The sequence below is a fragment of the Spirochaetota bacterium genome (assembly GCA_034190085.1).
Taxonomy (GTDB): Bacteria; Spirochaetota; UBA4802; order UBA4802; family JAFGDQ01; genus JAXHTS01.
The window spans coordinates 1-46879 of sequence record JAXHTS010000001.1 but is presented as its reverse complement, the minus strand read 5'-3'; the positions used below and the strand labels follow the sequence as shown (position 1 = coordinate 46879).

General features: G+C 35.8%; 37 protein-coding genes. 8 read left to right on the top strand and 29 right to left on the bottom strand.

What is annotated here, in order from left to right; all coding sequences use genetic code 11:
* From SVZ03_00185 to SVZ03_00170, 4 genes are all read right to left on the bottom strand, one after another.
* The coding region (locus SVZ03_00185; protein MDY6932621.1) for a hypothetical protein at positions 1 to 200 on the bottom strand (200 nt) is incomplete at its 3' end.
* A 478-nt stretch (positions 201 to 678) separates the two neighbouring features.
* Positions 679 to 1488, bottom strand: a complete 810-nt coding sequence (locus SVZ03_00180) for a 4Fe-4S binding protein (GenBank protein ID MDY6932620.1) — start codon at positions 1486 to 1488, stop codon at positions 679 to 681.
* Positions 1489 to 2019: 531 nt separating this feature from the next.
* Positions 2020 to 2226, bottom strand: a complete 207-nt coding sequence (locus SVZ03_00175) for a hypothetical protein (protein MDY6932619.1) — start codon at positions 2224 to 2226, stop codon at positions 2020 to 2022.
* A 70-nt stretch (positions 2227 to 2296) separates the two neighbouring features.
* Positions 2297 to 3340, bottom strand: coding sequence for a 2-hydroxyacid dehydrogenase (locus SVZ03_00170; GenBank protein ID MDY6932618.1), 1044 nt, complete (start codon positions 3338 to 3340; stop codon positions 2297 to 2299).
* Between the two features lie 566 nt (positions 3341 to 3906).
* Between SVZ03_00170 and SVZ03_00165 the strand changes: the two genes are divergently transcribed.
* Complete coding sequence (locus SVZ03_00165) at positions 3907 to 4440, top strand: hypothetical protein (GenBank protein ID MDY6932617.1); 534 nt, start codon at positions 3907 to 3909, stop codon at positions 4438 to 4440.
* Between the two features lie 127 nt (positions 4441 to 4567).
* On the opposite strand, the gene SVZ03_00160 is transcribed toward SVZ03_00165, so the two are convergent.
* The 7 genes from SVZ03_00160 to SVZ03_00130 all read right to left on the bottom strand — a co-directional run bounded on the left by SVZ03_00160 (position 4568) and on the right by SVZ03_00130 (position 11075).
* Positions 4568 to 5266: a zf-HC2 domain-containing protein gene (locus SVZ03_00160; GenBank protein MDY6932616.1), complete on the bottom strand. Its 699-nt coding sequence runs from the start codon at positions 5264 to 5266 to the stop codon at positions 4568 to 4570.
* Entirely contained in the window at positions 5263 to 5835 is a 573-nt protein-coding gene (locus SVZ03_00155; GenBank protein MDY6932615.1) for a sigma-70 family RNA polymerase sigma factor, read from the bottom strand. Before SVZ03_00155 ends, SVZ03_00160 begins: the two co-directional genes overlap by 4 nt.
* A gap of 59 nt (positions 5836 to 5894) precedes the next feature.
* On the bottom strand, positions 5895 to 7109 hold the full coding sequence (tyrS, locus tag SVZ03_00150; protein MDY6932614.1) for a tyrosine--tRNA ligase: 1215 nt from the start codon (positions 7107 to 7109) through the stop codon (positions 5895 to 5897).
* Positions 7110 to 7488: 379 nt separating this feature from the next.
* Positions 7489 to 8136 (bottom strand): N-glycosylase/DNA lyase, encoded by a 648-nt coding sequence (locus SVZ03_00145; protein MDY6932613.1) that lies wholly within the window; start codon positions 8134 to 8136, stop codon positions 7489 to 7491.
* A gap of 70 nt (positions 8137 to 8206) precedes the next feature.
* On the bottom strand, positions 8207 to 9619 hold the full coding sequence (locus tag SVZ03_00140; protein MDY6932612.1) for a Mur ligase family protein: 1413 nt from the start codon (positions 9617 to 9619) through the stop codon (positions 8207 to 8209).
* Positions 9620 to 9794: 175 nt separating this feature from the next.
* Positions 9795 to 10739 (bottom strand): glycosyltransferase family 2 protein, encoded by a 945-nt coding sequence (locus tag SVZ03_00135; GenBank protein MDY6932611.1) that lies wholly within the window; start codon positions 10737 to 10739, stop codon positions 9795 to 9797.
* A 12-nt stretch (positions 10740 to 10751) separates the two neighbouring features.
* On the bottom strand, positions 10752 to 11075 hold the full coding sequence (locus SVZ03_00130; protein MDY6932610.1) for a hypothetical protein: 324 nt from the start codon (positions 11073 to 11075) through the stop codon (positions 10752 to 10754).
* Positions 11076 to 11999: 924 nt separating this feature from the next.
* Here SVZ03_00130 and SVZ03_00125 point away from each other — a divergent pair.
* On the top strand, positions 12000 to 12938 hold the full coding sequence (locus SVZ03_00125) for a PHP domain-containing protein (protein ID MDY6932609.1): 939 nt from the start codon (positions 12000 to 12002) through the stop codon (positions 12936 to 12938).
* 54 nt (positions 12939 to 12992) lie between these two features.
* On the opposite strand, the gene SVZ03_00120 is transcribed toward SVZ03_00125, so the two are convergent.
* Positions 12993 to 13895: a hypothetical protein gene (locus SVZ03_00120; protein ID MDY6932608.1), complete on the bottom strand. Its 903-nt coding sequence runs from the start codon at positions 13893 to 13895 to the stop codon at positions 12993 to 12995.
* A gap of 238 nt (positions 13896 to 14133) precedes the next feature.
* Between SVZ03_00120 and SVZ03_00115 the strand changes: the two genes are divergently transcribed.
* The gene (locus tag SVZ03_00115) at positions 14134 to 14331 is read left to right on the top strand and encodes a helix-turn-helix domain-containing protein (protein ID MDY6932607.1); all 198 of its coding nucleotides are present in this window, start codon (positions 14134 to 14136) and stop codon (positions 14329 to 14331) included.
* A gap of 62 nt (positions 14332 to 14393) precedes the next feature.
* Here the strand turns inward: SVZ03_00115 and SVZ03_00110 are convergent, their stop codons facing one another.
* A complete protein-coding gene (locus SVZ03_00110) occupies positions 14394 to 14804 on the bottom strand; it encodes a hypothetical protein (GenBank protein MDY6932606.1) in 411 nt (136 codons plus the stop codon).
* A 14-nt stretch (positions 14805 to 14818) separates the two neighbouring features.
* Complete coding sequence (locus SVZ03_00105; protein ID MDY6932605.1) at positions 14819 to 15202, bottom strand: hypothetical protein; 384 nt, start codon at positions 15200 to 15202, stop codon at positions 14819 to 14821.
* A 372-nt stretch (positions 15203 to 15574) separates the two neighbouring features.
* Here SVZ03_00105 and SVZ03_00100 point away from each other — a divergent pair, with 372 nt between their 5' ends.
* Positions 15575 to 16660, top strand: a complete 1086-nt coding sequence (locus SVZ03_00100; GenBank protein MDY6932604.1) for a FecR family protein — start codon at positions 15575 to 15577, stop codon at positions 16658 to 16660.
* A 359-nt stretch (positions 16661 to 17019) separates the two neighbouring features.
* Positions 17020 to 17763, top strand: coding sequence for a hypothetical protein (locus SVZ03_00095; GenBank protein MDY6932603.1), 744 nt, complete (start codon positions 17020 to 17022; stop codon positions 17761 to 17763).
* Between the two features lie 23 nt (positions 17764 to 17786).
* On the opposite strand, the gene SVZ03_00090 is transcribed toward SVZ03_00095, so the two are convergent.
* The 6 genes from SVZ03_00090 to SVZ03_00065 all read right to left on the bottom strand — a co-directional run bounded on the left by SVZ03_00090 (position 17787) and on the right by SVZ03_00065 (position 25258).
* Entirely contained in the window at positions 17787 to 18911 is a 1125-nt protein-coding gene (locus SVZ03_00090; protein MDY6932602.1) for a M20/M25/M40 family metallo-hydrolase, read from the bottom strand.
* Positions 18912 to 19035: 124 nt separating this feature from the next.
* A complete protein-coding gene (locus SVZ03_00085) occupies positions 19036 to 21519 on the bottom strand; it encodes a sugar phosphate nucleotidyltransferase (protein MDY6932601.1) in 2484 nt (827 codons plus the stop codon).
* A 115-nt stretch (positions 21520 to 21634) separates the two neighbouring features.
* Positions 21635 to 22567 (bottom strand): hypothetical protein, encoded by a 933-nt coding sequence (locus tag SVZ03_00080; GenBank protein MDY6932600.1) that lies wholly within the window; start codon positions 22565 to 22567, stop codon positions 21635 to 21637.
* 376 nt (positions 22568 to 22943) lie between these two features.
* Entirely contained in the window at positions 22944 to 23669 is a 726-nt protein-coding gene (pgeF, locus tag SVZ03_00075; GenBank protein ID MDY6932599.1) for a peptidoglycan editing factor PgeF, read from the bottom strand.
* A 120-nt stretch (positions 23670 to 23789) separates the two neighbouring features.
* Positions 23790 to 24584, bottom strand: coding sequence for a histidinol-phosphatase HisJ family protein (locus tag SVZ03_00070; protein MDY6932598.1), 795 nt, complete (start codon positions 24582 to 24584; stop codon positions 23790 to 23792).
* Complete coding sequence (locus SVZ03_00065) at positions 24584 to 25258, bottom strand: hypothetical protein (protein MDY6932597.1); 675 nt, start codon at positions 25256 to 25258, stop codon at positions 24584 to 24586. Before SVZ03_00065 ends, SVZ03_00070 begins: the two co-directional genes overlap by 1 nt.
* Positions 25259 to 25457: 199 nt before the next feature.
* On the opposite strand from SVZ03_00065, the gene SVZ03_00060 reads away from it, so the two are divergent.
* Both SVZ03_00060 and SVZ03_00055 read left to right on the top strand, forming a co-directional pair.
* Positions 25458 to 25859 carry a hypothetical protein gene (locus SVZ03_00060; GenBank protein MDY6932596.1) on the top strand — a complete coding sequence of 134 codons (402 nt, stop codon included), beginning with the start codon at positions 25458 to 25460 and terminating at the stop codon, positions 25857 to 25859.
* A 395-nt stretch (positions 25860 to 26254) separates the two neighbouring features.
* Positions 26255 to 28915: an MMPL family transporter gene (locus SVZ03_00055; protein ID MDY6932595.1), complete on the top strand. Its 2661-nt coding sequence runs from the start codon at positions 26255 to 26257 to the stop codon at positions 28913 to 28915.
* A gap of 75 nt (positions 28916 to 28990) precedes the next feature.
* Here SVZ03_00055 and SVZ03_00050 read toward each other — a convergent pair whose 3' ends face one another.
* The 7 genes from SVZ03_00050 to SVZ03_00020 all read right to left on the bottom strand — a co-directional run bounded on the left by SVZ03_00050 (position 28991) and on the right by SVZ03_00020 (position 40631).
* Entirely contained in the window at positions 28991 to 29749 is a 759-nt protein-coding gene (locus SVZ03_00050) for a UPF0280 family protein (protein ID MDY6932594.1), read from the bottom strand.
* Between the two features lie 64 nt (positions 29750 to 29813).
* Positions 29814 to 30161, bottom strand: a complete 348-nt coding sequence (locus SVZ03_00045) for a hypothetical protein (protein ID MDY6932593.1) — start codon at positions 30159 to 30161, stop codon at positions 29814 to 29816.
* 783 nt (positions 30162 to 30944) lie between these two features.
* Complete coding sequence (locus tag SVZ03_00040) at positions 30945 to 31175, bottom strand: hypothetical protein (GenBank protein MDY6932592.1); 231 nt, start codon at positions 31173 to 31175, stop codon at positions 30945 to 30947.
* Between the two features lie 801 nt (positions 31176 to 31976).
* Complete coding sequence (locus SVZ03_00035) at positions 31977 to 33197, bottom strand: CoA transferase (GenBank protein ID MDY6932591.1); 1221 nt, start codon at positions 33195 to 33197, stop codon at positions 31977 to 31979.
* Positions 33198 to 33248: 51 nt separating this feature from the next.
* Complete coding sequence (locus SVZ03_00030) at positions 33249 to 36197, bottom strand: DUF2341 domain-containing protein (protein ID MDY6932590.1); 2949 nt, start codon at positions 36195 to 36197, stop codon at positions 33249 to 33251.
* Between the two features lie 36 nt (positions 36198 to 36233).
* The gene (locus SVZ03_00025) at positions 36234 to 38729 is read right to left on the bottom strand and encodes a hypothetical protein (GenBank protein ID MDY6932589.1); all 2496 of its coding nucleotides are present in this window, start codon (positions 38727 to 38729) and stop codon (positions 36234 to 36236) included.
* A gap of 345 nt (positions 38730 to 39074) precedes the next feature.
* Entirely contained in the window at positions 39075 to 40631 is a 1557-nt protein-coding gene (locus SVZ03_00020) for a hypothetical protein (GenBank protein MDY6932588.1), read from the bottom strand.
* Between the two features lie 664 nt (positions 40632 to 41295).
* Here SVZ03_00020 and galE point away from each other — a divergent pair.
* Positions 41296 to 42270, top strand: coding sequence for a UDP-glucose 4-epimerase GalE (gene galE, locus SVZ03_00015; protein ID MDY6932587.1), 975 nt, complete (start codon positions 41296 to 41298; stop codon positions 42268 to 42270).
* Between the two features lie 106 nt (positions 42271 to 42376).
* Here the strand turns inward: galE and asnS are convergent, their stop codons facing one another.
* On the bottom strand, positions 42377 to 43762 hold the full coding sequence (gene asnS / locus SVZ03_00010; protein ID MDY6932586.1) for an asparagine--tRNA ligase: 1386 nt from the start codon (positions 43760 to 43762) through the stop codon (positions 42377 to 42379).
* 21 nt (positions 43763 to 43783) lie between these two features.
* Entirely contained in the window at positions 43784 to 46405 is a 2622-nt protein-coding gene (alaS, locus tag SVZ03_00005; GenBank protein ID MDY6932585.1) for an alanine--tRNA ligase, read from the bottom strand.
* Between the last annotated feature and the right edge of the window lie 474 nt (positions 46406 to 46879).

Here is a 46879-nt window from a genome sequence, read left to right as displayed (position 1 = left end):
AATTTGTTAAGCTCCCGTGGCTCATATCCATGCTTATCTACTGAGTCAGATGATGGAGGAAGCCAGACCAAGGTAAATCCTGATTTTTGTATCCTATCTGCATTTTCTTTAATAATCTCATACCAGCGAGGAGTACCATCTCTCTTCCTGACATCTGGAGAATCCCAATGAAAATCTTGCAGTAAAATATCGCTATTCATATAGAACCTCACATAAAATTGACAATGTCTTTAAATTATCTAAGGACATCTGATTAATTTTTGTATAGTAATATCAGCTCAACCGTAAGGTTGATTTGAGGTTTGGAAACTCCAGAATGCTGTAAACCGACAAACTGCAATTTCCTATCTTTCAAGTCCAGCCTTTGGTTGGACATGCTATTTCCCCTTTGCGATAATTTGGATAATTTCCGCTGAATTTCCATTCATTGTAGTGGCCCCAAAAATCTCTTCCCTCAAGATTTCAAAATCTTACAGAGGCGAGTAGATCCATGTCATTTGATGATGTCTGACTACTCCCTAATCAGAAAGTCTAAATATCCCAAAAGTATCGAATTAAGCTCGTTAACACATCCATAAGCTTCAATTCAGAAATCACTTAATTACAAGACACTCATCACTGAAATGCTCATTTCCCCTAGTCTCCACCTCGAGTGTAAATTTTTAACATAATTGGACTCTATACATCTATCCCAAATGTTTGAGGTTCTTTCCGGATACTACAATTTTCATTTAACCAGTTGGCAATATTTTTTATCATGCTATCTTCCATAACCCTTGCACCTGTGGGACAGTTTTTGATACAAGCACAACAGCGAATGCATAGCTCGATTTTAGTTGCCACGCTCCTATTAATTGAAATGGCTGCAGTTGGGCATACACTAGCACAGGAACCACAAACTGTGCATGTGTCTTCTTTGGTCACTGGTGAAACAGCCATGGATAGCGGTCTGCCCTCATAAGGATATCTGCCGGGAATTTCTAAATCCATTTGGGCAGCAGGTGATTGTAAAGCTTTCACTCTATCTTTAATTTTTACTCCAAAATCCATTGCCTTTTGAACATCCAAGCTATCCGGACGTCCATTTGCGATGGGGACATCCTTTGTTGCAAAAGAGTGCTCTCCAATGAATGCGCCACCAGCAACCGGATTAAAGCCTAACTCAATAGCTATATTTTTTAATTCTAATAATGCATCTTCAAACTCCCGATTCCCATATACAACAATGAGAATCGCTAAGGTTTTGCTCGCTTTTAGCTGTTTGAATCGATTGATTGCATCAACTGGCAGACGACCACCATAAACAGGTGCACCTATAATTACGAGTTCATCTGAAAAGGGTGGAATTGTTTGTTGAGCACCTTCCGGAAGTGTCAGATTAATATACTCTACAGCTTCAACAGTGATACCTTTAGCAATACTTTCCAATACTTTTTGAGTGGTTCCAGTGGGCGAAAAGTAGATAAGCTTTAGCTTTGTAACTTCCATTATTATCTCCTCATGCACATATTAGGTAATAATTTAACGCTCCAAATCACCGGTGTGGGTGAAACGGCAGTGAAACACACATCTAAGTGAATTCGTTAGTTATGGTTATTCAATCAGAGGTAATTGTCAAAGACTTCTCAATAATTCCCAAAGGCTTATTAATTTCGGTCCAATTAATAGCTTTCCAATAGGTTTGTGTGATTTATACTTTTATCCTTGGCACTATTTGGTTAGATTATACTGTCAATTAAAGGATGTGCAATAACAAAAAGAGTAGTATGATTGTTTTTAACGACAATCATTGATATAACATAAACGTCGATTAGTTTTACAGCCTAGCCATAAAACCATTGGCGAATTTATCTTCCACCCACGACTGAACTATTACCTCACACCAATTTTCAAGAAACTTATCGATAGTTTCAGAGGGAATATCACACATCGTAAGTAATGATCTACTCTGCATAATAGAAATATAGCCAAGTTTGTATGTTTTTATTTACTTCCTGCTATCATCATTCCCATATACATTTATGGGAATGATCCTGGAGTGCCTATGACGATGCCATTTGCATTTATTATATGCAAACCATAATTAAAATGATGATAAGCGTTCTCAAGATCTATCTGTAGCTCTACTTCAGAGTACTCTGGAACATCTCTGAGATACTTGGCCATTTCTTGAGGTTGTTTTATCGCCTCTTCAAGATTAGCGATAATTAGATCTTTGTTTCTCATGACATTTAACAATAAGTTTACCAGTCAGCCTACACTAATCCAGTGGAATAACTGGTCGAAGTTATTCGTTTCAAAAACACCGTTTATTTTGTTTTTTTTTGCATTGATTATCGCATTTATAGCATACTTCATTTTTTAAGTATTCACCTTCAAAAAATTCTTTAAAATTGTGTAAGGTCGTCTGCGCTATGTTGTGAAGGGCCTCTTTTGTAAAAAATGCCTGATGGGATGTCATTAGTACGTTAGGAAATGTAAGTAGGCGAGCAAGCATATCATCTGTTATAAGTTCGAGAGATCTGTCTTCAAAGAAATATTCGCTCTCTTCTTCGTATACATCAAGTCCGGTTGAGCCGATCTTACCTGACTTTAGACCGGCTATTAAGGCTTGTGTGTCGATAAGTTTTCCTCGGCTCGTGTTTATGATCATTACACCATTTTTCATCTTTCCAATTGAATCAGCGTTTATCATATGCTCTGTTTCTTTATTAAGAGGGCAGTGCAGAGAGATGATATCTGAACATTTGTATATTTCCTCAAGAGAGACAAATTTTACGCTTGTTTCTTTGGCATATGTTTCATCTGGATAGAGGTCATAGGCCAATACAGTCATACCGAAGCCTTTCAATATTGATATAAGGCATTTCCCTATTTTGCCTGTACCTATGACGCCGGCGGTCTTCCCCTTCATGTCAAATCCGAGCAGTCCGTTTATTGAAAAATTACCGTCACGGGTGCGGTGGTAGGCTTTATAGGTCTTGCGGTTAAGAGAAAGCATAAGCGCTGCTGCGTGTTCTGCTATTGCATAAGGTGAGTATGCCGGCACACGCACTACATGTATTTTGCCGTATGCTGCTTTGATGTCAACGTTGTTGTATCCTGCGCAGCGTAGTCCGATTATTTGTAATCCATGTTTTACCACACTTTCTATAACAGCGCTGTCGATTGTATCATTCACAAAAGCGCAGAGAGCATCAAACTTTCCGCTTAAGGGCGCAGTCTGCGCGTTAAGATGTGTATCAAAATATGTGATGTCAAATCCGAAATCCTTGTTTACATCGGTGAAAGATCTTCTGTCATAGAGTTTGGCGTCAAAAAAGGCTATTTTCTTACCCATAACTCCCCCCTTTTTATCTAACACCTCATTACTATACATAGTATTTTCTAAAATAATCTAACCCTTCGAAAGATAATTAATTTATCATAATCCGATCTCAATATCTTAGCATATTTCTCAACACTTCTCAAGAAATATATTACAACATTACCTCTTCATCATATAACATCCAGCCAAGCCATCAATTTTGAATACCTTACTTTTTTATTTCTTCATCGCCAACGAAAATAGAGGCTTTCCCCGGTTTATTGAGTATTTGCGCAGATATAAAAAAAAATTTTTTTGATTGTATCTTCGCTAAATTAGAATATATTATAATAATTAAATAACTCAGCTAACGCAGCATTATGTATTGAGGATCTTTAATATCAATTGTCATAGCTGAAAATAATAAAATCAGAAGTGTCTTAATATATCGAAAATATCATTTCTGATGTCATCCCTGTGAATGCGGGAGTCTATAACCTTCTGAAAAAGTAGAAGATTCCGGCGTTTCGGCCGGAATGACAAATGATAGGATTTGCTAATCGATATATTCATACACTACCAAAAAATCGAGGTGAGAAATGGGGACTAAAAGAAAGAAGTATATTGTTGATAAAACTTTTCAATTTCGAATTACCTTTAAAGCCGTATTATGGCCTCTTATTATCACACTGATTATTGGCAGCGTTTTATTATATTATGCAAAGATAAATAATAATTACACAAAATCGATAGTCAAAACTCAAGATCAGATGATAAATCTCTTCCTCACTACACCGGCGCTACAAAACGCCGATAATCCAATGATAATGAATGCGGAGAACACATTTAGAAACAATATCAGCATGCTATTTAATATGAAAAAAAATAGCATTCGAATGCTATACTTTATCATTGTAATGATTGTAATTCAATCCGCTATCATCTTTTTGCTCTTTATTTTCATTACGCATAAGATATCAGGACCGGTGTATGTGATGACTCAGTACCTGAGAGAGCTTAGGATGGGGAATATCCCTAAGGTGAGGAGGCTGAGGGAGAAGGACGAACTCCAGGATTTTCATAATGAATTGTGTGAGACCATAAAAAATATATCATCCAGATTTGAAAAGTAACCTCAGGGTTCTTTGATCTTCATTTGATTGATCGCGAGCAATAGGGTTATAAGCAGAGGGGTATACAAGGAATCATAGTAAAGGCGGGCATTCAAGGCTATTTATGTGTAAAGGCAAAAGTATGCGATTATTTGACATTAATCCGAATCCTGAGGACCCTGCTATCGATCATTCCGGAGAAAAGATTTAGATCGGAATACAGCAAGGACTCCTCTTCAAATATGCCTGATCCATTAACCTTTCTAATACTAAATCCGCTATTATAATCAAAGGAATCCGTATAACCGCATTCCCTTTTCAATCTATCATAATCTTCAATATGAATATTCCCTTCAATATAGGATTCAGAGATACTTACTTTTTGTAGGTTATTATTCCTGATAATAGATAATGTCTCATCCATGCCATATTCACTATTTATCTCTCTGTATTGAGAAGGCTCATAATCTTCATCAGTCTCCCTTATAGCTTGATGATTTTCATGATTATATTTTCCACCATCCTCAAATCCCCTATAATAGCCAATACCCAGCAGGATAATCACAAAAGCAATGACTGCCGAGGCAGGCAACAATCTAAATAATAATACCCTCTTTCTCACACCCTTGATCTTTTTCAGGGTTTTAACTACAAATTCGTCTTCTGATTTTATTCTAAACAAATCCATATACGACATCATTCTCAAAAGCTTATTGAGATTGTTATATCTCTTGCTGCATTCAGAACAGACCGCCAGATGCCGCATTATAGCATCCCTTTCTAATTCAGAGAGAATATTGTCATGCAGATCAGATAACCTATTAAAAGAAATATGCTCCTTGTTCATATGAGATCCCTCTCTACTAATCTCTTCTTCAGCAACCCTCTGCCCCTATGTATTCTAACCTTAACATTTGAAAGGTTTACCCCCAGTATACCCGCAATATCATTATATGGCAAACCATCAATATCCCTTAATATAAGAATCTCCTTATAATCATTGGGCAATTTGTAGAGTTCATCCTTGAGTATTCTCAAGGATTCGCTGTCAATGGTCTCCTTTTCAGGATTCTGCTTATCATCGCTCAACTGCAGCTCAAACTCATCATTGCCATTTATTCTATTGATTGAAACATAGCTATATTTTTCTTTTCTTTTTTTATAATTCATGCAATAGTTTACCATTATGCTGTAAATCCAGGTTGATAATTTTGACTCCCTTCTGAAAGATTTTAAAGCCTCAAATATAACAACGAGAATATCCTGAGTGATATCAAGAGCCTCCTCATAATTCCCAACCTTGGAATAGGCATACCGGAAAATTCGATTATTATACTTTTTAATTATCTCAGAGAATGAATCAATATCTCCAGATAACACCCTGTCAATAATCTCTATATCATTTGCATCTGACATGTCCAATCCTGATTTGTTACGATTTTTCATATACTAATAGGTGTTTAGAATGAAAATATTCAGCCCCTTATCCTTAGAAACCTTCTCTTGCCTATCTTTAATATGGACTCAACAGGAAGAATGATCTCATAATCCTCATCGGAAACCCTTTGGCCATCAAAGTAAATACCGCCCCCCTTGATCAATCTTCGAGCCTCGCCATTTGTCTTAACCATGCCTGTAAGCATAAGCAACCGAACAATCCAAATCTTGCCCTCCAACCTCACATCTTCAGGGATAGAATATTCTGGGATCTCATCAGGCAGGTCCTTCCTGACAAATATCTTGTTAAACTCCGCCTCCGCCCTATCGGCTGTATCATTATCGTAGAACTGTCTGCATATATCCTTTGCCAATCCAACTTTGACATCCCTTGGATTCATCTCTCCGCTCTCAACCCCCTTCCTATATGAACGGATCTCTTCTAGAGGCACATCCGTTACAACCTCATAATAATGAAACATCAATTCATCTGAGATTGACATCACCTTGCCAAAGATCTCTTTTGGCGGCTCATCTATTCCAATATAATTATTCAATGATTTGCTCATCTTCTGCGTGCCGTCCAGCCCAACTAATAACGGCATGGTCATAATAACCTGTGGTATTTGACCATATTCCCTCTGTATGTCCCTTCCAAGTAAGAGATTGAACTTCTGATCCGTTCCACCCAATTCAATATCCGCTTTTAGCGCCACAGAATCATAACCCTGTATCAATGGATACAAAAATTCCAATACTGATATGGGTTTGCCATTCCTATACCTCTCAGAAAAATCATCACGCTCCAGCATCCTTGCTACATTATACTTGGATGTAAGATCGAGCACATCGGCAAAATTCATATTCTCACACCATCTGGAATTAAACTCGATCACTGTCCTATCCGGATCCAATATCTTGAAGACCTGCTTCTTATAGGTCTCGGCATTCTGCGCCACCTCTTCCCTTGTCAATCTATTCCTCGTCTCTGACTTCCCGCTGGGATCCCCTATCATCCCGGTAAAATCGCCAATTAAGAATATTACCCTATGCCCCATCTTCTGGAAATGACTCATCTTTCTCAACAAAACGGTATGACCCAGATGAATATCCGGCGCCGTGGGATCAAAACCGGCTTTAACTACTAATGGCTTATTATCCCTCTCAGATATCTCTATCTTCCTCTGAAATTCATCCAGGGGGATAATCTCCTCCACGCCCCTCTTAAGCAATTCAACATAATTCTTTACCACTCCGATCTCCAATCAATCTAAAGCTTTCTAAAATTTCTGTTATTCAAACAAATTATAGTAAATATTTTACAATTCAAAACGCCACGGCTCTCATCACTCAAAAAATAAAAAATTATCCTCACATCAAAATCATGCATGCCCTCTAAAAACGGAATCAAAAATTATGATATATAAAAATAGTAAATATCTCAAATGTCAATCGCTAATTGAGTCTCTCCCTTAATTATACCAATAACATCTCTATATCATATTAATGAAATGAAATATACACGATTCAATTGACGCTATATTTCATCTTTTAAAGGGAGGTTTTCAATAAATTACTGGGGAAGAGCGTAAATTCCCTCCATGAGCGGCGATTTGGGCGTTCTTCAAAAAGTTACTTAAAAACATCCCCGGTCTCCATATACCAAAACACAAAATCAAGATGATTCAATGGGATTCTTATGTCAGTTGCATAGTCCTTCATCCTATTCTCCATATCAATATATCTCTTTTTGGAGAGTGAATCAGGAATCTCGTCAATAACCCTTGACAACCTTAAATTCTTGAGAATATGCCTATCAAGAATAGCAATATTCTCGCTAAATCCGATATTCCTAAGAAAATGACTCGCCTCCTTATAGCCAAATCCCTTAATCCTCTCTACTAACCAATCTCTCTTTGAGTACACATTATCCAATTGATTGATCGAATTTTTTAATGATATCTTGCCATCTGTTATAAAAAGGTTTCTGGACAAAAGAATATATTCGGTCTTTCTATTCTTAAACCTGACTAAATTCAATTCCATATTTATATCATTATAGCATCCGTTGAAGAGCAAATTCTTTTTCCTAAGATTATTAACCGCTATCCAACATGATTTTGCCCGCGATTGAGGTGTCAATAGGCAGAAAACAAGCTCAGCAAAGATATCCTTATCATCGAATTCTATCCAAATGCGTCTAAAACTCTCCAACTGCGTCTCTATTCTGCTCCTAATTGAGTTGTATATTTCGACTATCTCCTTCTGCCTTTGATTCATCACCAACAACCTTAGATAAAAGTCTATGGACTCTTCCCTCCATCAATTCACAGAGCTTATAATATAACTCCTAGGTTATCTCCCTTGCTCTCCATGTCATCTTCTCATAGATATTGTCAAATCCTCCATTTGACATTATGGCTATAACGTTATCCCTTTGGGGATCTATCTCCCTGAATGTGAAATCAACAATCTCATCAACACTATTAAATAGAAAGGCATCCCTTTTCATATTAATTATATCCTGTTGAACCCTCTCAATATCGATCCTATCTGATTCAGGAATGGATTGCAGTTTAAAGGGTCTTTTAAAGAGGATTCTATTGGATGGAGCGAATGAACAAGAAAGCTCATCCTGAAAAATATTTCTTCTGCTTGTTGCAGATCTTGGTTCATAGATAGCCCAGAGGATTGAGTCTGGGTATCTTTTCCTCAAACCATTGAGGAATGAGCTGATCTCAGTGGGGTGGTGTGCAAAATCTTCATAAATTTTGATGGTATTGCTGCTAAAGATCAATTCCTGTCTCCTCTTTACACCCTTGAATGTCTTCACAGCATGCTGAATATGGGCCTCATTAACACCTAGCAGTAAGGCCATTGAAACAGCTGCGGCAATATTAGCATAATTATAGTCCCCAAAAAGCTTTGTGACCAACCTAATATCATTAAACTGTTTAAATCTAATCTTGAGTTCAGAAAAATCGCCGGAATGTCTTAGAAATTCATAGCAGATATCGGAATCCAAATTTCCAAAGGAATAGCATTTTGCATAGGATCTTGATACAACTTCACTCAGGTGAGGATATTCATGGGATAAAATGATGTTTCCCTCAGATGGGATAATGTTAACAAGCCGTTTAAACCATAACTTTATCTCATCAAGGCTGTTATATATATCAGCATGATCAAACTCAAGGGAGGTAAGCACTAGGTGATGGGGCCTGTAGAGAATAAATTTGGGAAACTTTTCAAAAAAGGCGGAATCGTATTCATCACCCTCAATAATAAAGTATTTACCTAATCCAAGTTTAAAATTTGTATTATAATTTCTTGATACACCACCTATGAAAAAGGATGGCTCCCCCCCAGCATGCTCCAATATATGTGATAGAAGCGCTGTTGTTGTGGTTTTGCCATGTGTTCCTGAAACAGAGACAACCTCTTTATCCCTTAAAAAAAAATTGTACAGCGCCTGAGCCATAGAGAGATAAGGTATCCTTCTATTCAGTGTATATTCCGCCTCTACGTTACCCCTGCTGATAGCATTCCCAATAATAATAAGATCAGGATCATCGATATTATCCGCGTTAAATCCGATATGCACATCAATATTCCATTCATGGAGTATATCACTCATGGGAGGATATACATTATCATCAGAACCAGATATATTAAAACCCATCTGCTTCAGCATACATGCTAGAGTGCCCATTGCAATTCCGCATATTCCAATCATGTAAATACTATGAATATCCCTGGTCAATTCTGTATTTCCTCTTGTTTGGCAGTTTTCCTATATATCAATTATTAAAAATAGAATGATATCAATAGCCTTCACTTCTGATATGGATTTCTCAAAATAAATCCTGTATAATTCCCAGTAGCATATAAAATTTTAGATTTTATGATTATATTATAACGGAAAGAAATACCAAATCCTAATGGTCACTCTTTATTATTTGGACTCTATCAGATTGCTTGAGTTTCAGTTTCTTATAATTTTTATATTCTCCTGGATACCACCCTGTGCACTTGCCAAGCTTATTCACTACCCTTCTTCGCAAATCCTTCATATTTGGCTTATATTGAATCGATGAAGGATCGAAATCAATATTATAACCCTTAATAATGTCAGTCATTACCTTAGGGTGTTTCCCGTTAAAGGGTTTCATGCATTTAGTATCCATTTCATTGAGATAATTATAGTCCATTTGATGAATATTTTTATTATATCCCCTTCCATGATGCAGCTCATCATGTTGTTTTATCTTTTCTGCCATAACCTTTGGCGGACGCACCCACCCATAGTGAAATATTCGACATCCGGTATCAACAACCCCTATTTTCCTTCCATCAACCCTGAAGCTCTGAGCAGATCGCCAGGAGATTATTCCCCTATGATTTCGAATGACCCGAATCTCCTTTCTATACCAGTGGTAGGAATCCCCATACCAGCTATAATTCCCAAAAAAATGGGTGTAATCGAAAAGAAATCCCTCCACTTCCTCATCCTTACTATAATTTTCACAAAACTTTACAATTCTATTATGGTCATCTTCGTGAAAGACTTCATCAGCCTGAATGTAGAAAGCCCATGTGCCGGTGCATTGGAACAAAGCCAAATTGGATTGTACGGCGAGGATTCTACCTTTTACAGTAAATCTAGAATCCCAAGTTGTCTCAAGTACCTTTATCTTCGGATCTCCAATCCTTTTGACTGTCTTAAGTGTGTTATCATCGGATTTGCCTATTGTGATAACAAACTCATCAACCACTGGGAGAATAGACCGTATTGATTCCACAAGTGGATAACCAAGCTTTATCCCATTTCTAACTGTCGAAAAACCTGATATGAACATATTTTCCTTTATGCCATCCTGCATGGCATTATTCCATTAAAAGCAGTCACTATTCTTTAAAATAACAATCTTAACAAGCATATTCTTCTTTTTCTCTTTAATATAATACGCCTTTACTTCCTGGCATATCTCAATAATCCCTTTACTTCCTTCAGTTTTATCCATTTTTATATAGCGAGTATTCTCAGTAAAATACAATATTAACTCAATTTTTCCCCTTTTGATCTCAATATTGTCACTATTTACACATATTACTCTCCCATGAAATATCTTTTTTTTTGCTTCCCGGCTAATTAACTCATTTGTTGAAGGGAAAAAATATATAGTTAAAAAAGCTATTGTACAAAGGATCTTTTTCATATCAATACCTCTTTTTTATAAAATGTAATAATGCGTCTCTTCTGAAAAGTTAGCCAAAATTAAGACACCTTCCCTGATAGTTATTGAGAGCATATGTATATGTAATTCTATTATACTAAAAACTGCTGCGAGTTTAATGGTAATGATTATAATACCGTTAATAATTGAAATTTATGTAAGTAATATAAGTTACGTAATTATTCTTTTATCTCAATTTCTGTTTATTTATTGAAACCTTCATTACAAAATATTTCACATAGCTTTAGGAAGTGAAGCATCAATGTATTAAATAACCTTTTTTATAAAATTTGTCAATATCAAAGCCATCTTTTTTCTAATAACTAAGTGAAGCCCTTTATAGGTTTCATCTCTATAGTCATTCATGTTGGATTATTACATTACTCAATAATCATCTCCACTTCAGTCATCGGAACATATTACTATCCTAACATAATAATATTTTCAGAATTATTGAAAAACAAGATAACATCCACATTCAAACCACAATTAACCGACCAGAAGGTCTCTAATAATTTTTTGATGATAAAAAAATTTTTGATTGTCAGTTTACTTTTGATATTGATATGTTGTTCTTGTTTGTTAAACAATATCTACAATTTTTTAATCCTCTATTTTCGGTTCCCACATACCTCCCCCGAAATGAGAGACCCTTGGATATTCATCCCTGCTTTTTAGCAGGGATGTTTTTTTTATATCCTTAATAATAACTATGCTGTATTCGACATTAACATAAATAATAAATAGTGTATTGTATTGACAATTTAATAGAATTATACTTACAATGTCCTCATTGCATTATGAGATAACTTCTCCTTGAACATAGGAACAGCTTCACTATAAGGTTTTCACACATCTCTGTAAACCTTGTTAAAAGAGGGGATCTTGCAAGAAAGGGAATAATTGTTGGATTACCAGGCAGCCATGGGAAAGACCATTGATCTTCATATTCACTCCAATTTTAGCGAAGATGCTGATCTTTCAGTTGAAGAGATATTTAAGTCTGCATGTAATTTACCCCTCTCCGCAATTTCAATTACTGACCATGACTCAATTGAATCTCTTGAGGTTGCCAGAAGTATTTCACCAAAATACGATATCGAATACGTTCCTGGTGTGGAGATAACATCAGTACTTCCGGTTGATGGTTCTCAACAACATATTTTAGGATACTTTATTGACGAAAAAAATAATGATCTAATTAATGCATTAGATAGAATCAAAAAAAGCAGAATACTCATTACAAATAAAAGAATTGAGATGCTGCAAAATCTGGGATTTGCAATGAATGAGGAAAGGATATGGGACATGACTGGCGGGAGATCACCAACAGCCACATCAATAATGGTGGAAATATTTGATAATGAAAAAAACTTTAATGATGCAAGATTATATGAGTATTTTTATGGAGACAAAAAAGATGATAAATTGGGTTCATTTTATAGAGAATATCTCATTGAAGGGAAACCAGCATATGTCCCATTTCAGACAATCGATATTAAAGAAGCGGTAGAAATTATAAAGAAAGCTGATGGAATACCAGTGCTTGCTCATCCCAAATTCGTAAAAAAGCGTGAATGGCTGGACCAGATAAGAGGTTATGGTATCGAAGGCATTGAGGCGATATCAACATACCATACCCCTGAAGACAGAAAATTCTATTTGGAATATGCAATGAAAAATTCTCTATTGATTACTTCTGGCTCAGACTTTCATGGTCCAACTGCAAAACCAAAGGTAAAGCTTGGTGGGATTAGTGGAAATGATTACTCTCTTCTCCAAAAGATCAAGGATTTCTATGTATCAATTATGAATACTAGCTACCAACCTATGCCAGATCGATAAGATTAATATAATAAAAAGTTAGTATTTAAGATAACAATTGCAACTTGCTTCATTCTATTGTTCAGAAATCCCACTGACTTGCGCTACTTTATCGAGTTTGAATTCACTAATAATATCCTCATCTTTAGGAAAGTTTGCTAATATATTCTTTTCCTCATCAGATGTTCCATAATAGGCTTCATGAACCAACTTTCCAATAATCTGCTTTATGTCTTCTTCTTTATTATTATAGATGAATAAAATATTTGGTCCAGACTTAAATCCCCAATGAAACCCATCGACAAGATCTACAGTAAATGTTTCTGTAAAGCCATCGCCATCGGCATCCTCTGCAAAGTAAACCGTATCATTAAGTGTTTTGCCAGATACTGCTAAAGCATATTTAGTTTCAGCGTCAGAAGCCCCGACAAAAAGAGACTTTTGAATGGGATTCCTTTCAATATGCAATCCAGCTTCACTTCTGTTGTTCAACAATCGTCGAAATACATTAACATGCTTCTGTATAAAGGAATTTCTCACGTTTGCATAAAAATTCCCAAAATTTTTCGATACAAAATCTTTATTTGTATTTATCATTAACTCCACTCTTCTATCAGTTATACGGATATAATCTGGTTTTTTGTCTATCAGGTTTACCCACAAAGAATCATAAACCTTCCTTTCTAATTCAAGCAAATACCTTGTTGTCCGAATTACATTCGCATCATCATAACCATCCCTTAAAAGATACATCCTATCATCCTTTATTATCAATAGGCATGAAATAGAATCATCAAAATCATCAGAAATTTGTCTTTGAATATGCTGAAAGGCAATTCTGTTTTCGTGATAACGAGATACTTTTTCAATCTCGATAAGCTTAAATGGAATATCTTTTGAATATGAGTTATTAGTTTGAAATATTAGTAATGAAATTAAAACGATTAAGATTGCTCCTCTCCCAACTTTTCCCAACATTATAATACCTCCATGTTAATGATAAAGAATATCGCAGATTTGCATCCATAACAATCGCTGCGAATATATTATCGAAGAAAATGCAGACATATTCAATATTTTATGTAAAAAAAATATAACTAATTCTACAATTTTATATAACTTAGTATATTATACTATAGATATAATAAATTATTTTGTCAAATACTTTCTCAATTAAGATATGAATCCTTAAACAGGTGTTTAAAGTCTAAATTGCATAAAATTTCACAGAACTATAGGGAAGCCCTTCATGCAGCACAAGGGGATGAAGATGAGTGAATATATTAACTCACTTCATATAAAGAAAGCCAAGGAACTGCTCATAGGCAGCGACCAGGATGTAACACAGATCGCTTCTATGATTGGTTTCAACAGCTTGTCAACGTTTTATCACACCCTCCAGAAGATGATATAGATAAATCGCCTACTAATCATAGAGATAGGAATCGGGAAAACGAATAAAATATATGCTCGATTCTAAAGACGAAGATTAACAACATTTATGCAAATCATGAAATCTCTATTAGTGAAATTCCTTTTATTATTGTCAATTTTTAAATATGGTAAAGGTAGGTTCACTTTATAAAACTCAGGTTCGGCATTAATAATACTTCTATTGTTTTCTACATCTTGTTTATAATACCGTGTTGAATTGAAAGTTGTTACACCACTTACAACCGACATCATTATAGGCAATACAATATGAGATGCAGAATCTAAATTAGGAGATGAATCTTGTATCTTATTAGAGACATATTCAGAAATCAATAATCCTGTAAGCCAACCAATATAACTGGAACCAATTGTCATACCTAATGATCCAGATTCTGTTTCTGTATCTCCTACAATATATATACCTAATCCTGAAAACGCAGGAGCAGAAAGCATTGCGGGTAATCCAGCTAAAACACATTGTGCATCGGGATTTTTTTACATTCATAGTACGCTAAACCTATAAATAGAGTCATACCTAAAGTATGGCCACCAAGGCCTGCTATAAACTCATAACCAATTCTATTCCATTTCAAAGGAGGTCTTATATTATCTAGTTCATAATCACGAGATAAATCAACATTAGTTTCTTGGACAAATATTGAGGATTCACTCTTTAATAGTGATTGTATAAAACAAGGACATTCGTTAAAGGAAGGATCTTCTATGATATTTTGACTTTTTTCTAAATTATCTAAATCCTGATTTATTGTTGTTACATTTCCAAAGATGTCTGATAAAATAATTTTAAATGATAAAAATGTTACGATTATAATTGAAATCAGACTCCTCATAATTCTCGCCCCCTTTCAGGAATACTTTTAACGGCAACAAAATTTTAAAATAATCCTGATTTATTTTTAAGTCAATTAAATTTTGTCTCCCAGATAATATCACCATCATATTCTTCATCAGCCTAGCGACTCCAATAACGCCTTTAATCTTATTAATTGCTACTAATTTCAACTATAATAAAAGCTTACGCTGTTTCATGAATTTAAACTAAATTTAAATTCGGGAACCATAAATAATTCAGTATTCTAATATTAATATTTTTATTGATTTCCCAACATCTATATACTATAATATTAAAACGAAAATGAACAATAATTATCCTACGATAAATATAGAAATGATAAATAATTCTTCAAAGGAAGTTAAATTCCATGTATAAAATATTGCTACTATGCATAATACTAATCTATACCATAGGGTGTTCCAGCACAGAGGATGAATACGCGAGTGTTATCTTCTTTATTGGAGATGTAAAGAAGAACAATACTGAGATTGATATTGGTGAGATAATAGCCGAGAATGACATCCTTACAACAGGAGATATATCTTCTTGCGATGTAAAGATTGGCGGCTCCTTTATTAGGATAAAGGAAAAATCAAGTTTATCAATCTCATCGTTAGTTAATAAGAATAATATCGAAAATACAATTCTTGGATTAAATGTGGGACGACTTTTATGCAAAACCAAGAAACTCCTAAAATCTGAGAGTTTTTTAGTTAAAACGCCTACTGTTGTTGCTGGAATTCGTGGGACAAGATTTTCTGTTGAGGCCGATATTAAAAAGACTACTAGAATCAAGGTGTTTAATGGAAGGGTTAAGGCCATAAAACGCATTAAAAAACTTGAAGATAAAGTTGAAGAGTTATTGAATAAAGCGCCATCGCTCACGGAAAATGAAAAAACAGTTATAACTGAGAAGGATGTAAAGAAGACTGAGAAGGTTGTTGAAAAACTCATTAAAGAAGGAGCACAAAGGGGTGTACAGATAGAAGTTGCCAAGATTGTGGAAAAGATAAAGGATTATGTCGTGGTATCGAAGAAAAAGATACAGAAATTTAATATTGAGGATTTTCAAAATGAGAGAAAGGAGATTATTGCTGTCCAGGAACAGCCCAAAGAGGTTATAAAAAAAATTGCCAAAATTATACAATCAGATAAGGAAAAACCAGAACCAGAGGGGATACTCCTAATAACAAAATATGAGATATATTTCATAAAGAATGGTAAGAAGATATGGAAGGGAAACATAATAAAACCACCTATCAAGCAGGAGGATAAACTATACATAGCATCAGGCGATTTTGTGTTTTGTGCTTCAGTTAATGGACCTGTTCTATGGAAGAAAAGGATCATTAATGATGGGGACATTCAAATTAAAGACAATAAATTGCATGTCTCTTCTAAAGGAAGCATTAGAAAGCTCAATATTAAAAATGGGGAAGAGTTAAAAATATAATATCCTTTTGATCATAAATCAGAATGTAATAGCAATTAGGCTAGTATTGAATTCCCTCAATAATGTATAAACAATAAAAATTAACATATTCCATCAAGGATGAACGCAAGCAAATAATTTTTAGTGATGATGACTTTACTGTCTAATAGATAAAAATATATCATACATTACTGTATTCTAAAATAACCCATGGAGGGGTTATTTTATTATTTAATCATTTCTGGAAATGGATAATAATAAAATTAATATAATTGACTTTATAATTAAATCATTCAATAATATTATTCATTCATTTCAATTATCCTCAGCCATATGACAATAAAAGACATAATATTATAAATAGAAAAGGAAGGCTTATTATGAGACTAATATTTAATATCTGTATGTTGATTATGATAATGGTCTTTATCTCTGAGATTGATGTAGTATCCCGCACAAAAGGAAGACCAATTCAATCAAACATAGAACATGGAACATTTGTCCCAGGTGATTTTGTTACTCCAAGAAAACTTGAGAGTATGCCGGTTCCCAACTCAAATGAAAATTATGCAATCTATCAAGCAATCGGGAAGAAGAGCAATATAGTTATTGGCAATTTCCGATCCAAGGAGAGAACTATTACCCTAATCACTGATAGTAATGTGGATGGGAAGGTTGATATTGTGGCTCATTGGTTGGTTGACTTAAATAGAATCGATATTGAACCAAAACCAAATGAGTACTGTAACCAAGAGAAGTATGCAAAAATGAAAGAAGAAATTCTCAATGGGAAGAGTGATACCATATCCCCGAATCCCGAAGGATTACTATATGCAAGGCAGTTGATGAAGACTCCTTCAAACATTACCAAGGTTAGACATGGATTCAGGATTTCTATGAAGGATACCGATGAACCTACAATGGTGAGGGTAAGCTATTTCTTCTCTCATCACCCTGTTGATGGAGCAGACATCGCTTTTCATATAAAATACTATAATCTTGGAACTGGCAGGGTGAGTCCAATAATAAATCATACTGTATATTGCAAGAAAAGCTATGATCCCTTTGTTATAGAAACAGCTAAAAAGCTGATAAAGGAGACGGCAAAGTATTACTCTCATTAACCTATACCTAATCCTATCGCATATCAAATAGAGTGTGGATTTTTATTCACTGACTCAATTATTGAGAGAACAAGCATAGCACCTCTTTGAATATTTTTGATAAGAATGTATTCTTTTTTGGTATGAGCGTTTTTCATCCCTATAGATAGATTTACAGCCTTAATCCCAGCCTTATTTATAATATTAGTATCGCTACCTCCTCCAGAGGTCCTGTATTCAGGTTTTAATCCGATTTTCTCTATTGCTGTATTTACTATTTTTACAATCCCTTCATTCTCTTTTATCGAAAATCCTGAATAGTCGACTCTTCTTTCAATATTCGCTTTTGCTCGATAACCCCTTGATACATCCATTATTATATCCCTAATCTCTGATTCAAGCGATCTAAGCCTACTTCTATTTATTGATCTTGCTTCAAGATTAAACTTGGCGCTCTCGGCAACAATATTTGTCGCGCCACCTCCGGATATGCTGCCTACATTTACGGTAGTCTCCTCATCAATCCGGCCATGCGGCATCCTGCTGATTATTTCAGCAAGTACTCTAATCGCACTTACCCCCTTTTCAGGCTCAACACCGGCATGTGAAGATTTACCCCTTATTGCTACTTCCATCGTGATATGAAATGGAGCCTTGAGTGTAATCCCTCCTATTTCCCCATCGCTGTCAAAGACAAAGGCGTATTTAGCATCTAGTAACGATAAATCAAACCCCTTAATACCCTGAAGACCAACCTCCTCAGCACAGGAGAAAAGGAACTCGATTCTCCCATGAGGTATCTTGCTCTCCTTAATAAAATGTAATGCCTCGAGAAAAGAAGCTATTGCAGCCTTATCATCAGCACCAAGTATGGTTGTTCCATCAGATGATATTTTTGTTGCTGTTATTATTGGTTTTACATTCTCACAGGGCGTTACAGTATCCATATGACAAACGAAAAGGATGGGCAAACCCATATTATCCTTTCCATCAAGTCTTGCAAGGAGATTATATGAATCATTACACTTATGCTTCTCATAATAAATGCCTAAATCCTCTAATACATCTATGATATAGGAGATCACCCCACCCTCATCCCAACTTGGGGAGGGGATTTTTACTAAATCGACGAACCTTTTAATCAATCTCTCCCAATTTACCTCATACATCCACTTACTCCCAAGGATTTTATTATAAAATTTAAATGTTCAAGATATATTCTATGGCAAGAAAAACAAAAATAATTACCTGAATCAATTATAGAGATAGGGTAGTCCTTCCTTTGAACAGATACTAGGATGAATTCTTAAATTGTTTTATTCTGAGTGCGTATTCCTCTATTATCTTTTCTCGACTATGAATATTTTTGCTTTCAGCATATAGATGAATTAATGGCTGTGTGGCATCTGGCAATATTAGTATCCAGGCATCCTCCTTATTAATCCTTACTCCATCAATCATATCAATATTATCAGTATCAGTCTTTGCAGTCAGACTATTCATTATCGTTGCTTTTTCATCAATTGAACATGGAATTGATACCCTTAATATGTTACTTTTGGGAAGGCTCTCTCTCAATTCGTATAGCGTTGTATCCTCTAATGTTGCGAATTCTAGAATTTTCAAAAAGGTTATCATAGGATCATAATCCCTTTCAAGATAAGGATACCGGCCAGAAGTGCCTTTAAGAAACAAGTCGTTAGTGTCAACCGGCGATCTCATCTTAGAGCTTATTCGAATAACCTTTCCACCATAAGAATATGCAATTTCGTCAATAATCATAGAGGATGTAACAGGGATGTTAATGATCTTCTCATTCCTATATTTCAGATAATATATACACAGAATAGCGCTTATATCATCATTGGATAGGATGTTGCCAGTCTCATCAACAATAGTCAGGTATTCACCATGTGGCCCAATAATTACTCCAACCTCCTTGTTCGCCTTTGCCATAGCTACAATATTCTCTATCGCTTTTCTAGTTTCATTTTTCACCTCTTCCTCACTTAGAAACTCCTTTATCTGCCCACGTAGAACAATAACCTCGCAACCAACGCTTGATAACAACTCAGGAAAGACATAAGATGTGGAACCGTTGAAACAGTCCACTATGATATTCCATTTCCTCTTTTTTATAAGATTGAAATCCACATAATTCTTAATATTTGAAATATATGATTCAATCTGGTGTATTGGGAACAACATTTTACCAACTTCAAAGGCATCCTTTCTCGGATAGTCTCCCCTAAAGAAAATGTTCTCAATTCTCTTCTCATCACTTATTGGGATCTGAAAGCCATGTTTGTCGAATATCTTTATTTGAATATATTGCAAACCTGCCAATGGAGATTTTTGAATATAAATTCCCATATCCGAATTGAGTAGTCTCGTAGTATATTTATTTATTGGTATTGATTCAATTTCCATATCAAAGACATCAACCCCCATTGACAACAAACCTGACGAGATAGCCCTTTTAATTAAGCGGGAGGCCGATGTAGTATCACGACTTATCACAACTGTTGAGTTCTTGTTAAGATATGCCCCAAGCGCTGATCCCAATTTTGCTGCGAATTCAGGTGTTATCTTAATGTTAAAGGATCCGATTATGCCTTCAATACCAAACAAAGTCTTTTTTTCTCTCTGACCCCAAATAAGGTCCGTTGTAAGCCTTGTGCCCTGCTCAATCACCTTATCTGGCCATACCCTGATGTCAGATGGTACCTCAACTCCACTACCGATCTGACAATCATCGCTGACAACCGCTCCCTCATAAATTGATACTGCCTCTTCTAAAACACACCTCTTACCTATTATTGCGCCACGCAATTCGGATTTAGGCCCGATTACAGTGCTATGATGTATAATGCTTCGTCTAACTGATGCATTTTCTTCGACAACACAATTATCACCCAGGATTGTATATTCGGCCACCTCTGCGCCACTTTTTATTCTCACGAAATCACCCAATATAATGGGCGCTTTAAGCACTGCATCTGCAGCGATATCGACATTCCTGCCAACCCAAATATCTTCATCAATCTTTTTCCCCATAATATCTATTTTTACAAGACCATCTAAAATTGCTTTATGAGCCTCCCTATAGGCATCAAGATTACCGATATCACACCAATATCCTTCTGCCAGGTATCCATAAATTGGAAAATTTTTCTTCTGCAACAATGGAAAGATATCCAGGGAGAAGTCGGCCTCTTTTTCGGGTATAAAGTCTAAAACCTCAGGCTCAATTATGTACATTCCTGTATTGACTGTATCACTAAACACCTCGCTCCAGGCCGGTTTTTCTATAAATTTTACTATTCTACCATTATCATCAACAATAACAATTCCGTAATCTACTGGTTTCTTAACATGCTTCAATACTATTGTAAATGATGAATTCTTCTCCTTATGATACCCTAATATATGAGTAATATCGAAGTCTATAACGCCATCACCGCTGAGAACAATAAAAGTATCATCATGATTTCCAATGGCCTTCTTTACACCGCCCGCAGTTCCATGTGGTGTCTCTTCAACGGAATATGTAATATTCACATTCCAATCAGAACCATCACCAAAATAATTCTGTGCCCCCTCAGGGAGGTAATAAAGACTAATGATAATATCTATTATACCGTGCTTTTTTAATAGTTTAATTATATGTTCGATTACTGGCTTGTTAATAATTGGAATCATTGGCTTTGAACGATTTGAGGTTAAGGGTCTCAGCCTTGTTCCCTCACCACCTGCCATAATCACAGCTCTAATCATATCTCCTCTCCATCACCTCAATAAGCTTGATAGTAATCAAATAATAAATTAATAATGAATATTTATTAATAATAAGTGTTGAAATAAATTGTATAAAAGAGATCCTTCACATCAATCATAATTCCACCCTGTTTGAAAGTTCATAGCTCTTATTTATCCAATCACCCCTTTTCAGCTTATGCCGAAAGTTTGTGCTATTATCATCAATTATTTTATAAATATAAGCAATATTATTACTTATTGCCTTCATATATAGATTTTGATCAATATTAAATCTATCTTTGAAATAATATCTAGCATAATCATATTTTTTCATAAAACTCTTGTCTAACCTCTTTTTGGTCTGCTCATAAAAATCTATGGTATTTCTTATTATATCGAATTCTGTATTAAATCCTTGTATTCCAGCTTCCCTGAATTCATAATAAAGGAACAATAATTTTTCTAAATAAATCCTATCTGACATCTGTCCAAGAATATCAGCAGTCCCAAGGATTGACCCAGCTATCCGCTCCTCATTCGAAATGAATGGGATATCATTCAAATTTGTATTGAGACCAGTACATCTAATCAATCTTGAGATAATTGCTATATTTTCTTGAGTTATATTAAATTTCCTCTCTTCTTTTACAAGAAAGGCGATGCTCCTTCCAATGTGAGTTTTGGTATATTTTGCTCCGGTCCCAGCGTTATCCCATTCTTCCTGAATATAGCCTGTATCGTGAAACATTGATGAGATAAGCAAGTCAATTGTTAAATCTAGGGGCATCTTCTTTTCTTCTTCAAGATTATAACCATAAATGAGTCTTGAGGTTGCCAGGAAGGCGTCAAGGGTATGATTTAAATTATGATATTCAGTATTGCATGCCTTATATCCTGGAAATTTTCCCTCAAAGAGTTTCTTGATATTTCTATAACTCCTATTTATAGCATTAAAATATTTCTTGGGGTAATGAACAGAGAATAATGTTCTAACTTCAGAAATAACGACCTTTGGATTAGTAGTATTTATGAAACTGGCCAATTGAATGTTATCCGCTTCCTTCATTTCTGACTCCAGTTTAAATATTCATTATAAGTCATATTGTACGATATAATAATAAACAAGATGCTACTTCACAGTTCAGGCTTGCTCATATATGCTACAGTTGCAGAATGATCCTATGATGTTATTACCCACTTAATTAACTGTCTTGTTTGTGAAAAAAGGTGTAATTTAGTAAATAGTATAATACTGGCAAAATTCCATAACTTGAGCAAGTAATTAATAAAAAAATATTTACCCACCCTAATAACTAATCAATGATTGAATTGAGAATTTATAATCCTTGTCTCAATCAGGAAACGAAAAGGCTTATTATGCTCATTTTATTAAGCTACAGAGTACAAAATAGAGGTGATTTAGCATTAGGGTTCATTCAATTTTATAATTTGATGAAACCATAATTAAGATTTCTAGCTGAATCCTTATTCCTGTAAGAGAAAAATTTATCATTATTCTGTAGTGTGCAGATCCTTGAATTAAAGATATTCACCTCAGGAATTCCTTCTTCAATAAGGGAGCGCTCAATATTCTTCCATAGGTCTAGATAGATATTCTTATCTCTAACATATAGATCCCTTTCAAATAAGGAAGCCACATCATTTCCTATTACATAGGACTCAGGACCAATTGAAGGTAGAATAAAAACATGGATATCTCTATTATTTGAAGAAAATATCTGCTTCATTTTGATGATCAGCTTTTTGGAAATTGATAGCATACACCCCCTCCACCCAGAATGAGCTGCACCTAATATACGGTTATGTGAATCAAATGCATAGACTGGCACACAATCGGCTGACCTTATCACAATACATACCTCTGGGATATTTGTAATTATTCCATCTGCATCATCAAAGAATAAAAAATTATCCCTGATAGGGCTATCAACGATGACAATCCTGTCTTCATGAAGCTGATTAAGAATGATAATACCTTTTTCAGGAAGGTGCGTGATCTCGCTTAATAAGGCCTTCTCATCCCATATTATTTGATCATCATCCATAGAGTAGTCAATATAATTAACTGCCCTGGATGCTGTCCCAATCTCAAGGCCAAAGGCTCCTGAAAGTGAGTAAACCCCATTAGCTTCTTTTTTAAATACCATTATAGATCTTATTATTAGTAAAATGGTGGGTAGTGCTATTAAATGTCCTCTGAAAACCTCTGCAAAAAAAGCATGTTTATTGAAATATACTCAAGTGGGAATGGATACCAGCATTTAATGTTAAATTAAAATGTCATATCTCTTCCTTTTGCTAAATCCCGATATCTTTTTATATCCCACTTTCTTTATCTTTTCAATTGCGCTATCAAACATATATCCTACCTCTTCAGAGGCATGGGAATCTGAACCCAGTGTTATTGGGACATTCATATTATAAAATAATGTTATTATATCATCAGAGGGATATATCTCTCTAACGGGTTTTCTGAGACCGCCTGTGTTGATCTCTACTGCTATATCCTTTTTTGAAATCATTTTCGCAATTCCAATAATTGTTTCTCTGAAATCCATTTTAGGTCTATGGCCAAATTTCTTAATTATGTCAAAATGACCAATTATATTAAAATATCCTGATAAGACGATGTCCAAAATTACACTATAGTATTCGTAATAAATACCATCAATATCCCTATTCTCAAATTCCCTAGCATATCTGCTTTGATCAAAGGCCCAATCACCCAAAAAATGACATGAACCGATCAGATAATCGAGTCTAGTATCACTTAAATATTGTCTGTTAAATGATTCTCTAAGTGGATAATCTATCTCAAAACCCAATTTTATATCAATCTTATCTCTGTAAATATCTCTATTCTTCTCAAGAAGAGCGATGTAGACCTCTGTCTCTTCAGGATGCATCGTAATGCCATCCCTGATCTCTAAAGGAAGTGGAGCATGATCGGAAAAACCAAGCTCAATCAAGTCTGAGGTAATAGCTGCATTTATATAATCCTCCAAACTACCTGAAGCGTGCTCGCATAAATAGGTATGGTTATGATAGTCAACCAAAGCCATCAATAACCATGTCTCGAATAATAAAACGATATCTCATCAAGAGCCTTTGAGATTACCCTATCATTTTTATTGTTATTTCTGATTAGGAATTTATCAATCTTGTTGTCAGGAGAGTAGGATATTATTGAAATTATATACCAGAGAGAGGATATTTTAATATCAGCACCTCGAATAAATGTGGCTGAATTTTCAAATAGCTCTTTATCAAAGAGTCCTGGTAGATGTAAGGGTAAAAATTCAGAATACTCTCCGAATTTTGAATTTTTTAAGGAATATAAATGAGGATGATGTAAATATATGACTAATATTCTTCTTCTTCGAATATATAAGGACATGAGTTCAATATTTTCAACCTCAACATGACGTGGTCTAAGAACAATCTTTTCAATATTATCAAGGTCTCCCTTTCTGGGATAAAGTGAGAGCAAAAATCTGATGTGATCAGCCCCTTTGACTAAACTTCGGTTGGCATTATATGATATTCTTGGATATATAATATCTATTCCAGATTTATTATATTTAAACTTATCACGAAGATAGAGCTTGTCAAAACGATTCTTTAAGAGATTATCGATATCATTATTAATATAGCTCTCAATATCATCAATTTCTATCTGGATATGACTTGCATCTTGAATATTATATTCCTTGTAATACTCCTCAATGTCAAACATGATTATAATGTTTAGCCAAAAGCCTTAAATAGGCAAGTCTTTTTTAAAGGATTTTAGCAAATTAACAATCATCCTTCTCATCAAAGGTGGAATTAAATGATAAATGAATACATTCAAGATTTCAGTTTATTGTTTGACAAATTCACAAAAACTAATAATATAAATAAATGTATCATGATTGTAACCTCAAAGAGGGGAAATGGAAGAGAAAGAAAATCATAATCAAACGATTGATGAAGTAACATCTAAGAGGAAAGACGAACCTAATAGAATCATTGTTGGGGAAGAAGCTACAGAACTCTTAAACAATGAAAATATCATCAATGCCGTCAATAACTACAAGGCAGATACAAAAGAAAAGGTGATTGCATTAGAATTTATTAAATCCCATATCCAATTTATAAATCAAATAGTTGAGAATGATATAAAAAAAGGGATATCAAGAAGAGATATCGAGGTTCAAGACATAGTATCACATATCAATATGATGATGCAAAAAAGAGAGGAGTATATCTTTACTTCAATTATTATCAACAGCCCTTCTCATTATAAATGTATAATGAAAGACATGCTTCAAAAGCCCAGAACGCAAAAAACATAAAGGGAATTAAATCAGTGGTCTTCCCTAATAAGTTTAATCTGCAGTCCAGCTAATTCAAATCATCAAGTGTAATAGTTAAGATAATATCTGCCCCTCCGATGAGAAAACCATCACATATTCCCCTCATGGGAAAAAAGTGTCAGATCTCGCAGCGTGCATCCATGTAATTTATTTGACAAAATCTTCATGTAACTACTCAATAATTCATTGATTCAAATTAAGATTGACTAATTACTGAATTTTCGAGCAGTTACAATAATAAATCTTCTTTATAATAGTTGACAAATTACTATATTATTCAAGAGATTATAAAAATAAAAACATTTTCCCCTATCCAAGTTCAGAATTTTAAGGAATAAATCTCAAAATAAAATTATTATTTATGGTTATTTATTATGGAAAGATATATTGAATGGGTAATTAAGCGGCCTAAAATTACACTCCTATGTTTTACAATCATAACAGTCATTTTTTCACTGGGATTGCCAAAACTGGTATTTGATTACTCTATAGATACAATGATGCCACAGGGAGATGAGGAATACATATATTACAAAAAGGCGCTGAAAGTCTATGGGAATATCAGCAAAATAGTAATGATAGATGTTTATAGTGATAATCTGTGGAGCAATGATGTTTTTATGGATATTGATAACCTCATATCAGAGATAGAGGAATTCAAGTTTTTAGACAAGGAATTGGAGGACTCAAGAATAACCAGATTAGAAAATGCATTTTCTAAGGGAGAAATAAAATATATTGATCTGCTTGATTATTTTAATAATGATATCGTGTTTCAGAAAACCTTAAGAAGAAAGATTAAAAAATATATAGGCAGGGTTGAGATACTAGATCAGAATGATCTTAATAAATTATTAAAAGAGATTGAAATAACAAATAGTATTAAAGCAAAGGAAAGGGTGAAGAGAATTGCCTCACTCTTTACTATGCAGGATGTGACAGGGGAAAATGACACCTTGGAGTTTTACGATTTAATTAAAAGGGATGATAATGGAAAAAGAATATTACCTAAATCGAAGGAAGAATATGAATTCATAAAAAAGAGAATAACAAAGACTCCCTTCTATGAACAACAGATTTATGCTAGGGACCCCAAGACTGGGGAGATCACTGATTTGGGAATTATCATTCAATTGGATACTACTGACGACCATCACGATATTGGCGAAGAGATATGGGAGATCACCAGCAATTACGACAACATAAGGGTTGTATCCTTGGGCGCCCCAGTAATGAACTATCTCGTAAATGGATACATGCAGGATGATCTAAAAAAATTTCTTCCAGCGGTATTAATATTGATGCTGATGGTTTTTTTCTTTAATTTTAGATCTCTGAGGGGAGTTGTGCTCCCATTATTGACACTTATAATCAGCGATATTTGGCTCCTCGGCTTTATGGGTCATGCAGGTTATAAGATAACAATAATGGCAGTGGGCCTCCCTTCACTCTTAATGGCCATTGGCAGTTCCTATTCCATTCACATAATGAATCAGTATTATATAGATTTTAATCTGATTACAGAAAAGGGGAGACATGAAGGCTTTAAGCAAGCTATGCATCATATCTCAATTACGGTTCTCCTTGCAGGTTTAACAACCTTCTTTGGATTTGTTACTATTACAACGAACAAGGTTACTGCCATAAGTGAATGGGCCTTCCTTGCCTCTTTAGGAGCAGTAATATGCGTAATCATTTCTATTACTCTGATCCCTGCTGTATGTGTCCTTCTTCCACATAAGATGCCCAGATTCATGTTAAACAAAGATAAAAGTGTAAAAGTCACACTAATTGATAAAATAACCTCCCTTATGACCGTTATCTCCACTAAACACTATAAGGCTTGTTTGATAGTAGTAATAATAATAATTTCAATATCCATTGTTGGCATGACTAAGATGAAGGTAGAGATGTCTCCATGGGGTTTTTTTAAAGAGGATAGCTATATCAGAATCGCTGACAGGATTATAGGGAAAAGATTTGGAGGATCATTTCCAGTTAATATACTAATAGATACAGGGGAGGAGGATGGCATTAAAAAGCCTGAATTCCTCAAAAAGGTTGATGAATTCTGCAAATGGCTTCAAAGTGAAAGTAATGTTGATCTCAATATTGGTCGGGCGAATTCCTTTCAGGATATTGTTAAAAAGATGCACATGGCAATGAACAATGATAAGATCCAATATTATAAGATTCCTGAAAAATATGTTGATGTGCTAGACTATTTTGAATTAGCCTCTGGGGAGGATTCAAATTCTGACGGAAGAATAGATGAATTTGAAATATTTACATGTCCGGAATTTAGAACTATTCATGTTTTTTCCCTGATGTTCGATAAGAAAAACAAAGTCCTCAGCACATCAGAAATGGATAGGATCTTAAAGAGAATCCGAGCCCATATGAAGACAGAATTTTCCGATTACTCATACAGAATAACCGGTGATATACCAATTTTTATACGTTTAGCTGAATATGTTGTGACCGGACAGGTCTTGAGTTTAATCTTATGCATAATAGTAGTCGGAATAATTATTGTATTGCTCTTTAAAAAGATATCCATAGGTTTAATAGGACTAGTCCCAATGAGCTGTGCTGTTATAATGAATTTTGGCATTATGGGCTGGTTTGGCATAGATCTTGACATGGCAACTGCAATTATTGCTTCAATAACAATCGGAATTGGTGTGGATGATACTATCCATTTTTTTAATACGATCAAACATATGTTGGCTCAGGGCTATAACATTGATGAGTCAATTGGGAAAACACTTGCGATTGCGGGGAAAGCCATTATCTTTACATCAATGGCGCTAGTTTTGGGATTCGCTGTTTTCTTACTGTCAACATTTAAACCGAATATGTATTTTGGAATTCTCATAGCTATTACAATGATCGCCACCACAATTGGAGCATTAGTAGTGTTGCCCTCTGTAATTAAAGCCACCAAGGCATCTTTAGAGGAATCTAAATCTGAATCCATTATTTGGAAATACCTCTACATTGGAAGACTCTTTGGCGTAAAGGTGGAAGATTAATATTTTTCATCCTCCGCATAAGGGCTATAGATGCAAATGGAACTTGTAGAATAGCGATAGCAATATTGAAGCGAGTTATGAGAAGGAAACAATTTCGACTTTTCTATTCTGAAGAAATAGTTTAGGCCCTATCAGGTTTACTTTACCACATCTCCCCATCGTGTTATCCTTTAATATAACAACACCCTCTAAGCCGTCGATTCGCTGAGCGAATTCGATTCCCTTAGGAATATCCGAGACATCCATAATTTGATTGCATATAGCAGTAGCTGCAGCATCAGCTAACGTAGCAGAAGGAGCAAGCGCTATGACAGCATCGGCCCTACCAAAACTAAATGAATGCCCCAACATTCCAGAAGAAGTACAAACCCCCAGAGGCATATCCTCAGGTTCTATCTCCAGGGCAATCTCTCCGATGAAGGGAGACTCGCCAGCATAGATATTTATCACCTTCTTTCTATCGACTTTTATAAAGATATCCCCCCCGTTCTCGACTATGATCTCTGGAGTAATTGCAAGCAACTCTTCCCCAACCTTCTGGGCAATTGCGCCAGCAACAGCGGCCATTGGTCCTACAGAAACCCTTTCTGTCATCTTTGACATTTCCTTTACTATAGATGGAGCATCTTCTTTAACTGGAAATGGTTCAAGGGCTGTTCGAAAAGATGGGTACCGTTCAACGTAATCATCTAATGAGGAGCGACATTTTAATACAATCTTTAGAGCCTCCTCCCTAAGCTCACATTGTGACCAGATGCATAGATCAGTCTCCCGGAATGAAGTATTGAAGGATAGTAATTCTCCCTTTATTTCACAATCATTAGATTCAACCATATTTCTAAAATACATCCATATCTAAAATAAAGGATAAAAATCGAAAAATATCTAATTATTCATATTAACCAGAATTGACCTGAGCCTCTCTTATCTTTGCATAAGCAAAATCAATAAATCTTTCAACCCATTCTGCATTCAGAAAAGTATTAAGTTCGATCATTTTTTTTATATCTTTTCTTAAGCTGGCAATATCAATATTGTCTGTCCTGATCGCATCGTCCATTTTAATACATAAAGCCTTGAGTTCTCTTTCATCATCTTCTAACTCATCAACATGAGAAAAAAAGTTATGCTGATTACAGCTAGGACATATTCTTGGCTTTAAACCGCTAGCTGTAGTATATATAGAATTTAATTCCCTCTTAAACTTACTTCTAGACCCTTCATAGCTACATAAAGTACATTTCATTCAATTTACCTCCCTTATCAATAAATCCTCCTTTGTCATTCAAATATTGCTTAACAGGCAGATAAAAGGATGGGGATTGAAAATCCTTTTGAGAAATTCCAAAGGAGAATTAACCGAATGTCAAGTTGTATTTTGCACAAAGAAGCTTCAATCATTATTTAATTTTGCTTGTCAGTATTATTCTTACTATACAGAAAACTATATACTTACTTGTTAGGCTTTCTAACTATCAGTGTAATATGCAGCTGTATTTCTAAAATATAAATGAAAAGTCTTATTCAAGGAGAATTAATAAAAAACCTTTAAGCTGATAATGAGGAGGGTGTCGAGTATTTATGTAGCACATTTGGAACGAAAATATATAATTTAACGTATCAACCAACGGGGAGCATAGAAGATGCAGAGTGTGTTACCTAAGAAGCCTTTGTGCAAACTTGGCGCAGTATCGATGATTACTGAGAAGACAGTAAGATGCATACATGGTTATATAGAATCACCTAGAATATAGGTTACAGATCTTTGCAAAACAAAAGAAAGACTCCTTTTCTTCCCTTGATGACCTCATTCATATAGCCCAAACCAATACTTCCGGAAGATATTACGGATTTGAGCAAGCAAATTCAATAACTTATCAAAAACCAGCATTTTGAGTTTTTCAAAATCCGCTGATGTAACCTTTTTTAGTTACTGGTAATAAACAGACTTCGACAATTCCCCAAAAAGAAGCATGGACATACCTTTATTGTGACAATGACAGTATGAAAATAATCGCCGGAAGAGAACTTATGATAAAAAGCATAGAAGTAGAATGATATGGAGATTAAGATCCTTAAAGACATTCTGGGTGCCAACGACCAGTTGGCCAATGAAAACCGCAAACTGCTGGATAAAAACAAGGTCTTTACTCAACTTGACTGGCTTTTTGTAAACATATAGAAGTAAAAGGCAAACTACCGATGAAAAGGTAACAAACCAAAATTTCATAAGAGTTATTACCTTTATGTTTAAAATCATCCGTTTCTCATCGCTATATTCTGAGAAGACAATAATATTACATTATTTTATAATTATCGAGCTAATAAAGTGTCAATCACCGAACTCGCTTTATTAATTTTTTTGAATGTTGCACGCTGGAATCTGGAATCAATGTTAGTGCGTAAAGTATATGATTTATTCAATGCTCTAATGCTCACAAAGAAGGACACGATATATTAACTCTCGATAACTCGATAAAGGTGAAATGAAGTAAAAAAGATGGATGCCCTTGGTTGGGTCTACGATCAGTTGAGTAAGAAATCAACATGAGGTCATCGGCATATGAAAGCTGAATTACTAGATAGAGATATTACTATTTCCTTCGGAAATAGAATATGTGAAAGATATTGAAAGTAAAAATTAAAAATAGAACTAAGCAGCATGCTGAGTCTGATTTGACATTTAATGATCATGGCAATAATTTGCTAAAATACAAATTAAGGGGCATGGCATCATAAGCCGTTCGAATCGAGTGATTCGCAACGGAAGCAGAAACGACTTTGCTAATAGAATGCAGGCCGGCAATTGGTGCAGTAACGACCCGTATAACGAGTACAACAACATCGGCATCCGCTTGACGAGCACAGGCAGATTTGTGTGTATTGAATTATTCACGGATAATTCAATTTCAAAACCGGAAGTTCAGTTGCCTTGCCCTGGGCTGGTTTTTTGTCAATAAGCAGGCTAAAATGATATATGCCTTTAGGAGTCAGGGAGTTTGTGCCGAGTTTTTCAGAGGATTATCTTTTCCAAAAGGTATTTAGTTGGGGAGCAATCGGCTCATATTACTCCCTCTACTCTCATCTTTACTAAATCCTTTCTGGAATAACCGAGTTGTCCACCAAGAATTTTATCATTGTGTTCACCCAAAAGAGGAGCAGGAGACTTAATATGCCAAGGGGTTTGTGATAATTTATAAGGTGCCCCCGGATATTTTATTTTGCCAGCCTCTTTATGATCAATTTCTACAAAATAGTCTCGATCTTTTAAAAGTTCAGATTTGTACAATTCTTCAATGGTGTTGATGGGCATGCAGGGAATGCGTCTCGATTGAGCTTCGCTGACTATATCCTCGAGAAGTTGTCCTTCTGACCACTCCTCTATCCTTGGCCTGATCTTATACCAATTTTCCCGCCTTGAAGCGCGATCCTGGCAAAAGGCTTCTTTTGTCCAATCAGGACTGTCCATCAGCTCCACCCAGGCATCCCAGAACTTGTCAGTATTACAAAGCATATAGAAGTAACCATTTTTACAATGACCCATCACAAATTCAACCTGAGGTTGACTCCCCTTAATCCTAGTCTTAATTATACCCTCATAATTATAAAGGCCAAGGTCTCGTCGGATCATAGAGGTTAAGGCTTCCTGCTCTGATATGTCTACGTGTTGCCCAAATCCTGATATGTTACATGCAAAAATAGCTGACATTGTGGTTATTGCTCCTCCTAAACCAGCAATAATTTCACCTTGATGCGGTGGCCCCTTCAAGGGTGGTTGTTCCTCAATATTATCTACACCAACATAAGGATTGGTAAATGCTAAACCGCTTAAATTAAAGCTGGTAAGCTCGCATGCCTTGTGATCTCGATAGGGTCCAGTATATCCAAAGGGAGTAATCGATGTTACAATTAATTTTTTATTAAGCTTTTTTAAATTTTTAAAATTTAAACATAGCTTTTCAACCAAACTAGGGGGATTGTTCTCAACGAGAACATCTGCAGATTTTACTAATTCTCTAAAAATCTCAGCACCAGTCGCTTTTGTAACATCTAAGGTTACACTTTTTTTATTGGTATTGAGATATAGAAATAGACCGCTCTTTTCATAGTGAGGTATGTCTTGCGGAAAAGGGCCGTAGCTCCTGGATCGGTCCCCAAAACCAGGCCTTTCAATTTTTATAACCTCAGCCCCCAAATCAGCAAGAAGCTTCCCGCAATAAGGCCCTGAGACAGATTCGCTCCACTCTACTACCTTTATGTCAGATAACGCTGATGGATTCATAGGTATTCAGCTCCTTTGTGTTTAATTCTTTCACGAGCATTTAAGGAATATCTAAAGGGATTCTTCCTCGCCAACATTATACGATGGTTCAGGATCAACGTATTTTCGGTAAGAGTGAAATACTTTCCAGTCATGTAATATAGGTGTGATTGAAGAGTTTGTTGTAGACAACTCCGCCCTTAGTCTAATTCTTCCATAGTCTCTTGCTATAGAAGAGATGTCAACTTGAGATTCGTCAAATCCCGCAAAATTTCCGAATAAACATGAATCTGGAATTAATGTCCAGGAATCGCCGGTATTGTATTCAATGTAATATCTTATCTCAGTATTTGTTGGCTCTGTATCATTGAAGGATAGTGTCTCTCCTGCAATCAGTCGAGTATTTTCATCCTCTGGAATCGCAACAGAGACAAGTGTTGAATGAGTAAAGACCTCCATCTCCACATAATCGATGTATAGACGTTCTCTACACACATCTGGCGCTCCAACTACCCAGGTAATATTGCCATCCAGTTCGTCTATGTAAGCGTCAAAATCTGAAGATATGGGACGACTTATCACTCCATCAGTTCCAGATGGGATGCTCAATTCGCTGCCTAATTGATTCCAGGATTCATCCATCCACCAGTCAGCGCCTCTCTCCAAAACATATATCCTAAAGTCACCACTTTGATCGCTATAATATCCTTCAAATGTCAAGTCTATATAAGTGATATCCTCTAATGGTTCATCGATTACCATATCCAGCCACAGCATCATTTCGTCACAACCCCATATTACACTATAACCGGGATTGTCAGTTTCCCATCTGTTATTATCAGAAGCAGCAATAGCTGCATATTGCGAATCTGTTGCCTCTTCATGATCATTTCTGCGAGCTGGATCGCCTTCAAAAGGGAAACGGTCAACATCGTTCTCATACGCTTTTGGAACTGATAAAGATTGAGTAACACCATCATAGTTATAGATTGTAGTATATTGATCGATATCAATAATTACATTATTGTTATATACACTTATATTACTAGATTCTTGGGTATCAATTTTAGTACTATTGTAAAAAGTATCAATAAAGTTGTCATTATAAAAGGTTAGTTCTTTTGAAGATACGGCAGAAACAGAATCATTGCCGTAATATATATAGATTACAGCAATTGAATCACTAGGGATTGTTGTAACATTCACCCATATTGAAGCCTCTTTTGCTACTACATCCCAGTTTTCAATCCAGTAATTTATCTCTGATTCGCTTTGAGTCATTGACTCATAATAAGTAAATCGTATATCATCGCCATTCTCATCTGCTTTGGCAAAATCAAAAGATGAATCCAAATTAATGTTTACCTGATAATTGGTTAGATCCCATTCAGAACCATTGTCAGATAGAATAATTTCTCTACGGTATCCCCAGGATATATCCCACCATTGTCTGTTATTTACAGTAATGGTGATATTCTCTAAGTCGCTCTCATTAGGTATTCCATTGTCAGTCACAGTGAATTTAACGTCTGTATAAATGCCGGATTGACTATAGTTGGGCGTCCATGAAAATATCCTTGTGTCGCTGTTAAAGTCTGCGCCTTTAGGAAGATTAGAGGCTGAGTAGGTCAAGTTGTCGCCATCCGGATCTGTTGAGAATATTGTGAATTCTAAAAGCTCACCCTCAGTGAGGTTCCTGTCTCCTATTGGATCAAGTACAGGAGGACGATTAATATTTCCCACAGTGATAGTGATAGCCTCATTATCACCCTCTGTGGGAATCCCATCGTCAACAACGGTGAAGGTTATATCCCTATAATTTCCTGATTGGGTATAATCTGGTATCCAGGAGAATACTCTAGTTTGGCTGTTGAAATATGCGCCTGTTGGAAGATTGCTGCCTGAATAGATTAGTCCGTCCCCATCAGGGTCTGTCGCGGATATAGTGAATTGAAGAAGCTCCCCCTCGCTAATTGTCTTGTCCCCTATAGTATCCCAAAGGGGGGGTCGGTTGACATTTCCGACGGTGATGGTGATCTCTTCATAATCATTTTCTGATGGAGTTCCATTATCAGTCACAACGAAGAGAATATTTTTATAATTACCGGATTGTGAATAGTCAGGAGTCCAGCTAAATAGTCTCTGGGGAGTATTAAGACTCGCGCCTGTTGGAAGGTTGCTGGCTGAATAAGTCAATTCGTCTCCATCAATATCAGTGGCGGATATTGTAAAGCTAAGGGTATCATTTTCATTGACTAGCTTATCCCCTATTGGTGTAAGGATAGGAGGGGAATTCACCATCCCGACTGTGATGTTGATAGCCTTAGAGTCGCTTAACGTTGATGGCGTTCCATTATCAATCACAGTGAAAAGAATGTCCTTGTGATTTCCGGACTGAGTATAATCTGGTTGCCAAAAAAATTCTCCAGTGGAGGCATTAAAGGTCGCTCCCCTAGGAAGGTTGCTAACAGAGTAGGTTAAATCATCCCCATCAGGATCCCTTGCAGAGATAGTAAACTGTAGTATTTCATTCTCCTTGACATGCTTATCCTCTATTTCCTCAAGGCAAGGAGGTCGGTTTACATTACCTACTGAGATAGCGATAGACTCAGAATCACTCTTTGATGGTATGCCGCTATCGGTTACAGTAAAGAGAATTTTTTTATAATTTCCTGTCTGATTATAATTAGGTGTCCAGAAAAATTGCAGGTTATGAGGGTCGAAGGTTGCCCCTGTTGGCAGGTTGCTGGCATAAAAGGTCAACGCATCATTGTCAGGATCTTCAGCAGATATTGTAAATTGTAGAAGTTCTTCATCCTTCACTGTTCGATCACCTATTGTCTCGAGTGTGGGAGGATGATTATTCTCTATGCTGTCTCCTGATGTTACGAAATCGGATGGATCTAAGACAGAATCACTTAACCCATTGCATGAATAAAAGGATAAGCAGAGGGTAAGTAATGCTAAAACGTATATTTTAGAGAAGTTGATTGCTATTACTCTAAGCTTATTCAAATTCATGGACCTGCTCCCTATTTTCTTAATCATTAATGTTCTTTATCCGAAAATATCTTCCAGTAATTGAGAGATTGTATCGAGAAGGATCAGTATCATCTCTTCAGGGCTAGGGATATGTATAATCATTTTAATGTCTTTATTTGAATTCTCTCCATCTACAACAGTGAATATAGATGGGAAATAAATGTCGTCATCTGCAATGTGGTATCCTATATAATCTCCTCCATCAAAAAAACCATTTCTATTTATGTCAAGAAAGGCTATGAGAAGGACGTTTGCAATGGGTACATTCCGACCATAAGGAAAAATCTCTAAGGTGTAATTTTGATCTAACACTCCCTTCTCGATTTTCTGATAAGCTATAATATTATCAACATTGATGAAATCTAGATTAAGTAAATTGATATCGAGAGCATAAGCAATAATTGTTAGTTCACCTGCATCTCCTCCCTCAACTGTTCCTGATATAGTTGAATCAAAACCATAAACACTTCGATTAACCTTTATATTTATCTCATCGTTCATATCATTTTGCAATCTATAAGTGGGGCTAAAGGCGTTGTAGTTAATATAAAACCCGACATAATCCCCCTCTGTTGGGAAGGGAAATCCGCTAATCAAGTCCTTATCCCATATCCCAGAGACGATGATATCATCTCCGGCCTGAAGATCTGTTTGAGAGAGGTCGATATTGAACCCTATTATTTGTATTCCCCTTTCAGGCGGTTTTATTCTTTGGAAGTATTTTATTACATTTACGGGATCATCAAAGATATCGCCGAAGTAGTTGGTTTTAGCGATTATGAGATAAAGAGGATCGGAGTCTTCGTCATAGACCTCTCCCTCTGGTATTTCCAAACTCCCAATAATAGGAATTTCATATCCCGAGGGTTCTGCTATCTCCATTGTCATGTTAATATGCTTATTGCTTATTAAACCATCATCAACAGTTAATAATGATGGAAGGTTATTGGACTCAACAGTATGGTACCCTATCATGTCACCAGCATCGCATATCCCATTCCCATTTTTATCCAGCATGGCCAGAAGATATACATTTTGTATTGGCACATCATAGCCATAGGGCAATATTCCCAGGGAATAATTTGAGTATGCAAGGTCAATCGCTTTCTTTTGGTAGCCAATTATATAATTGAAGTCTAGGGCATCCATAAAATTGAATGAATATATTTCTCCAGCATATGCAATTATTGTTAGCTCGCCAGTGTCACATCCAAAGCAAGTGCCTTCGATTTTAGATTCAAATGAATATATCATGCGATTAACATGAATATTGATGTCACTGTTTTCATGATTCTGTAATTTGTAGGTCGGGCTAATGGTGAAAGAATCAATATAAAAACCAATATAATCTCCCTGGGTGGGAAAGGGTAATCCTCCTGAATAATCCATATCCCAGATGGATCCAATTGAGATTTCATCACCCTCCCTCAAATCTGTCTCTGATAACAAGATGTTAAATTCAATGCTCTGAACTTCCTCCTCAGGTGGGGGACCCTCTACTGGTGGTTCTATTTTCTTGAAATATTTAACATGCCTGAATGGATCATCCAAAAGTTGAGTAGGGTCATCCGTTTCAGCAATAAATAAAAAGAGAGGACTGGAGGTTTCATCATATATTTCTCCCTCAGGTAAATGCAGACTTCCGCAAATTGGTATATTATATCCAGAGGGCTCAGTCAACTTAATAACATGACTAGGATCAGAATGGATAATCCTATCATTCATCGTCTCCTCATGAATTGTAATCATCCTTGGTAGATTGTAGTATTCATCAGAGTAAAAACCTATCATGTCTCCAGCATCAGGTTTGCCATTCTTATTGTCATCAAACAAGGCTAACAGAAGCACATTTTTAATAGGAATGTTATATCCATAGGGGAATATCCTTAATGAGTAGGGTAATGCAGAATCACCCTTAAATAATCTTTGGTATCCTACTATGCCATTTATATCTAATTCCCCGAAATCCGTCATGGATGTTAACTCGCCGGCATAAGCTACAAGAATAATATTACCGATGTAATCACCATCTATTACACCGGATACCTTGGCATCAAAGTTATAGACCCTTCGCTTTACTTCAATGTTCATTCCATCATTATGTCCCTCTTGTAAAACATAGGAGGGCTTCCAGTTCTGAAAGTCAAAATAGAATCCAACATAATCTCCTTCACCTGGCACTGGAATCCCATAATTGAAATCATTATCAACAAAACCAAAGATAAAAATCTCCTGCCCAGGAATAAGATCTGATTCAGATAGATCAACATTAAAACTATAATCACTTGTATCAACAGTAACGATCTGAACAATTGTATCATAAGGATCATTTTCGATTTTTTCTATATCATCGGTTATGGATATTGCTACAAATGCAGGGCCAAATGCTTCATCCTCGATTTCTAGGTTTCCTGATAGGATAATTTGTCGATCCTCATCCTTGGCACAATCTGCAATGGGTATCATTACTAAAAAAAGAACTAACAAGAGATTGATCATTTTAGAATTCATAATATTACCCCATTTAACATTTCAAAAAATTTCTATATATTTTTTTGGGAGCACAAGCTCAATATGATCGTGTTATGGATTACTTGAAATATTATTCAAGAAATAAAATTATACTTTATCGTTTATAATGATCAAAGGGTAAGAATATTTCTCCCTAACGCCAATGTCGGCAATGAGGCAAGGACATCTTTTTCTCATTTAGTTAGTAGTGTAAATCTTATTACTATTTTTGGGAAGGATTATGGATAAATTCGTGCTATTCCTACCCATGATGTTTAATTTTACAATTTATTTATATTTTAACATTTCCAGGATTTTATTAATACTATTAACAATAACGGAATATCAGTATTTATACCTTGCTTTTACAATAATAATATCATTATCTTTATATAATCCAAACATTGACTGGTTTGCAATTTTGTTGTCAGAGTCTTCATTATAATCCTCTATGTAAGCATAAGCGATATATAGTGCGAATCCGTTCTGCAAATCAACTCCAATCTCCGGTATAAACACCAATCCATTGTTTTGGGTGTCAACTACAGCGATCAGGGATAGTGTAAGATAATTGCTAAAGTAGCTGTCCTCAAACTTGCATGTCAAGATGTCGCTTAATACCGGTTGCAGGATGTCAGAATTTAAATAGAATGATTCATGCCACTCAAATGTCAAGATGGTATCTCCTGTATGACCTTTAAATATTCTGTTTAATGGAATAAAATAGTTAAAACCAACAGAGTAGGAAATATATTTTCCCTTTTTTAATTCAAATGGGAACTCTAGCTTATCCGCATCTACAATGTTATGTACATCCCCTTGGTCAACAACCCCTGACTTGTCAGGTGAAAAGGCAGTCTCGAATTGTGTCACAAAATTACCGAGAGGACTCTCGATAGTCTTTGAAAAATCGAGTCCTATTTTGCTATTGATGTTATATTCAGGTCTAACCAAAAGGGATACTGATTCACCTGGAATAGTTGTCGGGCCAATCGGCCTCATCACAGGATCAACATCTGGCCCATAAAAGCCGCTAAGCGAGAAGTCAATTCCATAAAAGCTGTATGATAATCGACAACCATAACCAAAATTTTTTGACACAACATCCAATTCCTCAGGTTTATCAGCGACAACAGGGAATGGGCCTTCCCAATATTTGATTGCCCAGAAAGTGTCCTTTCCAGCCATGAGCATTGGAACATGTATTGGCGCAAAGACAAGTTCAAGGGTTAAATCTGCCAAAAAAACCATACTCGATATGGAGGGGATGGGTATCTTTGTCTCATCGTCATCCTTAAAGAGGAGTTCACGAAAATCCTGTGGGTTGAAATAGGATGTAGGATTAACACCATCAGCAGTTCCCCATCCATATTTTTGATTACCAATCCTTAATCTTAGTGTCTCAATCCCATAACCAAAATATAATTCATTAAAAATGATTTCGTAGGATCTATTTGAAAGTCTAACATTTCTTGAAACATCAAAGTCTTGAGAGTATAAATAGTCTTCATTGTAACTTTCATCAACAATATTGGAATTAATGTATAGATTTATATCAATGGTTGATTGGAAATTTCCTCCAACAATTGAAAAATTAAAATTATTCTTTATTTCATTTTTAAGGTTTGTCTCTTTTGGGGTATTTTCTTTGTAAGTGCTAATAAAATTTTCCAAATCAATAAAGCCATTGAACTCATACTCTATTGATGATTCTCCCTCCATTTCATATTCTTCAAACTCGTAATCTTCTTCACCCTCAACAACAGCGGATTCATCTACTTTTTTGTTTATCTGTTTTGATGCCTGTGTATTTTGTAAAAAAATGAAAAAGGAGAGGATTAGAATAATGATTGCTCGGGTATACATTAGTGTAGTCTTTGGAGCAAATTCAAGTTCCTCCATATAGATAAAATACAAAAAAAAAGGATGTCCGTCAATTTTGATAGGTGATTAATATAAAATATTTATGGAGAAATTATTGTTTATGTGTGTTGTTGATTATTCATAATTTGAACTCATATGTGCATATAGAACCTATTGAATTAGATGGATAAATTTGCCAAAAATATAGTTAATGATATAATAGAAGAACATTATCAAACAATGTGATTTAATATCCAAATTAGTCCCTGTATAGTAGGATCCAAAATCGATTAGATACATGTTGACATTTTAACTGAAATTATATTAATTGATAAGCATCGATCTTTATGATCCTTTCAGTAATGATTTATTCATAATCCGAAAGAAATTTCAGAATTGAGATGTTTGAAATATTTATGTATGGCGTTCCTGCAAAAAGTCGATTTCTTTAATACTGATATTGATTATAGCCAATTACAGGCGGTTATAGCAAGATATGGAAAGCAAAATTTCATCAAAAATAGTTTTTGCAGTAGAGCCATGTATGATATGAATTTTTGAAAAATCCTATTTCCTGAGTCAGCAGTCTGAATATTGAGGGACTATAGTGAAAGGATAATGCATAAATCCTTGAAGCAAGGTTCTTTATGAAGAGGTTTTTCAACATGAAACTATCACAATTACTTAAATGAGGGTAAACCAAATGGATGTATTAATTACCGGTGGGGCTGGTTATATAGGAAGTCACGTGGTTAAACTCTTAGGTGAGACGGGTGATTTTAATATTACAACAGTAGATAATCTATCAACAGGGAAAAGGAGTGCGATACTCTTTGGTGAATTTATAGAGGCTGATTTATCAGATTTTAGTTTAATTGAGAAAATAATTCAGGAAAGGCGGTTTGACGCAATCATACATTTTGCAGCAAGCATTGTGGTGCCTGAAAGCGTAGAGAATCCATTAAAATATTATTTAAATAATACTGTTAATACTATTAATTTAATCAATCTTTGCAATAAATATGGAATTAAAGATTTTATATTTTCATCTACGGCCGCTGTTTATGGAAATCCAAGGGAGATCCCAGTGAGGGAGAATGAACCTCTATGCCCCATCAGTCCCTATGGCACAAGCAAGATGATGATTGAACAGGTACTCATAGATTCGGCAATGGCAAACTTGAATTTTCAATATGCAATATTGAGGTATTTTAATGTAGCAGGTGCTGATGTGAAGGGACGAATAGGTCAGTCTTTTGATAATGCAACACACCTAATCAAGGTTGCGGCACAAACTGTTCTGGGGGCAAGAGAAAAAATTGATATTTTTGGAGATGATTATGACACTCCAGATGGTACCGGAATAAGAGATTATATACATGTTGATGATCTGGCTATGGCCCACCTAATTGCTCTTGAGTATCTCCAGAGTAATGATAGCGATATATTCAACTGTGGTTATGGTCATGGTTTCAGCGTTAAGGAGGTAATTGAGACAATGAAAGAGGTGAGCAAGATAGATTTCCGGGTTGACTTGGCCCCAAGAAGAGCAGGAGATGCAGCAATCTTAATTTCTGATAATTCAAAAATTGTTGAAAAGCTAAAATTCAAGCCACAATATGATGATATTGAGCTAATATGCAAAACAGCCCTGGAATGGGAGAGAAAGTGTATTTAGGATAGAAACACATACAATCTTTGAAATCTCGAAATATTATTATGAGAGGTTTTCACTTGGAAGTGTAACATACTACAGTCTGAGTATAATGATCATTTTCATGCCATCAGAAATCAGCGCTCTTGGGAGATCTAGGGAAGGGTATTACATCACGTATATTCTGCATACCTGTAATAAGTTGAATGGTTCTTTCAAGACCTAATCCAAAACCTGAATGAGGAATAGTGCCAAATCTTCTAATATCCAGATACCACCAATAGTCTTCTGGATCAATTCCTGAACTCTTCATCCTGTTTAAAAGCACATCATAGCGATCCTCTCGTTCGCTGCCACCGATGATCTCCCCTATTCCTGGAACCAGAACATCCATAGCTCTTACTGTCTTTTCATCCTGATTCAACTTCATATAAAAGGCCTTAATCTCCTGAGGATAGTTTATTATTACTATCGGCTTTTTAAACTTATTCTCAGTAATAAATCTCTCATGTTCTGACTGAAGGTCGAGTCCCCATTTAACTGGAAATTCAAAATTCATGCCGGATCCAGCTAATATATCAATAGCTTCTGTATATGTTATAACCTCAAATTTAGAATTTATTATTTTCTCAATAGTATCTATTATCCCCTTCTTAATTCTGATATTAAAGAATTCCATATCATCCTGACAATTATCAAGACAATACTTTAATATATACCTAAGGAAATCCTCTGCCAATCGAACATTATCTTCCAGTTCAGCAAAGGCCATTTCAGGCTCAACCATCCAGAACTCAGACAAATGTCTAGCTGTGTTTGAATTTTCAGCCCTGAAGGTAGGACCAAATGTATATATATTACCTAAGGCTGATGCAAGTGCTTCACCCTCTAATTGTCCGCTAACAGTTAATCCGACTTTTTTGCCGAAGAAGTCCTTTGTGTAGTCCAAATCTTCATTCCCCTTAGCTAAACTCATTAGATCTAAAGTGGTAACCTTGAATATCTCTCCAGCACCCTCGCAATCGCTTGCAGTTATTATTGGTGTGTGAACATAGATAAAACCTCTCTCCTGAAAGAATTTATGAATTGCGAATGTCAAAGCATTGCGCACTCTTAAAACAGCCCCAAAGGTGTTGGTTCTTGGTCTAAGATGAGCTATTTCCCGCAAAAATTCAAATGAATGTCTCTTCTTCTGAAGCGGGTAAGCCTCTGGATCAGCAATACCATAGGCGATTATTTCCTTTGCCCTAATTTCATATCTTTGTCCCTTGCCGGGTGAATCCACCAACTCCCCTGATATGGATACACTACAACCAACGCTCAAAGCTTTTATCTCATCATATTTTAGCAGTGTCTCATCAGCAATCACCTGCATGTTTCTGATAGTAGAACCATCATTAACCTCAATAAAGCAAAATCCCTTTGACTCTCTTTTTGTTCTTATCCATCCCTTAATGAGGACATCATATCCTGAGGATTCTGCGTTAAGTAAATTGTTTATTATTGTTCGATTCAACTTCTTCTCCTAATGATAACATTACTTGATAATCATTCTTTGAGCAATGTTTTCCGCTTTATCTAAAGCATCCCTGAGTCTCTCCATTGATTTTCCCCCAGCTTGTGCCATATCCTTTCTTCCTCCACCCCCACCACCAATAATAGGAGCGATCTCCTTAACTAGGCTTCCACAGTCAATACCCTTTGCAACTGCTTTTTTTGTCGCGGCGCATAAAAGAAAGGCCTTGTCATTAGATCTTGATCCGAAACAAACCAAGGAATGCTGTTCCTTTGACCGAATCAAATCGGCTATCTCGCGAAGTTGATTAACATCAACATTATCGAACTGATGTGTAATCATTTTAACATCTCCAACCACTGAAGCATGCGAAATCAATGACTCAATATCAGTAATAAAATCCTCGGATTTTATTCTCTTCGATTCCTTTAAAAGATTATTGTAGCTTTCGACAATATGCTCAACCTTCTTGACTATCTCTTTTTCAGATACATTAAGACCTCTGCTCAGCTTAGATACTATTTCTTGTTGTACAATAAATCTATCCAAGATCCCCTTTAGCGTTGCAGCCTCGATACGTCTCATACCAGCGCCGGGAGAGGACTCCTTGAGTATCTTGAATACTCCTATCTTGCCAGTATTATCAACATGTGTACCGCCACAAAGCTCCATACTGTAGTTTTCTACACTTACAACCCTTACCATCTCATCATACTTCTCATCAAATACAGCAAGCGCCCCCTTTGCTGTGGCTTCATCAATATTCATTATTTCCGTTGTAACTGGTAAAGCACGCCATATCTTATCATTTACAATCCTTTCAACCTCAGCTATCTCCTCCCCTGTCAAGGGATTAAAATGTAAAAAATCGAACCTGAATCTTTCAGAGGCTACAAGTGATCCAGATTGTTGAATGTGAGTTCCTAATATCATCCTAAGGGCAGCCTGTAAAAGATGAGTGGCAGTGTGATTTGATCGTATTAGATTCCGTTTCAGTACATCTATTTCAGTCTTAACCCTATCTCCAACCCTGAATCCACCATCTGTAACCTCACCTGTATGGATAATAGTATCATTATAAATCTTTGTGTCGTTGACACAGAAGATGCCATTAGATGATATAATCCTTCCGGTATCACCGACCTGCCCTCCGGATTCCCCATAAAAGGATGTATCCTTTGTTACCAAGCTACCCCTTTCATTCATCTTTAGCTGGCCTAATACACCCTTATTGTTGGCCAGAACAAGGATATCTGACTCGATTGTATCGTTTTCATATCCCAAGAAATTGGTGCTACCAGCATTATTGGACATTTGTTCAAATATTTTTTCAAAAGCAGATCCATTTTTCCTCCAGCTACTTTTACCCCTGGTGCGTTGTTCCTCCATTGCCTTCAGGAATCCGACCTCATCAACTATGATATCATACTCCCTTGCGACATCAGCGGTGAGGTCAAGGGGAAATCCATATGTATCATACAACTTGAATGCAATCTCGCCAGGAATAATTTTGCCATCGAGATCTTCTATCGCCTGCGCGAGAATACTCATGCCATTATCTAAGGTTCTGTTAAACTGTTCTTCTTCATAGCATAGTATTTTTCCAATTTTAGTTTGAATATCGAGTAATTCCGGATAAGCATCCCCCATCTCCTTCGCCAGTGTTGAAACAAGATTATGAAAGAAGATAGGGGGAGATTTAAGTTTATGTCCATGTCGTATGGCACGACGAATAATGCGCCGCAAAACATAACCACGTCCCTCATTGGATGGCAGTACATTGTCAGCTATTAGAAAACTGCTTGAGCGGATGTGATCAGCTATAACACGCAATGATTTGTTTTCCAAATCCTCCTTGCCAGTTACTTCAGCCACAGCTCTAAGTAGATTCTGGAAAATATCAATATCATAGTTGCTGTGAACACCCTGAATTACTGCGGCTAAACGTTCCAATCCCATACCTGTATCTACAGATGGTTTCGGAAGGGGGGTTAAGGAACCATCAGCAGAGCGATTGTACTGCATAAAGACGAGGTTCCATATCTCCACAAAACGATCCATATGATCATTAGGGCTTCCGGGAGGCCCGCCTGGCACATCCTTGCCATGGTCATAAAAAATTTCAGAACATGGACCACAAGGCCCTGTATCCCCCATTGCCCAGAAGTTATCCTTCTCGCCCATTCTAGAAAAGCGCTTTGGGTTGATGCCGATCTCATTAAGCCAAATATCCGCAGCCTCATCATCATCCTTGTAAACTGTTATCCAGAAGCGCTCTTCAGGCAGTCGCAATTCCTTTGTTAAGAAATCCCAAGCATATGTAATAGCCTCAAGCTTGAAATAATCACCAAAGCTAAAATTGCCCAGCATTTCAAAGAAGGTGTGATGTCGAGCGGTATAACCTACCTTTTCAAGGTCATTATGCTTCCCTCCTGCTCGAACACAGCGCTGAACAGTTGCAGCTCGATTGTAGCTGCGTTTTTCCTGTCCTAAAAAAACATTTTTAAACTGAACCATTCCAGCATTTGTAAACAGCAATGTCGGATCATTCCTCGGAACAAGAGAACTCGAAGCTATGATTTTGTGATCTCTCAATTCAAAGAATTGAAGGAAAGACTTTCTTAGATCGTTAACCTTTAACATTCTATACACCTTATTAGCAACATAGTTAGTTCCAAAAATATCCCTTTATTTATATAAAGCTAAATAATTTGTTAAATTCTTTTTGACTGCAAGAATTAATTACATATATTAGTTATTTTGTATTTATTATATGTATTCACTAAATTTCAAAAGATTAGAGTATATTTTATTGATTTCTGTCTAAACTATTTTCCTGATAGTATATTTTTTTATCTTATAGATCAATACCAAAATATTATCAATCCTCACTTTTTTTAATTCTTACACATATAGAATATAGTATATCTCACTTTCAATGTTATGTTATACTAAAACGCAATAAGTTTACGAAATAATTCTTAATGAGCTAATACGATTTAGAAAGTATATGAACTTTCTAAATACAGAACAAATCCAAGAGCTTAAAGACGCCCATCGAGAAGCGAAAAGAAGAAGAGACATCAAAAATGCAGATAAGATAAAAGCAATTCTTCT

Excerpts from the sequence above, each read along its gene's own strand:
- SVZ03_00180 (MDY6932620.1), bottom strand. The coding sequence starts at position 1,488 with ATGGAAGTTACAAAGCTAAAGCTTATCTACTTTTCGCCCACTGGAACC.
- SVZ03_00175 (MDY6932619.1), bottom strand. The coding sequence starts at position 2,226 with ATGAGAAACAAAGATCTAATTATCGCTAATCTTGAAGAGGCGATAAAA.
- SVZ03_00170 (MDY6932618.1), bottom strand. The coding sequence starts at position 3,340 with ATGGGTAAGAAAATAGCCTTTTTTGACGCCAAACTCTATGACAGAAGA.
- SVZ03_00165 (MDY6932617.1), top strand. The coding sequence starts at position 3,907 with ATGGGGACTAAAAGAAAGAAGTATATTGTTGATAAAACTTTTCAATTT.
- SVZ03_00160 (MDY6932616.1), bottom strand. The coding sequence starts at position 5,266 with ATGAACAAGGAGCATATTTCTTTTAATAGGTTATCTGATCTGCATGAC.
- SVZ03_00155 (MDY6932615.1), bottom strand. The coding sequence starts at position 5,835 with ATGTCAGATGCAAATGATATAGAGATTATTGACAGGGTGTTATCTGGA.
- SVZ03_00145 (MDY6932613.1), bottom strand. The coding sequence starts at position 8,136 with ATGAATCAAAGGCAGAAGGAGATAGTCGAAATATACAACTCAATTAGG.
- SVZ03_00135 (MDY6932611.1), bottom strand. The coding sequence starts at position 10,739 with ATGCAGGATGGCATAAAGGAAAATATGTTCATATCAGGTTTTTCGACA.
- SVZ03_00130 (MDY6932610.1), bottom strand. The coding sequence starts at position 11,075 with ATGAAAAAGATCCTTTGTACAATAGCTTTTTTAACTATATATTTTTTC.
- SVZ03_00120 (MDY6932608.1), bottom strand. The coding sequence starts at position 13,895 with ATGTTGGGAAAAGTTGGGAGAGGAGCAATCTTAATCGTTTTAATTTCA.
- SVZ03_00110 (MDY6932606.1), bottom strand. The coding sequence starts at position 14,804 with ATGCTTTCTGCTCCTGCGTTTTCAGGATTAGGTATATATATTGTAGGA.
- SVZ03_00105 (MDY6932605.1), bottom strand. The coding sequence starts at position 15,202 with ATGAGGAGTCTGATTTCAATTATAATCGTAACATTTTTATCATTTAAA.
- SVZ03_00100 (MDY6932604.1), top strand. The coding sequence starts at position 15,575 with ATGTATAAAATATTGCTACTATGCATAATACTAATCTATACCATAGGG.
- SVZ03_00095 (MDY6932603.1), top strand. The coding sequence starts at position 17,020 with ATGAGACTAATATTTAATATCTGTATGTTGATTATGATAATGGTCTTT.
- SVZ03_00090 (MDY6932602.1), bottom strand. The coding sequence starts at position 18,911 with ATGTATGAGGTAAATTGGGAGAGATTGATTAAAAGGTTCGTCGATTTA.
- SVZ03_00085 (MDY6932601.1), bottom strand. The coding sequence starts at position 21,519 with ATGATTAGAGCTGTGATTATGGCAGGTGGTGAGGGAACAAGGCTGAGA.
- SVZ03_00080 (MDY6932600.1), bottom strand. The coding sequence starts at position 22,567 with ATGAAGGAAGCGGATAACATTCAATTGGCCAGTTTCATAAATACTACT.
- pgeF (MDY6932599.1), bottom strand. The coding sequence starts at position 23,669 with ATGGTATTTAAAAAAGAAGCTAATGGGGTTTACTCACTTTCAGGAGCC.
- SVZ03_00070 (MDY6932598.1), bottom strand. The coding sequence starts at position 24,584 with ATGGCTTTGGTTGACTATCATAACCATACCTATTTATGCGAGCACGCT.
- SVZ03_00065 (MDY6932597.1), bottom strand. The coding sequence starts at position 25,258 with ATGTTTGACATTGAGGAGTATTACAAGGAATATAATATTCAAGATGCA.
- SVZ03_00060 (MDY6932596.1), top strand. The coding sequence starts at position 25,458 with ATGGAAGAGAAAGAAAATCATAATCAAACGATTGATGAAGTAACATCT.
- SVZ03_00055 (MDY6932595.1), top strand. The coding sequence starts at position 26,255 with ATGGAAAGATATATTGAATGGGTAATTAAGCGGCCTAAAATTACACTC.
- SVZ03_00050 (MDY6932594.1), bottom strand. The coding sequence starts at position 29,749 with ATGGTTGAATCTAATGATTGTGAAATAAAGGGAGAATTACTATCCTTC.
- SVZ03_00045 (MDY6932593.1), bottom strand. The coding sequence starts at position 30,161 with ATGAAATGTACTTTATGTAGCTATGAAGGGTCTAGAAGTAAGTTTAAG.
- SVZ03_00040 (MDY6932592.1), bottom strand. The coding sequence starts at position 31,175 with ATGATTTTAAACATAAAGGTAATAACTCTTATGAAATTTTGGTTTGTT.
- SVZ03_00035 (MDY6932591.1), bottom strand. The coding sequence starts at position 33,197 with ATGAATCCATCAGCGTTATCTGACATAAAGGTAGTAGAGTGGAGCGAA.
- SVZ03_00030 (MDY6932590.1), bottom strand. The coding sequence starts at position 36,197 with ATGAATTTGAATAAGCTTAGAGTAATAGCAATCAACTTCTCTAAAATA.
- SVZ03_00025 (MDY6932589.1), bottom strand. The coding sequence starts at position 38,729 with ATGAATTCTAAAATGATCAATCTCTTGTTAGTTCTTTTTTTAGTAATG.
- SVZ03_00020 (MDY6932588.1), bottom strand. The coding sequence starts at position 40,631 with ATGGAGGAACTTGAATTTGCTCCAAAGACTACACTAATGTATACCCGA.
- galE (MDY6932587.1), top strand. The coding sequence starts at position 41,296 with ATGGATGTATTAATTACCGGTGGGGCTGGTTATATAGGAAGTCACGTG.
- alaS (MDY6932585.1), bottom strand. The coding sequence starts at position 46,405 with ATGTTAAAGGTTAACGATCTAAGAAAGTCTTTCCTTCAATTCTTTGAA.